Source organism: Tessaracoccus sp. MC1679 (assembly GCF_014164775.1).
Taxonomy (GTDB): Bacteria; Actinomycetota; Actinomycetes; order Propionibacteriales; family Propionibacteriaceae; genus Arachnia.
In genome coordinates this window covers 285,305-342,975 of the sequence record NZ_JACJGB010000004.1, presented here as the reverse complement: position 1 = coordinate 342,975, position 57,671 = coordinate 285,305, and the positions used below count along the sequence as shown (strand labels likewise).

Sequence of the window (57,671 nt, the reverse complement as noted above, 5' to 3'; positions counted from 1 at the left end):
CCTCGGGGCGGCGATCGCCCGCTCCCTCGAGCGGCTTCGGGCGGCCGCCCAGCGAGGCGACGTTTCCCTGGGCATCCACCTCAAGGACGACGGCGGCCCGCCACGATGCGTCGATATCACCCGCGACGCGCAGGCCGGGTGCCCGATCCAGGCCGGACGGCACGCTCCAGTGGTTCATCGTGGTTCCATTCCCGCCTTCAGCGCCGCATCGATGAGTGATGCGGGGGCCTCGACGAAGCGCAATTGGTCTGCCAGGACATGGTAGAACGCCGCGCCCACCCGTGCGGGGTCCAGCCCGCGTGCTTCCGCCCAGGCCTGCCGGTACACCGCCAGCTGCAGTGGATCCGCGCGACGCGTTGAGGTCTTCCAGTCCACCACCAGGTACTGGTATCCGTCGCGGTCCCACTCGTAGACGGCGTCGATCCTGCCGCGGAGCACGTGGGGCCCCCGCGACATCACGAACGGCACCTCCACCCCCAGCGGTGTGAGGTGAGCGAACCGGCCGGCCTCGAACGCCGCCACCAGCCGCGTGAGCTCACCCGGCTCCGCCGAAGGTCCCCCCTCCATCTCCTCCAACGGGGCGGGCAGCTCGAAGCGATCCTGGAGCCAGGCGTGGAACCGGTCTCCCACCCGGGCCTCCTGCGACGGGGGCCTGGGCATCCGTCGCAGGAGTGAGGCGGCGAACGCGGACGGATCTGTGCGCAGCGCCATGAGGGCCGTGGCTGAGAGCCCCTCCGGCAGGACGACGCCGCGGTCGTTTCTGCGGTTGGCGAGAGCAGCCAGGTGCCGGGCGCTCTCGTCCCACGCCGCCACACGGGCCTCCTCCTCGGCAGACAGCGTGCCGGACAGCCACGTCCAAGCCGCGCGCTCCGACTCCGTCGCGCCCACCATGCCTGCCGCCTCCCGCACCAGGTCCGAGGCCGTCCGTCGAGCGGCCACGACATCCGCGTCGAGCGCGGCCGGCCAGGCCGCCCGGGTCGGCGTCGCTGGCACGGGGTTGGTGTCGGCTCCCCGCGTGGCCACGTCGAGATAGCACTGGGCAGCATCAGCTGCCTCCCGCACTACGCTGAAGTAGGGCGACTCGCTCCGGGGCCGCACGTTGCCTGGGGTCCAGACGTGGCTGGAGGCGACGAGCAGCCGTTTGGCCCTGGTGACCGCCACGTACGCCAGCCGGTCCTCTGACAGTCGGTGGTCGGCTTTCGTGGCCTCACGGTAGGCGCTCAGCCCGTCCTTGGTGTAGTGGCCCAGCTGCGGAATGCTCGAGGCGTCGCCACGAAGGGGGGCGGGGAGGCTCTCCGCGCGGCTGGGCCAGGTTCCCGATCGGGACTCGGAGGGGAACACCTTGTCCACGAGGCCTGGAAGGAACACGGTGTCCCACTCGAGGCCCTTGGCGCGGTGAACGGTCATCAGCTTGACCGAGTCAGCCTCGGTGGGCACGGACTGCTGCAGCCCCTCCCCGAAGTCTTCTTCCGCGTCCAGGTAGGCGAGGAGACCGGTCAGGCTCCCGTCGCCGTCGACGTCCGTGTAGCTCGCCACCTCGGCGACGAACCGGGCCACCTGGCTGGTCTCGGAGCCGCCTGCGAGGAGTTCGGCCTCCAATCCCAGGGTGGCGATGACCCGGGTGACCAACTCCGCCACAGGCTCTGAAGCGTGCCGCCGCAGTTCCTCGATCTCCAGGCCGAACCTGCGCAGCCTGTCCCGCGCGGCAGCGCTGAAGGGGAGTTCCCCCGGGTCCGAGACGGCGTCGAGCAGGCAGAGCACCTCGCCGGGGTCGGCCTGCGTGACCGCGTTGGCGAGGGCGTCGTCGAGACCGCTGGGCGCGCGCGGAACGCTGGCCACCTGCCTGGCCCGTTCGCCGAGGAGCTCCAGATCCCCGAGTCCCAGCTGCCAACGCGGGCCCGCAAGCAGTGAGATGACTGCGGGGTTGGCCGTCACATCGTCCATCACCCGGAGCGTGGACACGATGGGAGCCACCTCCGGAAGTGCCAGCAGCCCGCCGAGGCCCACGATCTCGACCGGAACGTCCCGCGTCCGCAGCGCCTCGAACAGCGGCGCCAGCAGTGCGTTGCGGCGCACCAGGATGGCCTGATCCAGCCAGCTGGTGCCGGTCTCGTGGCGAGCCACCACGCTCTCGGCGATCCATTCCACCTCGTCGGCGAAGGTGTCGAAGGTGGCCGCTGCCACCATGGCGCTGGGCGCGTCTGGGGGGGCCACGAGGGAGACGCCAGCCTCGCCCGGGGCTGAGGCGAGTCCCCGCGCCAGCGCATTACCGACGTCGAGGATCTGCTGCCCGCTGCGACGGTTGATGCTGAGGGTGTGGCGCGATGCAGGGGTACCGTCGCCGCGCCGGAACTGCATCGGGAACTCGAGGATGTTGCCCGACGCCGCCCCCCTCCACCCGTAGATGGCCTGGTAGGGATCACCGACGGCCGTGACGGGGAACCCCATGGCGTCTCCGGACGGCGGTCCGGTGAACAGCTCGCGGAGGAGGCGCGCCTGAGCCGAGGACGTGTCCTGGTATTCGTCCAGCAGAACCACCCGGAAGCGGCGGCGCAGCTCCTCGCCGACGGCTGGCACCTGGGTGACCAGCCGCACCGCCTCGCGGAGCTGGTCAGCGAACTCGACCACGCCGAGGCTCTGCTTCATAGCCTGATACTGGCCGACGAGGTGCAGCAGCTCGCGGCGCTCGGCGGTCGCGTCCAGGGCCCTGGCGACGTCACGCATGGTCCGGCCCCGGTACAGCGGTGCCTCGGCGAAGCGCTGCTCGGCTCGGGCGCACTCCTCTTCGACGTCCGCCGAAGTGACCAGGTGCGACTGCATCTCCGCGTCGAGCGCCAGGACGCGCTCCGGGATGCTGTGGTGGCTCAGCCGGCTGATGCTGTGGAAGGGGCCGGGCGCGTCGGCCACCACCCGGGTGGCCAGCCGGAATCGACTCGCCCCGGTGACCATGACGGGGTCCCTGTCGATGCCGATCCGCAGCCCGAACTCGCTCACCAGCCTGGCCGCGAACGAGTCGTAGGTCATGACCAGTTCCGCGCCCTCGCCGTCGATCCCCGTCAGGACCCCGGCCCGGTCCAGGGCGGAGGACACCCGCGCGGCCAGTTCTGCCGCCGCCTTACGCGTGAACGTCAATCCGAGAACCTCTTCCGGGCGCACCTGCCCGGTGCCCACCAACCAGACCACGCGGGCGGCCATGACGGTGGTCTTCCCGCTGCCCGCGCCGGCGATGATGACCGCAGGCTCCAGGGGTGCGGTGATGGCGTCGAGCTGCTCCTGGGAGAAGGGGATCTGCAGGGCGTCGATCAGCTGCTCCGGGGAGGAGAACGGTCGCCTGCGGAGGGGATGGATGGTCACCGCGCAACCCCCGTCCTGGGCCCCTTGGCCGGGCAGGACGCGGCGAACGCACAGTAGCGGCAGGCGTCGCACTCCACCGCGTCAAACCGGGCCTCCCGGATGATGTCCACGCCTTCCGCGATCCGATCGTGGACCCAGGTGGGTCCGGGCCCGGGCTCCACGCCGGCCAGCCGCGGTACCTCGTCGATGGAGGGTTGCGCCACCAGCGTCGGCAGGGCATCACCGCTGCGGAGGAACAACAGAGCGGGCGGAGCCACTGAGCGCTCTCCGGGCGCCAGGTCGTCGAAGGCGCCTAGCGATGCCGCAAGTTGGTAGATGCCCAGCTGGGCGTGATCCGCCACGTCCGCCTCCTTCAACACCCGCCGTCCCGTCTTCATGTCGACGACCCGCAGCCGCCCGTCCGGCTGCCTCTCCAACCTGTCCACTGTCCCGTCCAGCACAACCTCCGTGCCCGCAACTGTCAGCGGCACCCTGAACCGACGCTCGACCGCCAGGAGGGTGTTGGGATTGTGGTGGTGGTATCGCGAGAACCTCTCGATGGCCTGATCGATCTCAGAACGCTCAGTGACCGACAACCATTCCGTCTCGAAGGGGATACGCAGCCACACCTCATCCAGTTTCGCGCGCATCTGGTCAGCCGAGAGGTTGTCGGTGGCGGCATGCTTGGCCAGCAGGTGCACCACGTCTCCCACGGAGGCCCGGGACTTGCGGCCAGCCTCAGCCTTGGCCCGCCGCGAGAGGAACCAGCGGCGCGGACACTCCAGCAGGGTCTCCAGGGATGATCCTGTGATGACCACCGGGCCGCTGTGTTCGGCCGACGACGACGTAGGCCCGGCCGTCCCCCACCACTGATCGGGATCAGCCCCCGGGAAGGCCCGGCTGCCGTCCTGGGTGGCTGACGCCGCCAGGCCCGCCAGTCTGAGGGCGGCGGCCCGGCGCAGGCCGGGCGAGGACGATTCGTCGACCGCCGCACGACGAAGGTCGCCTACGAGGGCGGAAGCTGAGAGCAGCTTGTCCGGCCTGCCGTGGATGCGCTCCACCTCGACCCCCAGCTCGGCCAGGAACCTTGACGGCCGGCCGCCCTCGCCGTCGACACCCTGGACGCCGCTGACATGCAGCGCTGAGCGGGCGCGGCTGCACGCGACGTAGAACAGCTGACGCTCATTGCCGAGCTGCGGCACCGCTCCGGGGGATGCCAGCTCCTCGGGGCCGAGCCGATCAGAATCGAGCAGGAGGCCGGCCCTGGTCAGCCTCGGCCAGAGGCCCTCCTGCACGCCGACCACCCACACCCGCTCCCAGCCCAGGCCCCGGGTGCGGTGCGCGGTGACGACGCGCACGCCCCTGCCCGCCGCGGTCAGCTCACGGCCGGTATCCGCCGGGATCTCCTGGCCCGAGATCTCACCCAGGAACGTCTGCGCGCCGGCGGCGCCACGCAGGTCCTCCTGCCTCGAGGCGAGGTCGAACAGTTCCACGATGGCGTCGAGATCCGCATTGGCGCGGCGCGAGCCCCTCAGCGCCTGCTCGCGCAGCCGGTCCGCCCACCCGGTGCCGTCCCACAGGTGCCAGAGCGCCTCCTGCACCTCCGCGCCGCCCGCCATCATCGCCGACGCTTCCGCCAACAGCGCGGCGAGGGCACGCAGCGCTTCGGCCTCCGCGGACTCGAGTCCCTCGAGGAGCAAGGGGTCAGCGAGGCTCTTCGCCAGTAGGGCCTGGGAGTGGCCGAGCTGGCGGTGCCTCGCGAGGAGCTGGCGCCCCAGCCGACGCTGCGCCACCCCGTCGAGGCCGCACAGGGGAGACGAGACCAGCAGCCGGGCCTCATCCGCCTCGGGCCCCGAGGTCCTCGCCGCGACCGTCAGCGCGAGCAGCAGGGTGGAGACGGCCGGCTGCTCGGACAACGCGATCTCGTCTCCCGAGACATCCACCGGTACCCCGAGCCGCAGCAGCTCTCTGGCGACGGCGCTCAGCTGCGTGCGCCCCGCCCGGGTCACCACGGCGAGGTCCGACCAGGCCAGCCCATCGACCGCCACGCAGTGCCGCAACTCCGCCGCGACATGGGCCAGCTCCGCCGACTCGTCATCGAAGACACGGGCGTGCGCCTCCCCCACGCCCGCCACCGGCGTGGGCGACGGGGGCGCGAGCCGAGGACCGATCCGGACGCTGAGCGCATCCAGCGCCCCGGCAACCCGGGCGGTGGCCCGATGGCCTTGCCCCAGCGTCAGCAGCCGCGCACCCGGAAGCTCCGCGATATCCGCCAGTGCGGTGGGGCTGGCGCCCCGGTAGCCGCCGATCCGTTGCCGGGGGTCCCCCACCGCCAGCAGGGGGAGACCCAGCCCCGCAAGGTCTGCCAGGAGGCCCACCTGGGCGGGGTCCGCCTCCTGGACGTCGTCGATGAGGAGGGCGTCGAACGACGCCCCGACGCCCGACGCGACACCCGGCTCGGTGAGCAGCAGGCGGGTGCGGTAGACGAGTTCGGTGTAATCCAGCGTGCCGGAGAAGTCCCCCACCGTGAGGTAGTCCTCCATGAATCGTGCCGCGGCGGCGAACGTCTCATCCCCCGCGGCGACGGCGAGCCCGGCCAGGCGCTCAGGATCCAGAGACAGCTGCCTGGCTCTGGCCAGGACCTCGCGCAGCTGACGGGCGAAGGCCCTGGTGCCCAGTGCCGCCCTGACCGACTCGGGCCACGCGTCCGGGCCCATGCCGGGGATCAGCTCGCGGATCCGCTGCTCCTGCTCCGGCGCACGGAGGAGACGCCAGGGGGCGTCCTCGTGGGGCCAGTAGCGCCGCAGGAGGCCCAACGCGAGGCCGTGGATGGTGGTGACCTGCGGGTTCACCTGAGCCGCGGTGATCTGTCGGCTGATCTCCCTGCGCAGCTGCTGCGCGGCCGAGCGTGAGTGCGACAGCACGATCAGCCGCTCAAGGCTGCCCCCCTCACGGACGCGCCGCGCCGCGGCAGCGGCCAGGAGCGTGGTCTTTCCGGTACCCGGTCCCCCGACCACAACTGTGACTCCGCGGACTGGCTCCGTGGCCGCCAACTGCTCGCCGGTGAGGATGTGCGCCTCGACGGGAGGTGGCGGAAGGACGCGAAACTGCATGGGTCCTATGCAACCAGCAACCCCCGACATTTCCACACCGCCCCGTGGCAGGCTTGGCCTCGAGCGGAGGGCAGAGGCCATGAGTGAGCGCATAGCAACCGAGATCGACGGGCTTCCACTCGCGTTGAGCAACCTGGACAAGCCGCTGTTCCCCTCCGGGTTCACCAAGGGTGAGCTGATCGCCTACTACGTGGAGATCGCGGACACGATGCTCCCCCACCTCCACGATCGCGCACTCACCCGGGTCCGGTTCCCCAACGGGACATCAGGCGAGTCGTTCTACGAGAAGAACGTCCCGCCGGGGGCCCCAGCCTGGGTCTCGTCGGTCGATGTTGCCACCTCCGCAGGCACCGTCACCTACGTCACGGCCTCCCGCCGCGCGGACCTGGCCTGGTTGGCCAACCTGGCCGCCGTCGAGCTCCACACACCCCAGTGGCGGGTCCGTGACGCCACCGGTTCACCCGATGGGATCCTGCTCAGCGGCCCGGACGAGCCGCGCTCCACGACGCTCATCGTCGATCTCGATCCAGGCTCGGGCATCACCCCCGCCGACTCGGCCAAGGGGGCGATCCTCGCCGCCACGGTGCTCGCGCAGATGGGCCTCGAGGCCTTCGCGAAGAGCTCCGGCAACAAGGGGCTCCAGCTGAGCGTTCCGATCCGGCCGACCCCCGCCTCGCACGTCCACGCCTTCGCGATGGCGCTGGCCCAGCACCTCGCGCAGCGGTATCCCCGGCAGTTCGTCGCCGTCATGAGCAAACAGGCACGGGCGGATCTCATCTTCGTCGACTACGGGCAGAACCTGGCCGCTCGCAATACCGTCACCGCCTACTCGGTGCGCGGGCTTGACTCACCGTCGGTCGCCACTCCGCTTACCTGGGAGGAGGTCGCCGCACTCAGCCCTGACGCCCCGGTCCGGGTTACTCCGGCGCAGATGCTCGAACGGGTCGCCGCCCACGGTGATCTCTGGGTGGGCACCCTCCCGACTGCGGACTCGCCGGTCCTGCCGCCCCCCGAGTTCTGACAGGATGGAGCCAGCACCCGCACCGGACGGAGGACGCATGAAGTCTGAGCCGAACCCCTCCTCCAGAGCTCACTATGTACGCGAGCCGGCCTTGTGGGTGGGCGGGTGCAGCGACACGGGGCTCAGACACCACACCAACCAGGACGCCATGTCCATGGCCGTGCGTTCCGAGCCCAGCCCCGCGGCGGTGGTGGCGGTTGCCGATGGTGTGAGCACAGCACGGGGCTCCGAGCTGGCCTCGCTCGTCGCCGCTGAGACCGCGGTAGAGGTCCTGATCAGGCGGCGTGCTGCGGGCAGCAGCGAGGCGGGCGCCTTCGTCGAGGCGTTCGAGGAGGCCAACCGCGCGGTGGTCGCTGCGCACGACGACCCCTCGGCGTGCACCCTGATCGCGGCCACGGTCGAGGACGGGCTGATCACCGTCGCCAACGTCGGGGACTCCCGTGCCTACTGGCTGGGCGACGACGCCGTGGCGAGTCAGCTGTCGACGGACGACTCCCTGGCGCAGGCCCGGATCCTGCTCGGGATGACCAGGGAGGAGGCGGAGCAGTCCATCCAGGCCCACGCCATCACCAAGTGGCTGGGGCGACAGGCCTCCGACGTGACCCCCTCGGTGGTGACGCTGCGCCCCACCTGCGGGGGATGGCTCCTCCTGTGCACCGACGGGCTGTGGAACTACGCCAGCTCACCCGAGGCGATGGCAAGGCTGGTGGCCGGGCGCACGGGGGCCGAAGCGGCGGGGTCCCTGGCTGAGGAGCTCGCGCTGTGGGCCAACAGTCAGGGCGGCAAGGACAATGTGACGGTCATCCTCGTGCGCCTGGAACCCTGAGCTTGGCAGCTCTGGCTAGAGTGGCCACTATGGAAGTCAAGATCGGCATCACCGACATCCCCCGTGAGGTCACCATCGACGCCACCGCGTCCCCGGATGAGCTGATCACACAGCTCCGTGAGGCCGTCGAGCACTCCACGCTGCTGGAGCTCACCGACGACAAGGGGCGCCGCGTGCTCATCCCGGGCCAGCGGATCGCCTACCTCGACCTGGGCTCCCCCAGCTCTGGCAGGGTGGGCTTCGGCGCGGTGTAGCCGGCCTGCGTTAGACTGAGGGCCTGCGGGCAGCAACGCTCCGCCTCCGGTGCGCCAACCGTGCCGTGAGTTCTTCCAGATTGGTTTGAGCCCTGAGCGACAACGAGACTCCGGTCGACGAGACCTTCGCCGACCTCGGCATCCACGAATCCATCACCTCGGCTCTGGCCGAGGTGGGGATCGTCCACCCCTTCGCCATCCAGACGTTGGCCATCCCCCTGGCCATCAGCGGCACGGACCTGATCGGTCAGGCCCGCACCGGAACCGGAAAGACGCTGGCTTTCGGCGTCAGCCTTCTCCACCGTATGGTCACCACGTCCGGCGGTGAGAAGCCCACGCACGGCAAGCCGCGCGCTCTTGTGGTGTGTCCCACCCGAGAGTTGGCCCTCCAGGTCGGGCGAGACCTCGACATCGCCGGGAAGCACCTGAAGATGCGGGTCCTCACCATCTACGGTGGCACCGGCTACGACGAACAGCTCGGTGCGCTGGAGTCGGGAATCGACATCGCGGTGGGCACCCCCGGCCGCCTGCTCGACCTCGCAGACCGCGGCGCACTGGACCTCAGCCGCGTGCAGGTGCTGGTCCTCGACGAGGCCGACGAGATGCTGGACCTCGGCTTCCTCCCGGACATCGAGCGCCTCCAGCGCAAGGCACCCAAGGACCGCCAGACGATGCTGTTCTCGGCCACGATGCCCGCACCCATCCTGACTCTGGCCCGTGCCACGCTCAACAGGCCGGTCAACATCCGCGCCGAGGGTCACGACGCGAAGATGACCGTGCCGGACATCGACCAGTACGTCTACCAGGCCCACGACCTGGACAAGCCCGAGATGGTCGGGCGCCTGCTGCAGGGCAACCAGACCACCAAGGTCATGATCTTCTGCCGCACCAAGCGCGCAGCGCAGCGGCTCACCGACGAGCTGGTGGATCGCGGGTTCGCCGCGGCAGCCATCCATGGTGACCTCAACCAGGAGGCCCGCGAGCGGTCCCTGAAGAAGTTCCGCGCCAACACCATCTCAGTCCTCGTGGCCACCGATGTCGCGGCCCGCGGCATCGACATCGTGGGCGTCAGCCACGTCATCAACTACGAGTGCCCGGACACGGATGCCACCTACGTCCACCGCATCGGGCGCACCGGTCGCGCCGGGAACTCCGGTGTCGCGGTCACGTTCGTGGACTGGGCAGACCTCCACCGCTGGAAGTTGATCAACCAGTCACTCAACCTCGAGCTGGCGGAGCCGGCAGAGACCTACTCGTCGTCGCCGCACTTCTACACCGACCTCGACATCCCAGAAGGCACCAAGGGGCGCATGCCGGGCCACGTGGCGTCGCGTGCGAAGGCAGTCGACGCCCGGCACTCCCCCGCGGAGGGACCGAAGCACCGGTCGCGGCGCTCGACGGAGCCCGCCGGCGACCACCCGGCACAGGACAAGCACGCCGAGGCTGAGCGCAAGCCCCGCCGTCGTCGCCGCCGCACCCGCGGTGGGGTCGAGGTCGCGGCTGAGACGCCCGCTGCTGAGTGAGGCTCAGTACACCATCCGCATCGCCCGATGGACCTCGCTGAGGGTCTGTTCGGCGACGTCGGTGGCGCGGCGGTTCCCGGAGGCCAGGACCTCCTCCAGATAGCCGGGGTTCCCGACCAACTCGGCCCGGCGCGCGCGGATGGGTGCGAAGAAGTCGTTGACGGCCGAGGTGACGAGCTTCTTCAGCCCGCCTCCGCCACCGTCGCCGATCTCGTCGGCCACCTCGACGGGGTCGCGGTCCAGGCAGAGCGCAGCGAGGTTGACGAGGTTGGACACCTCTGGGCGGGCAACGGGATCGTAGGTGATGTGACGGTCCGAATCCGTCACGGCCCGCTTGAGGAGCCTCGCCGTCTCGTCGGCTGTCATGCCCAGCTCGATGGTGTTGCCCTTCGACTTCGACATCTTGGTGCCGTCCAGGCCGAGCACGGTCCCGGACTTGCTCAGCAGCGCCTCGGGCGCGGGGAAGACGGGACTCGCCTCGTCCACACGGCCGTACCGCTCGTCGAAGCGACGGGCGATCACCCGGGCCTGTTCCAGGTGCGGCAGCTGGTCCTTGCCCACCGGCACGAGGTTCGCCTTGCAGAAGAGGATGTCCGCGGCCTGGTGCACCGGATAGGTGAGCATGAGCCCGGACATGGGGCGGTCCCCCGTGTCGTCGAGTTCGGTCTTGACCGTGGGGTTTCGTCGTAGCTCGGCATCGGTGACCACGGAGAGGAACGGAAGCATCAGCTGATTCAGGGCGGGGATCTGGGAGTGGGTAAAGATCGTCACCCGCTCCGGGTCCAGACCGACGGCGAGGTAATCCGCGAGCAGCGAGTACACGCGCTCCCTGATCGGCCCCACCCCGTCGCGGTCCGTGATCACCTGATAATCGGCGATCACCACGAACGTCTCCACCCCGAGAGCAGCCAGGCGCACCCGGTTCTGAAGCGAGCCGAAGTAGTGCCCGATGTGCAGGTTTCCGGTGGGGCGATCTCCCGTCAGGATCCTGAAGCCGCTGGGATCCTGCGCGATCTTCTGCTCGATCTCGACGCTGCGCTGAGTCGAACGTGCCAGGGACGCCTCGGGATCGAACGTGTCATCGGGGGAGAGCGACATGGGCCTTACCTGCCTAAACGGGACGCGATGGGATGCGAGGCCCAAGAATAGCGTCCTAGACGACGCCTCCCCGTCGCCGGATGCGGGCCAGAAGATCGCGGTAGGCGGAGGGTCGGGTGAGATTGGCTCCCAGCGGGTTCCGCTTCTTCCCGAGACCGTGGTAATCGCTCGAGCCGGTGCGCACCAGTCCCACCCGGGCGCCCATCTCGAAGAGCAGGGAGCGGGTCTCCTCGTCATGGTCGGGATGCTCCACCTCGATTCCCTCCAGGCCAAGCTCCCGGGCCAGGGACTCCAGGTAGGGCGCAGGCAGCACGGTCTGCCCGCCTCGACCCCATGGATGGGCGATGACGGCCACACCTCTGGCTGCGTGCACCAGCTCGATGGCGCGCTCCAGTGGGCACGCGTATCGGTGCACGTAGCCCGGCCTGTCGTCGCCGATCCACAGCGCGAATGCCTCGTCCCGGTCAACGACGTAGCCCTTCGCCACGAGTGCGTCCGCTACGTGGGGACGGCCCAGAACGGGGGCTCCGTTGGCCGCGGTCATCACGTCATCGAGGGTGATCGCGAGCCCGGCTTCATTGAGCTTGGCCACCATGGCCGGAAGTCTGTGCGTGCGCCCGAACCGGATGCGTGCGAGCTCTGCGTTGAGCTCCCTGTCAAACGGGTCACAGCCGTAACCGAGCAGGTGGACCGAGCTGCCGTCGTGCTCGGTGGACATCTCGATCCCGCCCAGCACCTTGACCCCGATGCGCTTGCCCGCCTCCTGCGCCTCGCCGACGCCACCGAAGGTGTCGTGATCGGTGAGGGCAATGACGTCCAGCCCTGCCTCGAAGGCCTTCATCACCAGGCTGGTCGGGGTGTCCGTCCCGTCGCTGACCCGGGAATGCGTGTGCAGGTCGATCCTCATGGGGCAATCCTAGGGATCCGGGATGGCCACTAGGCTGGCGGCATGGATTTGGATTACACCCACCAGTACGCTGCCGACCCGTCCTCTGTAGTTGCCCTGATGCGCAACGAGGAGTTCATCGCTGATGTGGCCCGGCACGCCGGGGCTCTCGAGCACAACGTCTCCATCGGCCAGGAGTCCACGCGGCTGGAGATGAAGCTGCCGGTCCCGGGGAACCTTTCCAAGTTCGTGGGGCAGACGGTATCGCTGACGCAGATCTTCCGATTCCAGCCACCGGAGGTGGACGGCAGCGTCCGCGGCGTGGTGGACGTGGAGGTGCCGGGCATGCCCATCACCGTCAACGCCGCAACACTGTTGAGCCCCGAAGGCGCCGGCACGCGGGGTCACTACACGGGCGACCTGGCGGTGCGGATTCCGCTGGTGGGTAAGAAGGTTGAGGGACTCATCGAGCCGTTCATCCGTGACGCGTTCGCTGGGCTGGAGCGCCGCGCGGCCGTGTGGCTGGCACGCTGAGCGAGATCAGCTTGCGGCGGCCTCACGCCGCTTCTTCGCGGCCTCCACAGAGGCCTTGAGCGCCGCCATGAGGTCGACGACATCCCCCGACGGGGCTGAGGTGTCCGTCGAGGCCGGGGCCGGCGTGCCCGCGAGCTTCGCCTCGACCACCTCCAACAAGGCCTCGCGGTAGGAGTCCTGATAGGCCTCCGGCTCGAATGTGCCCTCCAATTGGGCGATGAGCAGCTTGGCCATCTCCATCTCCGCGTCCGAGATCTTCACCTCGGACGACGGCGCCGCGAACTCGCCGTCACGCAGTTCATCCGGCCAATACATGGTGTGCAGGAGCAGCAGATCGCCCTTGGGCCGAATCAGAGCAAGGGACTCGCGGCTGCGGAGAGCCACCTTCACCACCGCCACCTTGTTCTCCTTGGCGAGCGCCTCTCTCAGCAACACGTAGGGCTTCTGCCCGGCGGCCTCCGCCTCCAGGAAGTAGGTGCGCTGGAAGAACCCCGGGTCCACTTCGTCCTGGTCGACGAACTGGACCACCTCCACCGTCTTGAGGGTACTCAGCGGGAGATTGGCGAAGTCCTCGTCCGTCAGGACCGCGATCCTGCCATCGGCCGACTCGTAGCCCTTGGCGATGTCCGCGTAGGCCACCACTTCCCCGCACTTCTCGCAGACGCGTTGCTGACGGACCCGGCCGCCGTCGCTGGAGTGGACCTGCCGAAAAGACACGTCCTTGTCCTCGGTGGCCCCGTACAGCTTGACCGGGATGGACACCAGTCCGAAGGACACGGCGCCTTTCCAGATGGATCGTGGCATGCTCGCGACTTCCCTTCCTCAGGTTCCTCGCCGATATTCGACTCGGTCGTTCCACAGCAGCTCGTGCGATTGCAGCAACGCCTGCACCTCAGGCAGATCCCATGCCTGGTCGATGGTCAGGCCGCGTGCAATCGCGGCGGCGTCGGCAAAGTCCACCCCCTCCTCCTCGGCGAACCATGCTGTCATCGCCGACACGGGGCAGCTGCTCAGGCGCACCTCACCGTTGAAGGGGTCCTCGGCCGGCCCGATCAGGTCCGTGGTCACCTCAGCCACCACCACCAACCGCACGCCGTGGGTTGTCAGCCCCGCCAGCGAAGCCAGGATCAAGGCCGCGTACTCGGCATCCTCGGACTCCGCCTCGAGATAACCCAGCTCGGCGAGCAGCTCAGGAGTCACCGTGTAGGCGGGCCTGTTGACGACGGGCGGGTCGCCCGCGAGGACGCCCAACTCGCCTTCCGCGATCGGGATGAACACCAGCTGACGCTTCACGTGGCCAGCCTAGATGCAGGTGGCGCGTGATCGGAGTAGGTTCGACGACGACATGGTGCGCAAGATCCTTATTCTCCTCACGTGGGCCGTGCTCAGCGGCCTCTCCGCCTGCGCGGCTCCCGCCGCGGCACCGCTGACGATCGAGCTGGAGGTCACAGACCCTCCGGCCGCTACCCGTCGGGTGGACGTCCCGCTGGGTGCCGAAGTGACGCTGCGGATCACTGTTCCCTCCGAGGATCGCGCCCACGTCCACGGCTACGAGATCGAACAGGATCTGGTGGCGGGGGTCCCCACCGAGATCGTGTTCGATGCCACCATGGCGGGCACCTACGAGGTGGAGTCCCACGTCACCGACGCCATCTGGCTTGATCTGGTGGTGAAGTGATCCTGCTGCACGGGATCGCCTCCAGAGGCGACCTTCCGCTTCCGTTCGAACTCGTGCTGGGCGGGGCCGCGGTGGTCCTGATTGTGACCTTCTGGGTGGCGCTCTATGCGTGGAGGACTCCGCGCTACCGCGACCACACCGGTATCGAGTTGCCCCGGCTCACCCGGGTGGTGGATTCGCCCTGGTTCTCGCGTCCCCTTCGGATCGCGGTGGGCCTGGTGTGGCTGCTGGCCGCGATGGCGCTCACCTTCGGCGTGGACCGCATCGACAACCCCGTCTTCGGATTCGTCTACGTTCTGTTGTGGGTGGGTCTGGTTCCGATCTCTCTGATCTTCGGCGGCGTCTACCGTCGGACCAATCCGCTCCGCCTTCTGCTGAGGTTCACCGGCGCCACCGCGGCAGCCACCCCCGGTGGGGCGCAGGGGTCGCGGCTGCCGGCCGCCGGGGCGTTGATGGCCTTCCTGTACCTCGAACTCGTGCAGCCCGATGGGGCGACGCTGCCTGTGCTGCGTGGGTTCGCCGCGGCCTGGGTCGCCTGGGTCGTCGTCGGGGTGATGGTGCGCGGACAGCGGTGGATAGCCCAGGCGGATCCCTTTGAGGCCTACGCCTCCTCTGTTGCGCGGCTCTCCCCCTGGGGTCGGAACGCCAGAGGAATCCTGCTCTGGATGAATCCCCTACGGAATCTGGCTTCCTGGCGCGCACCGGCACACCTGACGGTGTTGGCCAGCGTCCTGCTGGGGGGCACCCTGTTCGACGCACTGTCGAACACCGCGTGGTGGGTGCGCGCCACTCAGGACCTGGATGTGTGGGCCTGGCCCGCTGCACTGGCGGGTCTGCTCGGCAGCGTCGGAGCGATCTACGCGTTGTTCTGGCTCGGCGCCCGGGCGTACGGCCGGGGCCGCGTGGACGCGCTTGCGCCGGGCCTGATCCCGCTGGTGGCCGGCTACGCCCTCGCCCACTACTCGACGATGCTCTACCTGGAGGGTCAGCGCACCGTGATCCGCTTCAGCGACCCGATGGGTCTCGGCTGGAACGTGTTCGGACTGGCGGAGGCCGCGCCGGGCACCGGTCTGTTCGGCTACCCCACCGTGATCGCCGTCGTGCAGGTCCTCCTCATTGTCGGGGGGCATGTGGCCGGGGTGCTGGTCACCCACGACATTGCGTTGCGCACCCATCCGGGTCGGGTCTGGGCGCATGTGCCGCTGCTGTCGATGATGGTGGCGTTCACGGTCGGCGGCCTTGTCCTGATGTTCGGCGGCGGCTGAGGCCCGTTCCCGAACCTCCCGAGGTGTTGTCCGGATCGCCCGAGGTGTTGTCCGAGTTTCCCGAGGTGTTGTCCGCAGGAACGGAGGTGTTGTCCGCCCGCCCGTCGAGCCTGGCCCCGTCGGCAGGCCCCGGCCTAGCGTCAGGGCCATGAACTTCCCGATGCCGATCACCGTCCTCACCAGGCCTGTCCTGGTCCCCGCACCGGCTCACCAACCAGCTCCTCCGCAGGCCATGAACCTCATCCGCGTGGTGGTGGAGGCCCTGATGGGTCGCAGGCCGCTCCATCAGGTCCGTCCCCACCTGGGGCATGCTGCGTTCGAGAATCTGTCACGCTACGTGGACAGTGGCGTCTTCAAGCGCATCAAGGTGGGCCGGGTGCGCTCCCAGATGCCTACGGTCAGGGCCGTCGAGGCCACCGTCTGCGTGGATGTCAACGGCCGGTCTATCAGCTGCGTGCTGCGTCTCGACGCGACGCGGAACTCCTGGCGGTGCACGGAACTGATCGTGCTGGCCCCCGTCGGGGTGCTGGACCAGCTGGCGGCCTAGACGTCCATATCCAGATGGAGGGGTGCCAGATCGCCCGATCCGGTGCGCCGCAGCCGAGGCATGATTGTTCAGCAGGCTCCTAGGCCCCAGGCCGTCCGTGGCACATTTTGTACTTCTTCCCAGACCCACAGGGGCAGGGCTGGTTACGGCCCACCTTGTCCGTGGCGGTGGCCGGAGCTGCGCCAGTCTGGGTGACCTCACCGGTTTCGTCCGGCGCCGAATAGGTGAGGTTGGTGTCCGAGCGCCGTTCCAGACCCTTCGCGAGCGGCGCGTCGGGCGCCGGCGTGCTCGCCCCGACTGTGGGCACCTGGACGGGCGCTCCGGTCTCATCGGTGATCAGGCCGACGCTCAGCTTCGGCTCAGCGGGACGGACCGTCACCTCCAGGTTGAACAGGAAGCCCACCACCTCTTCCATGAAGGCATCCATCATCGCGGCGAACATGTCGCCACCTTCGCGCTGATACTCCACAAGTGGGTCACGCTGGGCCATGGCCCGCAACCCGATTCCCTCGCGGAGGTAATCCATCTCGTAGAGGTGCTCACGCCACTTGCGATCCAGGACGGTCAACAACACCTGGCGCTCCAGCTCGCGCATGGTGGTTTCGCCGAGCTGCTCCTCCCGTGCCGCGTAGGCCCGCAGCGCGTCGTCGGTGAACATCTCGACCAACTCGTTCTGCTCGGGAAGCTCCTCCTCGAGCGCCTCCATCGTGATGGTGACCGGGTAGAGGGTCCGCAGCTCGGTGAGCATGGTGTCCAGGTCCCAGTCCTCCGGAATGCCGGAGGTGTGCGCGCGGACCACATCCGTGACGACGCGGCTGACGCTGTTCTTCAGCTGCTCGGAGACATCCGCCCCGTCCAGGACCCGCCGACGATCGCCGTAGATCGCGTGGCGTTGCCTGTTGAGGACATCGTCGTACTTCAGCACGTTCTTGCGCATTTCGAAGTTCTGACCCTCGACCTGCTTCTGCGCCCCCTCAATGGACCGCGACACGGATTTCATGTCGATGGGGACGTCGTCGGGCACCTTCATCATGAGCAGCGCCCGCTCCAGAAGCTCGGGGCGGAAGAGCCGCATCAGGTCGTCGCTCAGCGAGAGATAGAACCGGCTCTCCCCAGGATCACCCTGGCGGCCCGAGCGGCCACGCAACTGGTTGTCAATGCGGCGTGACTCGTGGCGCTCCGAGCCGATCACATAGAGGCCGCCGGCCTCAACCACCTCGTCGTGCTCAGACTTCACCTGCGCCTCAAGCGAGGCCAAGGTCTCGGACCACTGCGCCTCGTACTCCTCGGGCGTCTCGTGTGGGTCCAGCCCGGCCTTGCGGAGCTGCAGGTCCGCGAGAAACTCGGGGTTGCCCCCGAGCATGATGTCCGTGCCTCGGCCGGCCATGTTCGTGGAGACGGTCACCGCCGCCTTGCGTCCGGCCTCCGCGACGATCGAGGCTTCGCGCTCGTGGTGCTTGGCGTTGAGCACCTCATGAGGGACGTTGGCTCGCTTGAGCAGCCCCGAGAGCAGCTCGGATTTCGCCACGGACGCCGTGCCCAGGAGGATCGGCTGGCCCTGAGCGTGGCGTTCCACGACGTCCTTGACGATGGCCTCGTACTTGGCCTCCTCGGTGCGGTAGATCAGGTCCGGCTGATCGAGCCGGATCATGGGGCGGTTGGTGGGGATCGGGATCACCCCCAGCCCGTAGATCTTCTGGAACTCGGACTCCTCCGTCTTCGCGGTGCCCGTCATCCCGGCCAACTTGTCGTACATGCGGAAGTAGTTCTGCAGCGTGATGGTGGCCAGGGTCTGGTACTCGTCCTTGATCCGGACGCCCTCCTTGGCCTCCAGCGCCTGGTGGAGGCCCTCGTTGTAGCGTCGACCGGCGAGTGTGCGGCCGGTGTGCTCATCGACGATGAGCACCTCGTCACCGGCAAGGACGTAATCCTTGTCTCGCTTGAACAGCTCCTGGGCCTTGATGGCGTTGTTGAGGTAGGAGATCAGAGGCGTGTTGGCCGACTCGTAGAGGTTCTCGATGCCCAGCCGGTCCTCGACCTTCTCGATCCCGGGCGCCAGCACGGCGATGGTGCGCTTCTTCTCGTCGACCTCGTAGTCCACGTCGCGGCGCAGGGTCCGGACAAGCTTGGCGAAAACGGGATACCACTCATGGGTGTCCTCTGCGGGACCGGAGATGATCAGCGGGGTGCGGGCTTCGTCGACGAGGATGGAGTCCACCTCATCGACGAGTGCGAAGTGATGTCCCCGCTGCACCAGGTCCTCCCTGCGGAGCGCCATGTTGTCGCGGAGGTAATCGAACCCGAACTCGTTATTGGTACCGTAGGTGATGTCTGAGGCGTAGGCGACCCGGCGCTCCTCGGGCGTCATGGAGGCCAGGATCGCACCCACCTCCAGCCCCAGGAAGTGGTGGATGCGCCCCATCTGTTCGGACTGGTACTTGGCCAGGTAGTCGTTGGTGGTGACGATGTGGACGCCCTTGCCGGTGAGCCCGTTGAGGTACGCGGGGAGCGTGCCGACGAGCGTCTTGCCCTCACCGGTCTTCATCTCAGCGATGTTTCCCCAGTGCAGCGCGGCGCCACCCATCAGCTGGACGTCGAAGTGGCGCTTGCCGAGTACCCGTACCGACGCCTCCCGCACGGTGGCGAACGCCTCCGGCATGATGCGGTCCAACGACTCGCCGTCCTCGATGCGGGCGCGGAAGGTGTCCGTCTCGGCACGCAACTCGGCGTCCGACATGGCTTGGAACTCCTCCTCGATGGAGTTGACCTGATCGGCCACTTTCTGCAGCTTGCGGAGCTGGGCCCCGGAGCCTATGCCGCTCAGAAAATCCATGACACCCACAGGTCGGTTCCTTTTCATCTCGAAAACACCGCGACAGCTCGCGACGGTACCGCCAGCCATCCTAACGCCCGCCACCAACGCACGGCACACGGCGGCGCCCGGACCGCTCCGGGACGCCGCCGTGGTTCGGGCCTCAGGTGAGGTTGAGGTGGATCACGCCATAGTTGTACGCCTTGCGCCGGTAGACCACGGAGGGACGGCCGCTGTCAGCATCCTGGTAGAGGAAGAAGTCATGCCCCACCAGCTCCATCTCATCGAGGGCCTGAGCGAGGGTGAGCGGCGCCGTGCTGAATTCCTTCTCGCGAACCACGAGCGGCCCATCGCCCGTCACCACAAGCCCGGCCACCTCACGCGTCTCGACATCGTCGGATCCGTGCCCGTTGACCTCAGCCACCGGACGGACGATCTCGGCGATGTTGCCTGCGCGGAGCCCGCGATGGGTCTTCCTGCGGTCTGCCGCCTTGCGGAGCTGGCTCATGAGCCGCTCCAAGGCCATGTCGAAGGCAGCCGTCTTGTCGTTGGAACGCGCCTCGGCACGGATCACGGGCCCACGACTGCTGCGCAGGGTCAGCTGCACGACGACGGCGTCCGAAGGATCCTTCGTGCCCTCCGAGGCGTGGAACTCGACCTCGACGCGGATCACTCGATCCTGCAATCGCTCCACGGCGGCCAAACGCTCGTTGACCAGTTCCTTCAGCTCGGGATTGATCGTGCAATGCCGACCGGTGACGACGATATCCATGCTTCCTCCGTCTGTCGTGGGGCTCTCGACGAACCCGACTCGAACACCACCCCAGGGAGCGTCCCTGAAGCTGATGCACAGAGCCGCAGGTGATCTCTCCCCTGCGGCTCGTCCATGAATCAACGCTACCCCTCCGGGGCAACGCTGTCATGGACTTGCCCGACCATTCAGCGATAGTCGGCATCCGCCACCACCGCAGCTCCCACCACGGGCACCCCGGCCGCCCTCAGGCAACGGATGGTCTCCCGCAGCGAGGCCCCCGTGGTCACCACGTCGTCGACGACAAGGGCGCTTGCGTTCATCGGCCGCGCCTCCATGCTGGAGTGGAGGTTCTCGGCCCGCTCCTGACGGGTCAGCCCCTCCTGGTCTGAGCCACTGGCCAGGCGACGCGCCACCCGCTTCGCGGGCAGCCCCATTTCCCGGGCGGCGATCCTCGCCAGGCGGTACGCGTGGTCGTATCCCCGTGCCCGGGTGGAGGATGACATCGACGGCACCGGCACCACGACGGTGCCCGGCTCCGAGTCCACAGCCCTGACCGCCCGGGCCAGCAGGTGCCCAAGGACACGGTCCAGGTGCAGCGCTCCGTCATCCTTGTATCGGGGCACCACATGGGCGAGGATCGGCCGGTAGGGGCACGCGGCATACAGGGGCACCGGGAGATCGCGGTGCACCAGGCGGACCGGGATCTCCAGAGCGGTACGGCATTCGGCGCAGAGTCCGAACCAGGCTCCTCCACAGCCCGGGCAGGAAGCGCCCAGGAACAGGTCGGCGGCGGTGTGGAGGAGAGAGGTCATGGTCCATGATGGGAGCGAACACGCCCGATTTCCCGTTATCCACAGCTGGTCGACGGAGCACTCAGCTCGCGTAGGCGATGGCCGTGATCCCTTCGGCAAGCCTTGTCCATCGGGTCCGCGCCTCGTAACGCCACGTGACGCCGACGTCGGTGCGCAGCGCAATCGAACCACCACCGAGGCGGGCCATGGCGGTGAGCTCCTCCACAGCTCCGGTGAAGGGTCCCAGTTCCTCGACCAGCGAACCGTCGACCTCGACCGCGAACACCGACCTCACTCCCCCGGCGGAGCCGGCCACCGCGATCGACGTCTCGGCGTGCCAGGCGAGCGCAATCACGTCGCCGACCATGTCTCCCGAGGCCGCCATCATCGGTAGGGCGCGCCAGTCCACGACCTCCACCTCGCCGACAGGCACGACGGTGGCGATTCCCATCGTCCGACCCCCCTCCCCGGACAGCAGGAGAGCAGCCCTGGCCTGCGCCGGCGACACCGCGAAGTCCTCAAGCTCTCGCCCCACGGGGAGAGACAGCTTGACCTCCGTCACCGAGCCCATGCGGTCCACCGTCAACAGCCTGGGCACGCCCTCCGTGTCGTCGCCCATCAGCCAGAGAGTCCCCAGAACGAATTGAGGCGATCTGAGGTTGGTGACGGGCACCGCAACCTCCCCGAACTCGCCGCGCAAGCTGCCCATCAGAAGCGTGCTGCGGGTGGCGTCGATGAGCGCAGCGGTGTCACCGTCCAGGGACACCGCCAGGTCGGCCGCGTCGGCGACCGTGCTGCCCCACGGCTCAAACCGGCTGTCGCCGGTCACGCGTCCCGGTGTTCCTTCCCTGATGCCGAAAAGGTCGACGGTGGCGGCGCGCGAAAGGATCTGATACCCCTGCTGGCTGGCCAGCTCGAGAGCCCCGTCGGCGCGGGCCCCCGGCAACGTGAACGGGACACCGTCGCTTGTCACTACGAGCCCCGTCACGCGGGGAATGGCAGTCAATGACCACAACAGCTGCGCTCCCAGCCTCCTGCGCGCATCGTCGCCCAGCCGGTCGAAGAGGCCCTCCAGGTTGACCGTGACCACGCCGGACTGCTCGATGGTGGCGCCCTCATCTGCGAGGCTGATTCCACTGGGCATGGCGTCGGTAACAGCCTGGTCAACAGCCTCCGACGGCCCGTTGAGTAGGGCCTCGACCACCGCCGTGGGTGTGACGAGCATCTCGGGCAGGTGGATGGGGTCTGGTACCACATGGGTTCCGGAGCGGCTCATGAAGTAGAGGGGCACCCGCTCGTAGTAACGCTCGAAGATGTAGCGCGACACCATCAGCGAAGGCAACGGCGAGTCGATGCGCCACTCCCCGCCCTGGCTGACCACCCCGAAGTCGTGCTCAAGGTCGCCGGGCTCAGAGGAATAGCGGCCGTGCTCGTCGATAGTGCCCAGCTGGGTGGCGTCCAGGGTCGCGGTGGCGGGTCCACCCACCACCAGGCCATCGAAGACCACGGCATCGGTGGGCTCCCACCGCTGTGCCGCGTCCTCGGTCAAGTACTGCCTGGCGATCGAGTAATCCCCCTCGGGGGACGCCATCGCCTGGAGGAAGCCGTCGACGAGGCGGGAGGGGAGCATGCCCGCGACGGGGGGTTGCGGCGCGATGTCGATCCCCCTGGGTTCGGCGGACACCGGCACCTCCTCGACGGGCCCCGCGGTGGGGATGTGGGTGCACCCGGTGGCGAGAATCACGCTCAGCAGGGCTGCCAGCAGCAGTCTCACCGGTGCACCTCCTTCGGCTTGTCGTCGACGGGGATGACCGACAGCGGTGAGATCGTGAGCTCATGACCGGGCCCCCGGGGAAGGGTCAGGCGGAACTGGGCCCCGCGGTGGGGACGGCCCCACGCCGTCAGCCATCCACGGTGGAGCCGTGCGTCCTCCATTGAAATGGCCAGGCCCAACCCCGAACCTCCCACGATGCGCGTCCGGCTCGGGTCCGCACGCCAGAAGCGGTCGAACACCCGCGCCGCGTCCTCCGCGGCAAACCCGACGCCATGGTCCCGCACCGTCACAGCGACAGCCTGGTCGTTCGAGGCCACCACCACCTCAACTGGTTGCTGCTCCGCGTGCTCGATGGCGTTGGTGATGAGATTGCGGAGGATGCGCCGGATTCTGCGTGAGTCCACCGAAGCCGTGGTGTCGGCGCTGCGCCGCTCCAAGACCAGTTCGACACCCACTTTCTCGGCCATCCGACGGGCCGCTGCGAGCTCAGCTTCGACGAGCGAGCCCACGTCCGTTTCGTCAAGGGTCAGGACCGCCGCTCCGGCGTCGAACCTGGAAATCTCCAACAGGTCAGCCAGCATGCCGTCGAACCGGTCGATCTCGAGACTCATCAACTCGGCCGAACGTGCAGTCAGCGGGTCCAGCGCGTAGCGGGAGTCGTAGATCATGTCCGAGGCCATCTTGATGGTGGTCATGGGTGTGCGCAGCTCGTGCGAGACGTCACTGACGAAACGTTGCTGGAGGGTTGAGAGCGTCTCCAGCTCACGGATGCGCTGCTGCAACTGGGCCGCCATACGGTTCATGGACTTTGCCAGGCTGGCCAGGTCGTCGGTCCCCCGCACCGCCATCCGCTCCCCCAGTTGCCCGGAGGCCAGCCGTAGCGCTGTCTGACTCGCGCGTCGGACGGGGCGAACGACCTGGTTGGTGACGAGGTAGGCCACCAGTGCGAGGGCAGCCACCAGAGCAATGCCCGTTCCGGACACGGCGCTCTGGAGTGCGCTGAGTGTCTGCGTCTCGGTGGTCATGGGGAAGATGTAGTACACCGGGTAGCGTTCGCCGTTGGCCCCGAGCAGCACCGTTCCGATGGCCCACCCTGGCTCCGATTCGGCCGTTGGATCGGTGAAGATCACCTCGGTGGGCGTGACGAACATCCCCTCGCTGTTCTCGACCTGCGCGATGAGGGGCTCCGGCACGGACTCCGGGCGGATTCCAGCGGAGACCAGGCGCGAGGCGGGCCCCTGGATCACCACCCGGTACTGGGCTGCCTGCGCGTCTGCGAGATCTGCCAACCGGTTCAGGGACTCGTGAACGGCCACGCCGCGATTCTCCGGACCGCGCAGCTGCGCCTGCATGAAGGCGAACACGCCCGCCGCCTCGTTCAGCGAGGACGCCTTCTTCGCTGCTACGACCCCGGCGGTGGCCTGCTGGAGGAGCACCATGCCCGCCAGCAACATGAGGACGATGGACAGCCCGAGCGTTGAGATGAGCACTCGGAGCGGCAGCGACCCCCACCAGAGCCTGCGGACTCCCACCGCGGGCTTACTGCGTCGGTTCACCGGCCCTGTATCCGATTCCTCTTACCGTGATGACGATCTCCGGACGCTCGGGATCCCGCTCGACCTTCGCACGGAGGCGCTGAACGTGCACGTTGACCAGCCGGGTGTCTGCCGAGTTGCGGTACCCCCATACCTCGTCGAGGAGCGCCTCCCGCGTGAAGACGTGCGTCGGCCGCTTCGCCAATGCGAGCAGGAGATCGAACTCCAGCGGCGTCAAAGGCAGGGGGGTGCCGCCGCGACGGACCACGTGGGACGACACCGAAATCGTGAGGTCTCCGACCATCAGTGTGTCGTCACCCGCATCGCCGCTGGTGCGGCGCAGCCGTGTGCGGATCCTGGCGATCAGCTCCTTGGACTTGAACGGTTTCGCCACGTAGTCATCTGCGCCGGCCTCAAGCCCACCGACCACGTCAGCGGTGTCTGATTTCGCGGTCAACATGATGATCGGAACACCCGATTCGGCGCGGATGTCGCGGCAGACGGCGACCCCGTCGCGACCGGGCAGCATCAGATCGAGGAGTACCAGGTCCGGGCGGGACTGCCGGAACTCCTGGAGGGCAACCTCCCCGGTGCTGCAGCGAACCGTGTCGAAGCCTTCCTGCCGCAGGACGATCTGCAGCATCTCCGAAAGCGCCGCGTCGTCATCGATGACGAGAATGCGGGCTTTGCCCTTGGCATCGGTCACCCAGGCCTCCTTGCTTGCCGGTTGTCCATGGTAGCCGCGCACATCACTAGTTGAGGCTCGGCTCTTCCGTCCACGTGGACCACCGGCCGGTGGCCCCGCCCAACCGGCGCAGGACCCGTCGCCAGAGCCCAGCCGGATGACCGAAGACATCCTCGGGTCTCGCTGACGCCCTGAACCAAGATCCGCGGATCAACTCGCTCTCCAACTGCCCGGCGGCCCATCCGGACAGCCCCACGAAGAGACGCAACTGACTGAATGAGGACTCCATGAGCTCGGGCGGGAAGTTGAGATCCACCACGCCGATCTCATCGATGACCCGTTCCCAGCCCGGCGGCGGGGCTTCCGTGGTGGCGGGCTCGCCCAACACGATCGCGACATTGGGATTGACCGGCCCACCTTCGAAGACGCGGGCCGGGGGGGTCAGGTGGTCCCGGAAGCTCTCCTGGATGCTGTCCGCCGGCAGCTCGGAAAGTCGGTTGAGGCAGACACCGAGGCTGCCTTCCGCGGTGTGCTCCAGGAGCAGCACGACGGAGCGATCGAAGTAGCCACCTCGTCCCGGCTGCGTGGCGATCAGCAGCTGCCCGACGCCGACTGCTCCCGTGTGCATCACGGGTCCCACTCTATCGGGGCCGGACGCCGACGTGCCCGCCCGCGCTACTCAGACGGGCACGTCAGTGCCGCTGAAGGGTGGTGGTGCGGGAGTGGCCACCCGGGTCCCGTTGAGGCACCCGCCTGGTGTTGGAACCCAGGCGGAGCATGTCAGACGCAGTCACCGATGCGAACGTTCCCGAGGGTCTCCTGAGTCTGTCCGTTGATGATGAGTGTCATGGTGTAGTCGCCGGCCGGGAGGTTGAAGGTCAGTGATCTTGTCGCTGATTCGCCGGCGGCCAGCGGGTCGCACTCCAGGGCCTGGCTCTCCCCCGTTCCCTGGTCGTCGAGGTCGAAGATGTCCTGGTAGTCGGCAGAGTCTTCGTCCCCGACGTTGGCTTCTTCCCAGGTCACGGAGAAGTCCTGTCCGGCGCAGGGACTGACCGGGTCGGTGATGAAGGAAACCTGATTGTCGAGGATGAGGATGGCGGGCATGGGTTCCTCCAGTGTGGTCGGGTTGAATGGCTTGGATGCGAGTCCGGGTACCGCCTTTGCACGCGGGTGTTGAATGCCTTGACGGCGCTCTTCTAGGCTCTGCGTGGGCGGAGTGGTGGGCCGAGGTGGAACTGGACGGCGTCGTTGAAGCCCCTGATTGCGTCTGCGTCATTCATCGCGTCGCGGATGGCGAACGCGCCCGGGCCTGTGGCGGTGTTGCCTTGTGCGCCCAGGGCCGGGTCGCCGTAGATGCCGGTCGCGACGTCGAATCCGAGGCAGTAGAACACGTTGGGCTTGGCGCGTGCTGCACGAGCCACCTCCGGGTCGGCCGCCACGACAGCGGCGCCCCTCTCGGCGGGACCGATCGCTCGATTCCGCATGAGCGTGAAGTGCACCGCCGTGGCGAAACCTCCCCGCTGCGCCTCGGGGAGATCGTCGCGGTACCTGTCCTTTGCCTTCGGCAGTGCCCGCCGTGTTCATGTGCTCAGCGTGCCACGTCGTCGGACCCGCTTCCCACCCTGGGGAGAGAGAGCGGCTCGGCCGAGGCGAGTTGGAAGGGCACGCTGGTCACGATCACACCGGGCATGAACAGCAACCGAGACTTCAGCCTCAGCGCGCTCTGGTTGTGGAGGATCTGCTCCCACCAGTGACCCACGACGTACTCGGGCACGAACACCTCGACCACGTCGCGTGGGCCGATCTGCAAGCTCATGAGGTAGTCGACGATGGGGTTGATCAACTCCCGGAACGGGGAGGCGACCATGACCAGCCGCACCGGGATGTCGCGACCCTCCCAGTCGTCGAGCAGCTTCCGGGTGCGCTCGTGGTCGGTATCGACGCGGAGAGCCGTGATGGTGCTCGGGCGATTGGCGCGGGCGATGGCCAGTGCCTTGAGCGTCGGCTCGTTCAGCTGGCTGACGAGCACGATGGCATGGACCCGGCTGGGCAGAGTGATCCCCGTGGCGCGTGGCCGCAGGTCGCGTGAGACCCGGTCGTAGTGTCGGCGGATGTTCAGCATGATCAGCACCAGCACCGGAACGGCGACCACCACCATCCACGCCCCGTGGGTGAATTTCGTCAGCAGCACGATGACGAGCACCAGCGCTGTCACGGTGGCGCCGACCAGATTGACCACCGTCGAGGAGACCAGCCGCGGCCTCCAGCCTCCGTCGCGTGCCTCCCGCCACCAGTGGACCACCATCCCCGTCTGGCTGAGCGTGAACGAGACGAACACTCCCAGGATGTAGAGCTGGATCAGGCGCGAAACCGACCCGTCGAACACGTAGACCAGCAGCGCGGCCACCGTCGACAACATGACGATGCCGTTGGAGAAGACCAACCGGTCGCCACGGCGGCGCAACTGCTTGGGCAGGAACCGGTCCGCGGCCAGCTGAGACGCCAGGATCGGGAACCCGTTGAACGCCGTGTTGGCGGCCAGGATGAGGATCATGGTGGTGGACAACTGGACGGCATAGAACCCCACGCTGTTGTTCCCGAACACGGCGGCCGACAGCTGCGCCAACACCGTGCGCTGGACGTAGCCCTCCGGTGTTCCCGTGAGTTCGTCCGCGTGTTCAGCTATGTGGATCCCGGACGTCGTGGCCAGCAGGGAGATTCCCAGCATCATCGAGATCGCCAGGCCGCTCATCGCCATCAACGTGAAGGCAGCATTGCGGGACTTCGGCGTCCTGAACGCCGGGACACCATTACTGACCGCCTCGACGCCGGTGAGCGCGGTGCAGCCCGACGCGAACGATCGGAAGAGCAGCGCCACCAGCGCGATCCCGGTCAGGTCGCTGGCGTGATAGCCGAAGCCGGCAGACTCCGCCACAGGCGCCGCCCCGGACCAGGACTGCGCCGCCCCGACAGCCAGCATCACGAACACCGACACCAGGAACCCGTAGGTGGGAATCGCGAAGACGGTGCCAGACTCCTTGACCCCGCGCAGATTCATCAGGGTCACCCCCGCGATGAGGCCCAGACACAAGGGGACGGTGTATGGCAGCAGTGCCGGGAACGCCGAGGTGAAGTTGTCGACACCGGCTGCGATCGATACCGCGACCGTCAGGACGTAGTCCGTCAGCAGGGCACCTGCGGCCACCAGGGACGCCCGCCTGCCCAGGTTCTCCTTGCTCACCGCGTACGCTCCGCCCCCATCGGGGTACGCGTGGATGGTCTGCCGGTAGGACAACGTCACGATGGCCAACAGCGTCACGACGAAGAGCGCGATGACCGGCGTGAACGTGACCGCCGTCGCACCACCGAGCGCGAGGACCAGGAGGATCTCCTGGGTGGCGTAGGCATTCGACGAGATCGGATCGCTACAGAACACCGGCAACGCCAGGCGCTTGGGCAGTTCGGTCTCCCCGAGCTGATCCGAGCGCATCGGGCGACCCACCAGAAGCCGCTTCGGTACAGAAGTGAAGGTACTCACACGCCCAGACTGGCCCCGCCCCGACCCGAGAACCGCCGCCCTAGCGCAGCCCTGACGCACGAACCGCAAATCTTGATGCCGCCCTAACCCGAGGTGCACTCACTCACTGCCTGTTTGAGTGTTGACGCTGCAAAGTATGGGAATCTGCACAATTTCTCCTCTGGAGCGCCGGGGTCTGACACCACTCCCCCGTAAGACACGCCACGCCAGATGTGGGGGCGCTCAACCTGTGGGCCCACTCCATCCTGGACTGAGCCATGCACACCACTCTTTCGAGACGACTGGGCGCAGCCTTGGCGTCCGGCATGCTTCTGGCTACGACGCGCAGAGCCGTGCCCGCCCTTCCGGAGCTGAGCGAGACCGCGGCTTGAGGGACGCACAGGGACTTGCCTATCACTCTTGTGGCACTGACTGGGCCGGGTTAGGATGACCCATCCTCGGCTGAGGATCCGGGGCCCTGAGGGAAGTTCGGCCCCGCGCGATTGACTGACGTCTGCCCTCCAACAGGACAGACGAGGGACCTCCCGGTTCGCCACTGCGCGCCCGCTCGCACGGCCTCAGTGCTTTAACAGCTCCGCATACCAGGCTCTTGAACCCGAGGGGTTCGCATGGACATCCTCAGCACGCTAGCGTCTCTCATCCGTTCATCCGTGGGAGGCGATCCCAGCAAGCCGCCGCTGCCGACGGTGCTCACCGACATCGCAGCGGACCTGGAGCGCCTTACCGAACTCGACCTGGAGCCGTCGGGCGAGGGCCTGGAGCGTTGGTTGGCGACCTTCCACTCCATCACCGGCAATGTGACAGCCAGGGAGACCTTGGTCATCCGCGTTCTGCAGGTCCACCTCCCGCGGGTCGCCGAGACTCTTGCCCTGGCCGGCGTCATGGGCGTCACCTGGAACCCGGACGCGTCCCCGCGGTCGTTCACCATCAACTGGGACGCGTTGCGCGCCTTCACCCGAGACCCGGGCAGCCAGGCGATCACGACGCTGCTGAACCGGGTCCCCTCGGTGAAGGACGCGAAGGCGGTCCAGGCGCTCATGCTGTTGCTTCTCGCCTCGCCGGTCGAACTCGTCGCCCGGGAGTACGCCCGGGCCGGCTTCCTGTCCCTGCCTGTGGGTGATGGGGTGTCTCTGGACGACCTCGTGGAACTCATCAACTCGCCGATCGCGGTCCCGCTCGGGCAGGAGCTGCTCACCCGCCTGCAGGCCGGCACCCTCGTCGAGTGGCTCCAGCAGCTCAAGGAGCAACCAGGGGGGTTCCCGACGGTCGCCCCACGCCTGGCCGTCCTGCGTCCCGACCCGCCGGCGGCGGGCCTGGCCGGACTTGAGCTGCGTCTGGATGCCTCGTCCAACCTCGTCCGCAGCGCCCGGGTGGCGCTGCCCGTCGGCTGGGTCCTGACTGGCGACGTCCGTGGGGACGCAACGGTGAGTGCACGGATCGTCGTCACGGGCGGCGGCTTCGATGTGTCCCCCGCGGTGCGTCCGGACGCCCAGGTCGGGTTCTTCCTGAGCAAGGCCAGGAAGGCCGACGACGACGCCTTCCTCCTCGGACGCCGTGGCGGCACCTTCGTCGCGGTCAGGGACATCCGCCTCGGCCTCACGGTCGCCGCCAGACCGTCCGACCCGACGGCCGCCGTCCCCCTCTTCGCACTTGTCACCAAGCTCGACGGCCTCCGCCTGGGCGTGGGCACCGACCTTCTCAAGCCGCTGGCGGCCGGGCTCGCCCTGCCCGGCTCGATCACCTTCTCCTCGGACTTCTCCCTGCCCTACCTTCAGGGCGTCGGGGTTCAGGGAGCCGGGACGGACGGGATCGGTATCGACATCCCCACCCACCTCGGCTTCGCTCTCGGCGGACCCGGGCTGGGACTGTGGCTCGACGACATGCTCACCCGACTTGAGGTGGCGATCAGCCCCTCCGGCCTGTTCTTCCGCACCCTGTTCCGGTTCGACGCCCGCGCCGAGATCGGACCCCTCAAGGCGACGGTCACCGGGGCCGGGATGTGGCTGGGTAGGTGGATGTCCGGCAACGCGGGGGTGCTGGAGCCGACGGGGATCGGACTGTCCCTCGACGCGGGACCGGTCAGTGGCGGTGGGTTCGTCGGGAAGCTCGGCCCAGGCGAGTTCGGGGGCGCGCTGACCTTGAAGATCCTCGGCATCGGCGCGTTCGCGTTCGGGATCTACAAAGAACTGCCCGGCGGGCCGGTGTCCTTCGTGGCCGTCATCGGTATCCGCCTGCCCCCTCCCGGGATCCAGATCGGCTTCGGCTTCGCCGTGTCCGGAATCGGCGGCCTGATCGGGATCCATCGTCGAGCCGACACCGACAAGCTGCGTGAAAAGCTCGTCAGCGGCACCGCTGGTGACGTCCTGTTCACCGACGACCCGACCCGCAATGCCCCCAGAATCCTGGGCGAGTTGAGGACTCTGTTCCCTGACGAGCGTGGCACCTTCATTATCGGCCCCACCCTGCAGCTCAATTGGCTGTACCTGTTCACCCTTGATGTGGGGGTGTTCATCGAACTCCCCGGCCCGCGCAAGATCTTCGTCGCCGGGTCCGCGCGCCTCGTCGTCGGCTCGGAGGACTTCGCCCTCGTCTACCTTCGGATGGACTTCATCGGGGGGATCGACGCGACGGCGTCCCTGATCTTCTTCGACGGCGCCCTGGTGAACTCCCATATCCTCGGCATCCTGCGGATCACAGGTGGGCTCGCCTTGCGCATCGGGTTCGGCCCCAACCCGTACTTCCTGTTCAGCGTGGGTGGCTTCCACCCCCAGTTCGCGCCCGGCGGGCTGGCCGTCCCTCAGATCCCCCGGGCGGGGGCAGGGGTGGACCTCGGGATCGTGTGGTTCACCCAGGAGATGTACTACGCGGTCACGTCCAACACGGTCCAGTTCGGGACGAGGACGGAGGCCGGCATCAGGCTCGGCCCGATCAGGGTCCACGGGTGGTTCGGGTTCGACGCCCTGATCCAGTTCCGACCCTTCCGGTTCACCGCTCGCATCGACGCCGGGATGTCGGCCACCTTCGCCGGGTGGGAATTCGCCAGCATCCGGGTCCGCGGAGAGCTCAGCGGCCCGGGACCGCTCGTCCTGCGGGCCGAGGCGAGCGTGAAGGTGATCGTCCGGATCAGCAAGAACGTCACCATCACCCTCGACAGCCGACCGCCGGAGTCGCTGCCCGCCATCTCGAACCTCGCCCAACACCTCGCCGGCGAGATCAGCACCCCCGAGAACCTGCGGGGGGACGGCGACGATCCGGACGTGGTGTTCGCTGGCGCGTCCCCGACCATCATCCCCGTCGGTCGGGTGATCTGGGAACAGCACCGAATTCCCCTCGACCGCGTCCTCCACAAGGCGGAAGGGGTCCCACTGGGGTCCGGACGGACGTTGGGCGTGGCCTGCGCGGAGCCGGGCGCCGCCCCGCTGGCCATCGGAGTCGAGGAGGACGAGTTCGCGGTCGGTACGTACACGAACCTGTCGGACGCTGAGGCCCTGTCGGCACCGACCTTCTCCCGCGGACGGTCCGGATTCAGCCTCGAGGTAGCCCAGGCCCACGCGACGTCCGCGACGACGGCCCCCTGCTCGCCCGGGCTCAACCTGCTGCGCCTCCCCCGGCGCCGCTTCGTCATCCTCGACTTCTCGGCCACACTCAGGAGCGTCCATGCGGGACTCGTGCAATCGATCCTCGAACGCGACCGTGGGGCCGCCGTCATGGCCCGGCCCACCGACATCGTCCTCACAGCAGAACGCTGGACTACCCCGGTCGGCGGCGCCCAGCACGCTGCGGACGCCTTCCTCGCGGCAAGGGCGACCGGATCGTTCGCCGTGCCCACGTCCACCCCGTCGGTCTCCCTGGAGGGGGTGCTGTGATGGCCCGGTTCAGCAGCTGGCGCCGACCGAGGCTTGTCCATCAGTCCACCGAACAGGACGGACGGTTGGGACGCACCCTCCAGGTGACCCTCACGGACTCGGCCGTTCCGGCCCAACCGGCCGGCGCGGACATCGCCTTCGGGTTCCGGAACGCTTCCGATGTCGCGCGGCTCACCGAACGCGCGATCCGGCACCGGGCACCCGCGCCGGGGGTCCGCGACGAGGAGACGACCAAGTGCACCCACGTGGACTTCCACGCACCTGACCTGCCGTGGCGCTACACGCCCCGCCGGGCCGAGGGCGACACCCTGCGCCCGTGGCTGGCGCTGGTTGTCGGCACCCCGGACGAGGTGAGAATCTCGGGAACGACGGTGACCCTGTCCTCCTCGGTGCTCGCCGACTACGACCTCACGACGTCGTGGCGGTGGGCCCATGTCCAATCCCCCGACAGCGAGACCAACGACGATCTCGGAACTCCGGCGCCCGACCGGTTCTCCCGGCTGCTGTCGTTGCGCCGGCTGCTGCCGCTGACGACATACATCGCCGTGCTCGTCCCGACGTTCACCCCGCGTGGCACGCCTTTGTGGGCCGGAGGTGTCGTCGACAACGGCGGACGTCCGCTCCCTGCCCTGTCCTGGTGGACGTTCGCCACCGGCGAGGGCGGGGACTTCGAGACCTTGGCTGCCCAGTTGCGGATCCCCCCCGCCGCTGACCTCGGCAAGGCGTCCCTCACCTACCGCGCCGCCGACATCCCCATCGGGCCGCTTGAGGTACGCGGAGCCCTGCAGTCCCTCCAGGCGGTTCAGCCAGCGGTGGACGGGGAGGCCGACCTCGCCAGGGATGTCGCCAACGCCGTCCTGGCCTCCGCAGGCGCCCCGGACCTCCTGGGTCCGCCCGCCTACGGACGTCCGTGGGTTCCCTCTCCAACCACAGCGGCCGGGTGGGTCGAGCAGTTGCGCGCCGACGCACGGGTCCGGATCCACGCCGGCACCGGTCAGTGGACGGGAGTGGAAGCGCAGGACGAGCTCATGCAGGCGGCGGTCGCCCAGTCCGGGTCACTCGCCGATGCCGCCGGGCTCATCGCCCGAACGGCCTCCGGTCTGGCCACCTCGGGTTCGCTGTGGGCGAGGTCCCTGCCGTCGGATCCGGTGGCCCGACTGCAGATCCTCGCTCCGATGACCACACGGCTGCCCACCGACACCGGGGTCCAGACGGTGGCCGACGCCGTGTCCACCCCCGAACGCACCTTGGACCGGGCCCTGCTCACCGGGGCCGGCCAACGACTCCTCACCCGTACCTCCCGTCTGGACAAGACCCCCGTCGCGTCGGCGACCGACCTGCTCCAGGCCGCGGCCTCGGGACCGGATTCCGGGCCCGACCCGTCGGCCGCGAGGCTGTGGGAGGCCCTCGTCCCCGACGGTGAGCGGCTGTACGTGGAGTTGTGGACGGCGCTCGCGAAGCTCCGCCGGGCTGCCCTCGCCGGCCGCAGCCGCTACTTGCACCGCATCGGGGCCTTCATCGGCCTGGAGGATCCGCGGCGGATCGACGAGTGGCAGAGAGAGTTCATCCAGGACGAACTGCCCCGGCTGCAGGACCGTGCCGCGGCCGGGCTTGGCGAGCTGACGGGCGAATGCGGGGAGCGGGTGTGGCTGTGGGCCGCCGAGTTCGCCGGCACCGGGACGTGGGACGACCTCCTCGCCCGGACCCTGACGACGCCCCACGCAACTGACCTCATCTACGGACAGGTCCAGACGGCCGTCCTGTGCTGCCTCCTGCCCACCTGTGCGGGAGAACCTCAGGTCCATCCCGAGTCGGAGTGCTCCCGCCTCGTCGCCCTGCTGCGGATCCCCGCCCCACACGACCGGGTGCCGGTCCCCCTGCCAGGCCTTGGCAATGCCGTCTCACGGGCCGTGGATCCACGCTCGGACGACCCGCCGGCGCGGCGGAGCCTTGATGCCCAGCTGCCTGACTCCCTGCGGGGCCGGCTCGCCCCACCGCGCTACCCGCTGGGGCTGGATTTCCCCACGTGGACACTGCTGCGACGCTACGAACCCGACTGGCTGCTGCCGGGGGCGGCGTCGGTCCCCCGCCACACGATCATCGCCCTGCGGACGAACCCGGTCTTCATCGATGCCTTCCTCGTGGGCCTCAACAGCCAGTTCCTGTCCGAGGTTCGCTGGCGGGGGCTGCAGGTGGACCGGTGGGGCACCCCGTTGCGGATGTTCTTCGCCCCGACCGACGAGCGCACCGGCGTCCGCATCCCCGACGTGGCACCCATCGAAGACTGGCCGGACGGGTCGGCGTTAGGTACCCACCGCACCCCCACCGGTGCGACCCCGGGACCGCCAGAACGGCTGGTCCTCCTGTTCACGACCCCGCTCTTCCGCCGCTACCCGCGCACGCTGGTGTACCTGCAGAACCGGCTGGGTGACGACGAGCTCAACGACCTCGTCCTGATGGAGCCGCCTCAGCTTGTTCAGCCGCCCGGGACGACCTTCGAGCAGTGGACGGCGACCCGGGCCCACATCCCGCCCGTCTTCTCCGGGACGATCGGGCCCGACCAGGTGTTCTTCCTGTTCGACATTCCGCCCGAGGACCTCGACGGGTACTTCCTCGTCCTGGACGAGCCCCCGTCCGAGCAGCGGTTCCGCAACGACCTGTCACACGCGCAGGCGTCGGCCGCCCAGGTGGCCGAGGCTCTCCTCGATCCGCATACCCGGGTGGCCCTCGACGGCCAGGCCCTTGAAGCCATGGGATTGGACCCGCAATGACCGACGAGATCGGGGTCCTGCTGCCCCTCCAGCTGGAGACCACCTTCCTCCCGCCCGACGAGGTCCCCTGGTGGCGGCTCCGGCTCCGGGTGATCCCCCAACCCGTGTCGGTCGACGGCCACACCGACCATGTTGGCGACGAGGAACTGCGGGCCGTCGCCGCCTTCCGGACCGCCCTCGCGTCGACCGAACCCCTCACCCCAGACTGGTTCGGGACCGACGCCCATCGGGCGGCCTTCGCCGGGCTCGCGGGGGCGGTCGGCGGGGCCAGAGCGTGCTGGTTGGCGATGGCCGTCCCCTGCCACGTCGCGGACGGGCGCTTCATCGCCCTTCCTCCCGACGACACCGCCGACCACCCGTCCCGGGTGCGAGGTCTGCCCGCACGGCTGCAGGTCGGGGTGTGGACCTACGGCGCGGACGGGGCCGAAGCCCTCCAGCGCGTCGGGAGCCTGCCCGAAGACCCCGACGCGACCATCCCCGCCCTCGTCGACCTGCCCGACCTGTCCTCCCCGGACGCCTTCTTCGACCATTGGGTCGCCAATTGGGAGCGGGCCCGCGAGGTGGGCCTCGGCGGCATCTTCGACCTTCCGGACGGATCGGAGCCCGGCACCCTCGGCGGCGTGACCGTGTGGGGGATCGGAGACGAGACGCCCGACGTCCTCTTCGAGCACCACGTCCACTCGGGGGCCCTGGCCGAGGTCGTGATCGGGTCCGCCACCCATAGCGTGGACGGCCACCCCACCGCGACGAGCAGCGCCGACCCGCAGGGCGCCCCGGTCCCGGACGGAGCGGCCGACGTCGAGGCCCACTGGCAGGTGCTGATGCGTCGGGTGGCCGGCGCCACGACCGGCCTGGACGACGTGCTGAGGAGGTTTCTGACCGGACGTCCGGTCGCCGGCCCCGCCCGTCCCATCGGCCGGGAGCGATCGCTCGGCGACCTCGACGTCCCGCAGAGCCTGCGCGAGCTAGTCGACGCCCACGACGTGGACGCCCTCGCCGAGGCCCGGGCCGTGATACCGCCCGAAACGGGCCTGGCGCCGCTGCTTCTGCACGCCCTGTGGCCGGTGCTCTGGGGCTCGTTCGCCCACGACGAATGGGACCTCACCCCTCCGACCGTCGCGACTCTCACCCGGTGGGCTCTGGAGAACGTGAACCCCGAGGGACCGCTGCCGACGCTGCGGGTTGGCGACGAACCGTACGCCCTGCTCCCGATCACCCGCCTGGACACCTGGAAGACGGCCGCCGAGGAGGCCGACCTGGCCGCTGCGGGGCTGGAAACGCTCGTGGCCTGCGCCGCGACCCTGCGCCGAAGGCTCCACGCCACCGGGCGGGCCGATGGCAGCACCCACGGCGCCGATGTGGCCCGCTACGCCGACCTGCTGCTGCGTGGCGGCTCGTCAAGGGAGTTCGGGAGCAGGCGCAGCGCCCCGCGGTCGTTGGTGGCACCGTGGCTCGGGATGGGTGGGCCGTGGGACCTCCGCGACGCCCAATTGGGGCTGTTCGGGCTCCCCGATCAGGTCGCCGACCCGTTCGTCGAGATGTCCTTCGGTGTGAACTCCGTCGGCCTGCAGCTCGTCCGGCCGTCACACTGGACCTACTGGGGATGGCGCGACCTCGCGTCCAGGGTCCCGCTTCCCGCACTGGTCGAGGTCGCCCTCGCCCGAGGGTGGACTCTCGTCACCCCGCACGGAAACGCGCCGCTGACCCTCGGGCAGCTGTTCGACCCGCGCGAGCTCTATATCGACGCGGGCCGGGACGCCCCCGGCGAGCGTCCGCTGGGAGTGGTTCCCGACTCCATGATCGTCCGGCTGCTGCTGCAGGCCTGCCTCACTCGAAACGCCTGGCTCGCCGACCCTGACGGGCGCGACCTGCTGGACGCGCTGGGGCCCGGGTTCGGCGGTGAGGGCCCCGTGCTGGCCGCGCTCCAGGTGGCCCTGCTGCTCGACCCGGGCGACGACACCTACGACTGGCGTAAGCCCGGCAGTTGGCCGACGGAACCGGACGGCTGGACGCGCTTCGCGTCCCCGCAGGGGGACATCTCCTATCCCGAGTACCGGCGGTCCACGGCCGCGCCGGACGTGGTGTCCCGCCTCGAGCGCGCATTGGGCGCTGTCCTCGACACGGTCTCCACGCGGGTCGACCCCTGGATCACCGCCGTGGCGTGGAAGCGTCTCCGGACAGCCTCGAGCGACGAGGCCAACCCCCGGCGGCTCGGAGCCTACGGCTGGGTATGCGGCCCCTTCGACGGGCTGCCCGGACCCACCGATTCAGGGCTCCTCCACACCCCATCCCAGGCGCAAACCCTGGTCGCGACGCTTGTCCGCGACGACTTCCGCGAGAATCTGCGCACCGGGGCGCTCAACGAGCGCGGCGAGGTCCCGTCCGGGCTCGCGCTGACCGGGGCGGCAGTCCGGTTCGCGACCGGGTACGTGGACGACATTCGCGACGGGCACCACCCGTACGAGATCGTCGGGCGGGAGGTCGAGCGAATCGTGACCTCGCAGGCACCTTCGCCCTACGATACGGCCGCGCTGCTGCGGCTCACCTTCCCCATGTACCCCGAACGGCCCGACCCGCGTCAGACGTGCCAGGGGTTGCTGGCCCTGGCCGAGCTGCTCGCGGACCCTGACGTCGTCCCCGGGCTGGTGTTGTCGGGCGTCCAGGTTCGCGAGCTGGCCGAGGTCCGAGCCGGTCTGGACGCCCTGGGCGACATCGCCCTCCTCGACGGGGCGTTGCATGGGGCGTCCGGACGGCCGGCGAAGGCGTCGGCCGCACTCCGCGGGGCGTCAGGATCCGCGGCCGCGGCGGTGCCCGAGTTCCCACGCACCCCCGCCCCGGGGCGGGAGCTGCGGAGCACCGTGCTCTCGGTGGTTCGGTTGCGGGTCGCCGCTCCCGGCGAGGGCGGCGCCCGACTCGCCGAGCCGTCGGTGGCCGGCTTCCTGGCGTCCCAGCTCGGGACGGACTGGACCTGGTCGGTGCGGTTCGAGGACGGCGCCGCGACGTCGGTGACCCTGGCGCAGCTGGGGCTGACGCCCGTTGACACGCTCGTGCTGTCGCCGGACCAACTGCGGCTCCTGGCGGCCACCGCCGCAGGTGTGCGCGGGGCGGGGATCGGCCGTCATGCGGCTGGTGGAGACGGAGACGAGGACTTCCAGGTCCACCTCGTCGCCGATGACAACCGGACGTGGGAAGTGTGGGTCGGCGACGTCCTGGACGGGATGGCGACTCCGGCCGGCCTCGGGCTCGCCCCGCGCGACCTGGCCGGGCGCACCGAGCCCGAACTCGTGGCCGAGGTCCTGGGGCGGTACTTCGCCGGGCACGTCCCAGACGGTGCCACGCTTCGGCCCGTTCCCTCGTCGGCCCCCACAGTGTGGACGGTCCGCGATCGTCTCGACGCTGTGGTGGGGGTCTTCGACGCCACCACGCTGGGCTGGCCCACTCCAGAGGTCCCACCCGAAGACCACGAGCGCCTCATCAGGATCGCCGCCGGGGCCCCGGCTGCCGTCGTGACCGATCCGCCCGAAGTGACACGGTCGGGGCGGCTGTGCGCCCTCCTGGGAGCCCCTGCCAGCGAGCAGGACCTCGCCGCCGACGGTGCCGGCACGGTCGCCCCTGCCGTCTACGCCGAGCTCGTCAGCCGCTACGGCGCCGTCCACGACGATCTGGTCCGGACCGTCGCCCAGCTGCGGGACGCCGTCGGCGCCACCGAGGCCGAGCAGCGGGCGGCGGTCCGCCGCGGCGCGCTGTGGGGAGTTCCCCCGGGCACCACACCGGCCGACTCGGCGACCTGGGCTGGTGTGATGGTCGGTGCACCACTGCCGCCGGCGGCCACTGCTCTGGAGGAGCTCGCGGTCGCGATGGCGGCCGGCCTGGAGGCTCGGCTCGCCGCGGCACCGGCGCCCTGGAATGTCCCGAGCGCGGACGCCCATGCCTCACCCCTTGACGCCCGGGAGCTCCGGCGCGCCGGTGTCCCCGAGGGGGTGGCGGGACTGGCCAGGGCGTTGTCGTCCCTGGTCGCACCGCAGGGGAACCTGCCGATCCTCACCAGCTGGGACAGGGACGTCCTGACCGGACTCGCCCCTCTCCATCCCGCAGCATCCACCTTCGAGGACGAGTGGTTGACGATGCTCGCCCCCGTCCGATCGGCCCTCGCTCGAGTCGAGGCCCACCAGCTGGACGCCCGCTCCCGACAGGTGGATCCGCTGCTCGCCTGGGCGAGCCACCCCGACCCGTGGCGCCGGTCCGACATCGCCGCCGGCGCGGCGGACACCGCCACGCGGACCCCGTTCGGGTACCGGCTCGAACCGTTCGTCGCCGCCTTCGGGGAGGTCGACGCCCTGTCAGGGGCAAGGGTCGCCGTCGGACTCGTCGATTCGTACTCCGAAATTGTGCCTCTGCCGCAGCGCGACACCCACGCCGCCTTCGGGTTCAATGCCCCGGGGGCCAGGGCACCGCAGGCGATCCTGCTCGCCGTGCCCCCGAACGCCGACGAGCCCCTCACCGACGACGACGTCGCCGTCATGCTGGCTGAGCTGCGCGAACTCGTCGTCGCCCGCGGCGCCCGAATGCCCGACCTCGTCGAGGTCGGAGGGCTGCTCCGCACCACATGGATTCCGCAGGACGAGCCGGTGTCCGTCCTCGACCCCGACGCCCACCTCAACGCCCGCTAGGTCAGGAGTAGCCATGCCGACCTTCTTCGCCGACCGTCTGGAGCCGCTGCCGGTTCCCGGGATCGCAGACGCGACCAGAGGAACCGTCCATGACCCGGTGTGGTTCCTCACCAGGCAGTGGCAGCTGGGTGAGTTCCAGGGCGAGAACGCCAGCACGCCGGTGAAGGTCGAGGCCGTCACCACCGCGCGCGCCATCGTCCACACCGACTCGGGGCAGGCGCTGCAGGTCGTCCCACCCGAGGTCCTCGTCGAGTCGGAGATCGACGACTGGTGGACGATCGGACGCCGACTCCGGCTGGGCGCCGTCATCGCGGCCAACCTCGGGCTGGGGGTCGACCCGCGATGGGTCATCGCCGACCCCCCGCCACCGTACGACCTCGTGGATCCGGCCTGGGACGGGTTGAAGATGTTGAAGGGAGGTCTGGTCGTCGCGCCGGGCATCCTGCCCGAGGTCCCACCCGACCCGCAGCCGGCCTGGGTCGAGGACGAGCTCATCTACGAGCGCGACGACGCGTTCCTCGCGGACGGTGTGCGGCTCCACCTCCGCCGTCACCGTGGGGGACGTCTCGACTGGTACTCCGTGGACGCCGACGTCCCCGCTGATCTGCCTCCCGCCGAGCCGGACGGGATCCTCAGGAGGGTGGTCCCAGCCAGGCTCGAGTACCCAGGGATGCCCCGACGCGGCGTGTGGGAGATCGAGGACGCCCAGGCGGACCTCGCGGCCATGGCGCCGGACGCCGTCCACACAGCGACCCAGATCATGCTCGCCCTCTACGCCTCGCACCGCGACGAGTGGTTCGACGTCCCCATCCCTACACCCACGGGTCGGATTCTGCGCATCGTCCGGTTCACCGTGACCGACTCGTTCGGGGACGTCTACATGGCCGAGCGAAATCCGGATGGGGTGCATTCGGGGCCCCACGGACTCCACCCGCCGGTCGATGCCGTCCCGGTGCCGGACTCGTGGCTGGCGGGCGGCGTCCTGCCTTGGGGGTTGTTCCACACCCGCAACCTGGAGTCCGGCGACCTGGTCCTCGTGCAGACGGTCGACCGTCCCCTTGAGGGGCAGGTGGTGGAGCGGGTCCAGTTCGGTGTGGACGATGAGTCGAACCTCGTGTGGGCCGTGGAGCGTCGCCTGGACGGGCGGGCCACGTCGCCCACGTCCCCGGAGGGCGGCGGCGCGCTCATCCCGCCCCGGCCGTCCGACCAGACCGCGGGCCAGGCCTACGACTACGTCCCGGGGGTGGGGACAGAGTCCCATTGGATCCCGTACACGATGTCCGAGCCGGGGCAACCCCGCGAACTCGTCCAGCGTCGGCTCGTCGACCTGTCGCGCTTCCCAGCCGTTTCGGTCGGGGACGCCAAGGCCGCCGTCCTCACCGGGGATCGGCGGCGACTGGTGGAATCGGTCATTCCCCTGGACGGTCTGGAGGTGGAACGGCGCTGGGTGCTCGTCCGTGACGCGGTTGGCGAACCGCACCTGTGGATCCAGCGTCAGCGACGCCCCCTCACCTCACCGCCCGCCCGGACATTGCGGTTCGACGTAGCCGCCCCCACGGATCCGCGCTAGCCGTTCACGCCCGTTCCCCCAGGCGGAGGTTCGTGCGCGCGCCGAACGGTTGAAGATTGACCACAAGCGCACGCGCCGCACTACCAGGCAGCGTCATATCTGCCCTCGTCACTCGGGGAAACTGGAGAACAGTTGCCACGTCACCGTGAAGGCATCGCTGTCGGTCGAGATCGAGAACGTCCAGCCCATGGGTTCGGCAGCGAACTGCTGGAACGTGATGTCGGCCGAACCCAGGGGAGGAAGCAGGACGCTCTTGGTCTCGTTCGTCCTGTCCGCGTGGATCTTCACCGACGCCCCGAGCAGGTTCAGGTTGTGCACTTGGAAGTGCATGGACATCCCGCCGAGTTGGGAGACTGTGGCCGAGCCGCTCCAGACGCCTCCCGCGACGAGTCTGTTGCCGTCCGCGTCCCGCACGACGGGGGGTGGGGGCGGCGGGGGTGGGGGCGGCGGTGGGGGCGGAGGCGGCGGCGGGGGCGGCGGGGGCGGAGGTACCGCCGCGTCAAACACGACAATGTCGTTGTCCAGTGCCGTCATCGTGCCCTTGCCGACAACGGGGTCGTCGGGCTGGAGCAGATGAGCCCGCTTGAACATCACGACGGCGTCACTGGTCTCCTGGAAGTAGTTGCCGGTGGCACCGCTGGGGATCGGGTATCCCAGGTCGATCAACGCCCGCTGGACGGCGGCCACAGCCGGGCCGGTCTGCCCGAAGAACATTCGGTGGTTGCCGGCATAACACGCTTCGAGGATCGGGTCTCCGGCGAAGCGGGGAGAACGAAGTGGCATGACAGTGCTCCTCTTTCGCGCGGCAGGCCGATGACGACAGCCGCTGCTTCAGCAAGCCTAGGGCTGTTCTTCCCCCGCGCATAGGGGCGCACTTCCCTCCGACGCCCGAACATCTCGCTCCCGTGGTGTCGAACATTCCGAGCCGTCGACGTGCACGGTTCCACCACGCGGGCTGAGCGGAGATGGGATGGTCGCCTGACGCGGAGAGGATCCCTCCGCTCGTATCATTCAATTGGCACGCCACGAAACAGATGCCGGCTCGCACCAGTAGTCCGGACCAGTCAACGGCTTGCTGAGCGCCTGGCCAGGAGGGTGAAGGGAATCGCTCCTGCGGCGATCGCGGCCGAGACAAGGTAGGACGCTGGGTAACCGGCCATGTCGGCGACCCGGCCGAGTGCGGGCTGGGCGACCACGCCGCCCGCGGACCCCATGAGCGAGTCGAAGGACAGCACGGTGGCTCGTTGACCCGACGGGATCAGGCCGTTCACGAGCGACTGCCTGATCGGGACGGTCAAGCCCGTGACGAGCGCCCATCCGGCGACGAGCGCCATTGCCGGTACCAGAGACCGGACGAGGCCGATGCCCACCAGTAGCGCCACGTTCGCGACCGCGCCCAGCACGAGGGCGTTCCAGGGGTAGCGGATCCACCGGCGGGCCGGCCCGGCGAGCAGGCCACCTGCAATCTGGCCGGCGGCGACGAGGGCGGCGGCGAGCCCCGCGATGCTGTAGGCGCCGGGGTCGCCGGCGAGCTCCAGAAGAAAGGGCTGCAGGGCATAGAAGACGTAGAGACCGGTCCCGGAAGTGAACACGGCGGCCAGCATCAGCCACCGCACCGGGGGGTTTCGCAGCCCGCCGTCAACCGACCCGACCAGCACCGCCCGGACGGCGGCCAGCGGCCGTGCAGCCGCGTCCGGCGTGAACCCCACATCGCGCATGGCCACCCAAGCCACCACGAGCGTCACCCCCAGCAAAGCCGCACGGTCCAAATAAGGAGCCCCGAGGTCCGTGGCCTGGGCCAGCACCCCACCTAGCACAGACCCAGCGAGCATCCCCACCCCTGAGACCGCCTGCGCCCGACCGAATACCGCGTCCAGCCCTTCGGTCATGCCGGCCGCCCCCAGGGCGTCAACGAGCCAAGCCTCGGTGGCGCCCGAGAAGAAGGTGAACCCCAGGCCGATGAGCATCGAAGCCACCACCCACCCCAACAGCGGCGCCCTCACCTGCCACATGACGAAGTAGGCCCCAGTCGAGGCCAGCAGGGTGACAGCGCCAAGCAGGAACGAGACACGGCGCCCGCGGGTGTCGGCGAACAGCCCGGTGGGGATCTCGAAGATGACCATCCCGAGGGTGAATGCGGCATTGGCAAGGAAGGCCTGCGTGTTGTCGAGGCCGGCGTCCAGGAGAAGGAGGGTGTTCACACCCCAGATGAACGACGCCGACAGCGTGGTGAGGAGGGTCAGGGTCAGGTAGGTGCGCTGCACCCGACGGGCGGCGCCAGTCATCGGTTGTCCTCCTCGAGACACGCCGATACCGACCCTGGCGGTTTCTGATCTGGAACAGGCTAGGGCGTTCTATGAAGGGGTGCTCCAGTTGACACCCCAGGACGACGTCCCTGAGGGCGCGCTGTACACCGCGGGGGCCAGCGCCTTCCTGGTTTACCCGTCGACCTTCGCGGGGACGAACAAGGCGACCTACATGTCGTTCCAGGTACCGTCGTCGGCCTTCGACGCCGAAGTGGCGGCGCTGCGCGCACAGGGGGTGACGTTCCTGACATTCGACCTGCCGGATGGCACGTGGGAGGACGGGGTCGCCTCGTTAGGCGATCAGGGGAAGGCCGTGTGGTTCGAGGACCCGGACGGCAACTTCCTCAACATCGAGTACATGGCCTAAGCCCCCGGCGTGCTCGAGTTCGCTGTTTCCCGAGACGGGCTAAGTCTGCCCATTTGTGCCCTCCTTGCAAGAGGACCCTCGTGTAAACGCTTCTTACAAGGGAAAAGGGGCCGTCAGCGAACTGACGGCCCCAGGGGGTGGAGGTGGCGGGAATCTCCCCCATCACCGTTTGACAACGTGTATCGCTCTGGCTGCGAGGCCAGGGACCACCTGGGTACCGCAAGAAGGCGCTGGTTCCGGCCCACTGAGAGTCGGCTATCCGGAGCGCTGCGCTGCCGGGCTCTCGAGTACCTCGACGAACGAGCCGAGTCGAGCCACAGGCCAGTGGGTACGTGAGTTTCCCCGGTCAGCTCCTCGTAACCTGGTCGCTCGAAGCACCAGCAGGTCCAGCCGGCGCAGCTGCCACGGCTCGCAGCGCCGAGGCGAGATCTTCTACTTCGTTCGGATGACCCAGCTCCACGCTCTTCATCATTGCCCGTTCTCCCTGGATCGCATGGAGATAGAACGTTCCCCAGTTCTTGCAGTCTCCACACCGTCGGCCAATAAGGTAGGGCCGAAGCAGCGCAAGGAACTCCTTCGAGTCCTTCTCACGGATGTATAGGCTGTCTTTCTCGACATCCGCGTGACCGACCGTGATCGTTCGAATCGGGACGATGGCATGGTCGCCCACAAAGGCGCGGTACTTGACGGTGTTGCGCCGTGCGATCCGATCCCAGTGCGAGTCGACGATCTCGACCAGTTCGTAATCGGACAGGAAGTTGAGGCCCTGCACGAGTGTCCGGACGTCGCTCAGTAGCTGCTCGGCGAGGGCCTCCTCATCTGCCGTCGCCACGGTGTGCGCCTCCTGTCTGCGGTAGGCGGCCAGACGAGCCACGGCTGCAGCGACATCTGCGTCGCCCTGGAACGTTCCGAGGCGAATCAGGAGTTGGCTATTGGTAATGCCGCCCCTCACCTTCTTTCTGACTTGCTCGAGAATCGTTGTCCAAGTTGTGAGGAACGTCATGTAATCGTCCGCGACACCAAAGAGGCGCGACTCCGGAAGGTCGATTCCTTCCTCTCGTGCAACAGCAAGTGCCAAGCAGCCGCAGAAGGCCAGTATGTGTTCGAAACCATGGCGTATCTCGCGGAGCGTCTCAGCGGGCTCACCCTTGCTCGCGATGGACTCGAGCGACCGCCAGCGATAGGCCACCGGGTATGGATACAGGGTTCGGACCCGATGGTCAAAGTCATCGACCCGTCTCGCTGCGTCCACTCTTAGGCGGCTGTCACGGCCTCGCTCGATGAGTGCTTCGCGCGCCGCTTTGGGTGACTCAAGCAAGAAGATGGAGTCGAGCCTCTTGGCAGCGTCTTCACCCCACTGCCTGAGCATTCGTTCGACCTCGACGATTGAGCCCACCGCGTTCAGGAGTGCCTCGTCAGCCACGGGCGTGTACAACCTGTCGAGGACCGATGGCGTCAGAGTGGACTTCGCGCCCCCCGCGGCTACGAGTTCCTTCGCCAGACCGGACCTGAGGTAGTGCAACAGCAGGAAACTCTCCGGCTCCGACATCTGCTGCTTCGGTCGCAACACCAAGACGTGCTGAAGTGCAGACACGGGCAGGTCCTCTTCCCGAATCTCGGCCACGCGCAGCCCGCCAGGATTCGTGGGCATGAACAGTGCTTGCATGACCAGGTCCCCGGCCATGAGCGACAGCGGCGGAGTCCTCGGTGGCTCGCTACTCGGTGCGATCTCAAGTCGGCCGCTCCGCGAGATCGAGCGACCCGTGACGAATCGACCATGTCCGATCCCTTGGTGCGCATTCCGGGGTCGAATCCGGCTCTCGGGGATAAGCAACTCAAAGCGTTCTCCGAGTGCCACACCGTCGCCCCATGTCTGAAGCTCCGCCTCTCGTGCACGCAGTACGGGGTCATAATGCCGATAGGTCAGCGGCGAGTAAGGGTCGATCTCACCCAAGTGCACGAACCCAGAGGCCTTGCTCCCTCCGCGCATGCGACGTAGCCGCTCAATTTCCTCGAGGACGACGTCAGCGTCTGGATCGTGCGGCACCCGAACGAAGCGGTTCAGCGGCCGATCTCCAACCCGCTCAGTGTGCACTACGATGAGCACCACGGTGAATCGCGGGTCCACGCCCTCAAGCACCTTGTTTGCCTCAAGGATGAACAGCGATCGGGTGTGCCGGAGCAATGCCTCACGCAGCCTGTCGGATCTCCTCTCGCCGACGATAGACAGCAGCGGAACCAGTATCCCAAAGGGATGCTCAGACAATCGAACGCGCTCAACAAGCTCTTGGCCCGGCATCGGACTTAGTGGCCCCCGATCCTGGACCCAGGTGGGAACGGCGAGCACGGCGCCCTGTGCCAACTGACGCTCAACAGCATCCACGAACTCCGCGCCGGACGACGCGAGCCTTTGTCCAGGGAAGGCCCAGTCCTCCGCACCCTGCTCAGCGATGACCTGGAACTCTGTCCCCATCGCTTGGCGAGCGACGCGCATCAGGAAGTTAGTCGGCACTAGCGGATGCCTCTCGCCAATGGGCTGCTCGTTCCGCACTTGGTTCACCATGCCTACATTCTGGCCCTTGGCGTGTCGGCCCATGTGCGACTGTCGGAGTGACGGTGCGGGGGTCAGGTCTGGTGCCAAGGGAGACGGGCCGTGTCTCACACCAGACAAGTTGTCGAGATGATCGACCGGGACAGATGTTCCCGACACACTGTTGCGGCGATCGAGCAGGGTAGGTAGTGGGTGGCGTTCGGGAACGTCCTCAACGTCAGCGCCGTCCTGTGGTCTCGCTGTTCCTGCCCTACGACGTGGAGCTGCGACGCATGTCGGCACCCAGCTCGAGATCGTGCGGCTGATCCCGTCGGGTGTGATGCCGAGAGGGCTCCTACGACGACCTCCAAAGCGTCCGTGCGATTCCTTCTGAGCGCTCGCGCGTCGCGCCACCGGCGGCGGCCTGTCGCGGGACGCGCCCGGAGGCGACCTGAGCGCAGCGCGTATCCAACGTGCGTGTCGAACTTGCGTCCGCGTGGTGTGTTTGTGCGGAACGCGGGCTGACTCGGCTGATGCTGGCGCTGGCGAGCCCGCTCGCCCACTTCTCGGCTGGCAAAGCCGGCTGCTCATCGGTGTACTGAAGGCTAGCCAGGCGGCAAAGCCCGGTAAGGAAGCCATCTCCGCCAGTCAGTCACTTGTGAGCGCGCTGAACACCCTTCAGATGCGGTGCGCGGCCGTTGGATCTTCAGCCTTCTCATGAGACAGGCTCGCGTGCCAGGATTCCTACAGAAGGCGAGCTGTGGGGGGCGACATGGAGGTGAGGGCGGTCTTCGAGCTGCCAATGCACGTCTGGGTGATGTGCGAAGCGCTCGGAGAGACCTTTCCTACCGGCCACGGCGGGCTGCGGTTCGACGTCGTTCTCCCCAAGGAGCATCCACCCGTTGGGTTGCCCCCTGACGTGCTTGGGCTCGCGTCACGTCCGGACCTGGCGGATGAAGAGGTCGTTTGGGTGCGGGAGTATGGCGCCTTCATCCCCGACTCGCTCAGGCCTGCTAGTGCGTTGCATCGCGTGGGCGTGACTCACGTCGCGGGCCCGACCTTTGACCACATCTCCTGGTTCACGCCCGAACATCAGCTCGCCGAATGCATTAACAACTGGTTCGACGACGTACGCACCTGGATTGAGATCGTGACCGGCCAGGACCTAGACCCGCATCACCGTGTCTACGATGCAGAGGTAATCGGCGCTGGGCTCACCTTCATCGAGCCACCCGAGGACGGCGCCTTGGGCCTCACCGTCACTACTCCTCACGTCCGTCCACTGCGCGCGCTAGAACTAGCTCGCGTCCTCGGGCTCGTCCGCGAGGGCAGAGAGCCGCCCCTCGAGGAGGTCTTGAGCCGCGATGCTCGAGCCGCGCACCGACGTAACGCCAACCGCCGCGCGATCATCGACGCCGCCACGGCCGTCGAGATCGCACTCGGTCGGCACGTCCGGGGTCTGGATGATCAACTCCCTGAGGCGCAGCGAAAGCGCATTACCGAGCGCACCGCGCTCGGCGACTACATTGCGATCGCCGAGCAATCCGGGCTGCAGTTCATTATTCCCATTGACCGCCTGCGCTGGCTGAGCCACTTGCGCAATGACGCTGCTCACCGCGGTGCTGCACCAAGCAATTGGGACGCGGGTGACGCCGTACAGGTCATGATGGACTTCCTTGGCGCTCACGGCCTGTTCCGCCGAACAGGCGAGAGCGAGACTGATGGCGGGGAGTGGGTCCTGGCCGAGCCCGAGGTCAACAACGAAGCTCCCTAGCCAGCACGGAGGGGTCCGAATCAGAGGGCGGCGCGTCGCCCAACTGAGGCCTCTCTGCTTCGCGAAGCCCCTAGCCTCGATCTTTCATGTGGGGCTGGCCTCGACGGAGACGTATCTCACACAGGATCTGGAAGCCGTGGAGGAGGGTGGTGTCGACGGGTTGATCCGCCTACTGGAACTCGCGCGCGGCGACCTGACTGTGCGCCCTGAGGACTTCGCCGGAACCAGCATGGGTTCTCGGTTCTACCCAACGCTCTTCATGCGGACCCGTGTCTTGAAGGCACGTGACTTCGGCAGCGGTGTGCCTATTTCGAGCGCACTGCTGGGAAGACTCAACGGACCGCAGGTACATCACATCTTCCCCAAGGCCAAGCTCTACGCGGCTGGCTACCCGCGCGGTCAGGTCAATGCCATCGCCAACTTCTGCCTCATCACACAGGACACCAATCTGCAGGTGAGTGACGCCGACCCGGCCGCTTACATGCCCGAGATCGAGTCGCCATTCCTCGCAGCCCGCCGCGACCTACTCTCAGCTGCTGCAAACTCCCTTCTCAAGAGGCTGCGCTCGGGCCAACTCGATCCTTCTCTGGTCGGTCCCGAACCGGTGGAGAGCCAGTACCCCGTGGTCGTCGGCGACGACGACACCGCTGATAGCCGCACCCAGGACATCGACGCTCTCGTCCAATGGCTGCTCGTGCAGGGCTATGCGGAGCCGGAGCGGGACCTTGAGATCGTGCACCCGGACACAGGAAGGGTGCTGTCCATCGCGGAGGCTATATGGCCACACGGGCTCCAAGAAGGACTGGGCGAAGGGGTGGTCCTGGAACTGGACGAGGACGGCTTCGACGAGGACGGCCTCGCCGCATTGGGGTTCCGCGTCTTCATGTCGATCGCGTCACTGCGCGAATTCGTAGAGAGGTCGACTACCGCTGGCCCATCCTCCACCTAGCCAGAGCCCAAGAGCCCGCGGGTCCAGGTTGAGGCTGGGATCATCCGGGTCGTACACGATTGGATCCTGCCAACTGCCTCAGGACCATTCACGTGGTCAAGCGAGCCACCTCGACGACGCCGTCGCGAACGCTCTCGAATTGGACTGCTATCCCCGTGCCGCACAAGGCCGTCCGTGACGACAGACTTACGGACCGTACACTCTCCGGGTTCGTCGCTCTCGCTTTGCGTGGTCTTTGTCCGGGTCAGCTTGCTGAAACAAGATGTCAACTACCACCGCTGCCGTGACTACAAAACTGAGCATCACAAAATCCGATCCGGACTGCAGGATCTCGACCACATAGTTGTCCGCCCTGGTCCTCTTCTCCGCGGCCCCACCTGCCCAAGTTCGCTTGATCGAAGCGATCCTCTCACCGGCAGCATTCTCGATATCGGCCTTGAAGGTGTAGCCATCTCTAAAAGCTAGACGCCCGATTAATTCTTCGCCAACTTCGAAGTCGATTCTCCTGCTGAAGATGCTGTTCCTAGAGAAGCGCCCGATCTGTTCACCATTCGGTCCAGCGAGCATCACTTTGGGCCTGGCCATCTTCGCAGGACGATCCAGAAGGTAGATCACGCTCCCCGCATTGTCCACCACCTCAAGTGTTCGCTTTCGGCTCTCTGTAGTCTGGAATGTCACCATAGGAAGCAGGAAGTTGTAGCCTGTCTCGCGAATAATTCCGAGCTGTCGCCCTTCGCGATCAAAGATCGCGTACTCAGCACGCTGTTCGTAGCGCTTTGGCACTTGATTGATCACCAGCACGCTCTCTGTCAGTATCGTTCCGCTGCCTTGCCGGCCCGTGCCCTTTGCCCCCACCTTTCGAGATTGGCGAGCGACCTTCCTGTTTCGGCTTCCGTGGCCTATCTCGGCTTGAAACACGGTTGATGGGGCGATGGCAGGGTTTCTGGCCGATGAGACGTTCATGGACGACATCGGATGATGGAGCGGATCTACTGACTGCACGTTCTGAGTTACCACGTGAGAGGTCCACTGATGGCCATCCCAGTACCGGAGGTCATGGCGTCGGGTGGGATCTGGGTACCAGTTTCGCGGAGCTTGCGTGGCCATGGGCCGAGACTACCGGCCCGCCCAGGACCCGTGGCGCGGATGGACCGGGCCATGGCGCCGCGGGGTGCTTGCCAGGATCTTCGAAGAGAACAGCAAGTGACCGAGCCGGTTCGCTGTGAATGCCAGCGCCCGTCGAATCGAAGGGGCGCTTCACTGGAGTGGCCGAGGTGTCTCTGCGGCCCTTCGTGGAGCTGGAAGAGGCAGGGGGCAGGTCTCTTGGGCGGTGTAGCGGGAGTGGAGCGCGGAGGACGTTGACTGCGGTGTACCGCGGACACCGAATCGAGCCGACTCAGGGGGCGGGATGGCCAACAGTGGGCCTGAGGCCTATCGCCCCTCCGTCCTGAACGGATCAAGGAGTCCATCAACGGAGACCTCGAACACGAGGCCCTTGAGCGCGTTGACCTGCCTGACGTTCTCCAGCACCTGGTCGTCCACAGCCGCCAAGGCTGCCTGCACCCCCTTGATGCGCTTGTCCGAGTCCTCCCACAGCCGAGGGTTGGCGAGGATGTCCAGCAGATAGTCGCGATCGACGGCAGCTGCGATCCTCCCGAGCTTGTCCTCGTATTCGGTCTGCGCAATGCCGCGCTGTGACTTGTTGGCTTTCCCCTGCAGACGCCTGAATAGCTCTCCGGCGTTGTTGATAAGCGACTCCAGCCGGCTGACCACCACGGCTGCAGTTTCGTCGCCGGCTGCTGCGTGCGGTACATACTCTTGCCGCAGCGAGCTCAGCTTGTCCAAGTGCGCCTGGATCGCAGGAGGAACTGGGGCATCCTCGAGTGCTGCAGCTTCCAGGTTGCGTCGCCGCCGGCCATTTAGAAACTGGCGCCCCACCACGATGGCAGTGGCCAGTGCCCCACCCCCCACGATGCTCCAACCCACCGCTGTCAAGCCATTGCCGTCGTATGACGCAAGGCCCACCAGCGCCACGAAATTGAGCGCCAACGCACCGGCCAAAACGGCACCTAGCACCTTCCATACAGTCTTCTTGTGCCGGTCATATCCCTCTAATCGAAGGCCCTCATTATCGCGTTGGCCCCCGAACAGGGTGATCACTAGGTCAATGATCCACCAATACCCGAACCCGCCCAATGTGAGCAGCTTCCACATCGCCGAGCGGGTCTTGCCGAGATAGAACCGATCCGCTCCAAACATTCCGAACAAGCACGAGAGCAACAGCGCAACTAGGTAACTCCTCTCGCTTTCGGGGATCGCGTGGTCCGAGGGCCCTGCTGGAGCCCGCATCTGGGCAAGGTGACTGGGTGGAGGAGACGCTTGCTGGGCCGGAAGAGGCGAAGGCCATGCAACCCGTGGCGGCGGAGGATGATATGAAGGAGGGGGAGGCGGAGCTCCGCCGGAGAACGGTGGTGGCGGCGGAGGCGGAGATGCGCCAGGGAATGGTGGCGGTGGAGCGTTGGCCGGCATGGTACCCCTCAGCTGATTCGGTCGGCTACTCTGACGCCATTGTTCCGCAGGAACTCCAGCCGTCAACTGCGCTACTGACGGAGGGATGACGCTTCATGTTGACGATACCTCTTGGCCAGCGTCTGCAGGTGCTCGACCGGGTCCTCGTGAACCGAGGCCACCGATAGACTCCCGACAATCGCGGCAGCGTGATTCCTCTCGAAGGGACTTGCACATGATTCGCCAAACTCTCACCCTCACGATGGTGGCTCTCACATCACTGAGCCTCACAGCATGTTCGGGGAGCACGGCCGCCACGATCCCCCAGACGACACCAGTTCCTGCTGCAACTACCAGCTCGGCCGCTGCTGCCGCTTCCACGAACCCAGCAAACGACGCGGCCGCGGAGCAGTCCATCGCAAACGCATGCCTCAGCATGGCCGGACCGATCACAGATGCCAGCGCCGCGATGGCTGAGATCGCCGCAGTCTCCACGGATGACCCTCAGAGTGCGGTGGACGCATGGACCACGCTCGTCGACCTCTACGGTTCGGTCGCGAGAACGGTGACGAACCTCGAGGTCAAAGAGGCTGCTACCGCAGTCCAGCAGGACCTCACCACCCTGAGGGACGCCATGCACAAGATCTACGTGGATGGCGACATGAGCGTGATGGGTGAGTTCACAACTGCCACAACGGCGTGGCAGGCCTCGCAGACAGCCCTGAATGAACTCTGTGCGGGCTGAGTTCTCCCCAGCACCCACACGCCGATCACACAAGTGGGCCCTTCGCATGCGTGCCCGAACCTCGCGTGATCCGTGATTGACGGGTTCAGGCAGCAGACATACGTCTTCCCACCCCGCCAGCGGCTCACGCTTCTGGCCCCAACGGCCCTCGCACGAGGGCCGATTTTGTTCCCCCACCCCACCCCGCGACCCTCCCAACCCCGCGACCCTCGACCCCCTAACTGGCTAGAGTGAACCGGACACACACCAAGCCAAGGGGGGACTGCGCGTGAACGACCGGTGGGTTGAGGTCACCCCATCTCAGTTCGCCCACGAAGCCGAGGGCCTCCGCGTCGTCCGCGACCTCCTCCCCCCGCGACCCCCCTTCCGCGCCTGGACCAACTTCGAGTTCCGCGACGACCGCGGCACCTGGTCCGAGGTGGATCTCCTGCTCCTCGCCCCGGACGGCCTCCACCTTGTCGAGCTCAAGTACTACTCCGGCCGCCTCCGCGGCGACGACCAGACCTGGCTCCGCGACGGCCACGCGCCGGAGGACTCCCCCCTCCGCCTCGCCAACCGCAAGGCCAAGCGCCTCCGCTCCAAGCTGATGCGCACCTACGACGACTGGAAGCGCGGCCGCCGCTTCCAGACACCCCCGCCGCCGGCCCGAGACGTCATCCCCTTCATCCACGAGGCCGTCTTCCTCCACCACCCCAACCTCACCGTCGAGCTACCGGAGCAGGACCGCCGCGACCTCTACGGCCTCCCCGACGACGCGCCCCGCTCAGGCCTCGCTCCCATCACAGACCTGTTCACCGGCACCCCACACCCCGGAACCACCATCAACGAGCCGGTCATCGCCGAGATCATCAAGATGATCGGGCTGCGCCCCCACAAGCGCGAGGCGGGCAGTTTCGTCCTCGACGGCCAACCGCTCGAGGACGGCCCCGGCTGGCAGGACTGGCTCGGCACCCACAAGCTGCTGGGGACCCGCCGTCGCATCCGCTTCCGCACCGTCGCGGAGGGCTCCCCCGACGAGGCCCACCGCCGGGTGCGCCGCATCGCCGAGCACGAGGTGCGCGTGATGCAGCACCTCTCCCACGACGCCGTCCTGCGCCCCGAGGACTTCGTCGATTCGGAGCTCGGCCCCGGCCTCGTCTACCCGTACGACCCCTCCTGGCAGCGCCTCGACCTCTGGCTCGCCGGCCTCCCCAAGCCGCTCGGCTTCGACGACCAACTCGCCCTGGTCCGCCTCGTCGCGGAGGCGCTCCAGTACGCCCACGGCCGCCACGTGGTGCACCGCGGCCTCAACCCGCGCGCCGTCCTGGTGCGCGCCGCCCGCGACGGCCGCCTCCACGTCAAGGTGGGCGACTGGCAGGGCGTGGGCCGTATCGACGAGGCCACCTCCACCGAGGCCACCCGCGGCGTCACCCAGCTGGCCGACGTCCTGGCCGGCGAGGTGCCCACCGCCGAGCGCTGGGCGCGCGACGCGTTCACAGCCCCGGAGGGCGTCCAGGTGGGCACCCCGGACCGGCTCCGCCTGGACGTCTTCTCCCTCGGCGCCCTGGCGTTCTACCTCGTCACCGGCGGTCAACTCCCCGCCCGCACCCGCGCGGACCTCACCGCGCGCCTCCGCGAGCAGCAGGGCCTCGACGTCTCCGTCGAGCTGCCCGAGGTGCCGCCGGCGCTGCGCGAGGCCATCCTCCAGGCCACCCGCCCGCAGGTCTCGGAGCGGCTGCCGGACGTCGGCGCGTTCCTGGCCGCCCTCGACCAAGCCGCGACACCCCCGCCGGAGGAGGTCACCGACCCCCTCGACGCCGGCCCCGGCGCCCTCCTGGGCGGCCGCTTCGAGCTGAAGAGCCGCCTCGGCGCCGGCTCCACGGCGGTGGGGCTCCTCGTCATTGACCTCGCCTCCGAGGACCACCCCGAGCGCGTCCTCAAGGTGGCCGTCGACGACGCCGCCGCCCGCCGTCTCGACGACGAGGCGGAGGCCCTGCGCCACCTCACCACCCCGAGGGTGGCGCGCCTCTTCGAGGGCCCCATCGACGTCGGCGGCCGCAGCGCCCTCCTCCTGGCCAGCGCCGGCCGCGAGACCCTGGCCACCCGCCTCGGCAACCGGGAGCGCCTCTCCCTGGACTACCTCGAACGCTGGGGCATCGACCTCTTGGAGACCGTCGTCGCCCTCGACGACGCGGGGGTCACCCACCGCGACATCAAGCCCGCCAACCTCGGCCTCCAGGGCAAGCGCGGCGCCAAGGACGACCGGGCCATGCACCTGGTCCTGTTCGACTTCTCCCTCACCAAGGCCGCCGCCTCGGACATCCAGGCCGGCACCCGCCCCTACCTGGACCCGTTCCTCAGCACCCGCCGCCAGTACGATTCGGCCGCCGAGCGCTACGCCGCCGCCGTCGTGCTGTTCGAGATGGCCACCGGCCACCCGCCCGTCTACGGCGACGGCCTCTCGGATCCCGCCTCCATCCAAGACGACGCCACCGTCGTCGCCGCCGAGTTCGACCCCTCGGCCGCCGCCCACCTCACCGACTTCTTCACCCGAGCCCTGGCCCGGAGCGCCGCGGACCGCCACGACACCGCCGCCCAGATGCTCCTGGACTGGCGCGCCTGCTTCCCGGCCAGCTCCGTCGCGCCCGCCAACGCCGACGAGCTGGCCGAGAAGGCGGACGAAGACACGCCGCTGGCACAGTCGGGCCTCACCCCGCGCGCCGTCTCCGGACTGGAGCAGCTGAAGGTGGCCACCGTCGGTGACCTCGCCCAGGTGGACCTCGTCCGCCTCGCCCGCCTCCCCGGCGTCGCCGTCGCCACCCGGGAGGAGATCAGGGGTCGCGCGAAGACCTGGCGGGCACGGTTCCACCGCAAGGACCGCAGCTGGCGCGTCGTCGACGGCGCCACCCCCCTCCCCGCCCCGCACGATTGCGCCGACCTGCTCCTGGGCGCCGCCCGCCAGGGCAAACAGGACCGCGCCGTCGAGCTGGCCGCTCTCCTCCTCGGAGTGCTCGGCACCTCGGATCCCAACGCCACCCAGGCAGAGCTCGCCGCCGCGCTCACCCCGCCGGTCACGCGGGCCCGCGTCAGCCAGCTGTTGGGAACCATCCAGGAGCGTTGGGCCTCAGACTCTGCCGCGCTCACCCTCCTCACCCAGCTCACCGGCGCCGTGGACCAGCGGCTCGGCGAGCTCGGCGGCGTGGCCACCTTCGACGAGCTCGCCCGCCACCTCATGTCGCTGATGGTGGCCGGCCCCTCCCCCGACGAGGCCACCCACCTCCGCCTCGCCCAGGGCCTGCTGCGCTGCACGATGGACCGGGAGGCCGCCCGCGAGCGCGCCGAGGGACCCGACACCGTAGAGGACACCGGCTGGTTGCTGCGCCGTCGCGAGGGCAGGCCGCTGCTGGTGGCTGTCCGCCACGACCTCCTCGACGTGGCCGAGGCCCTCGCCCGCCGAGCCGATTCACTCGTCGACGAGACCGGGGGAACCGCCGCCCTCGTCCCGGCCGCCCGCGCCGCCGAGCAGCTCGGCGCCGTGCTGGACCAGGCCACCCCCGCCCGCGCCGCCGCCCCCTACGACGACCTCCGCGAGGGCCACCGCCTGGCCCACCTCGCCGCACTGGTCTCCCAGCACGCTGGGGCCTCCGCCGTCGGCGAGCTCCACCACCGCAGCCTCTCGGCCGAGGCCGCGCTGCGTTACGCGCTGCCCGCCGTCGTCCCCGGCCAGCTGTATCAGCCTAGCGAGCTGCGCGAACGCGTCCAGGCCCGCTTCCCCCAGCTGCCGCCCATGCCGCAACGCCCCGCGCTGGACGCCATCGTCGACGCAGCCGGCCGCGGCCTCCGCCACGACGACGCCGCCCGCGGCTACCGCGCCCCCGTCGCCGCGGGCAAGGACACCACCGGCCTCGACTCGCGCCTGGCCACCACCCTCGGCACCACCCCGGTGGCCACCGGGCCGGGCGCCGTCGGCCAGCGCCTCCTCGACAGCCGCAAGGGCCGCTCGTTCATCGCCCTCGGCGTGGAGGCCGCCCTCCAGGACCGGCTCGCCGGCGTGCTCACCACCCACTTCGACGCCGTCGCGCTGGACCTCACCCACACCCTCATGGACGCCCTCCACGCCACCGCCGCCCACGCCGGGCTCAGCTGGGCCGTGGTGCTCGGCGCCGACGCCGACCAGCCCGGCACCCGCGCCCACACCGGCCTCCGCGCCCTCGTCGAGCGCTCCCTGCCCGCCGTCGCTGCAGCGATCGACGAGACCCTCACCTCCGCCGGCGGCCGCCCCGTCGCGCTGCTCGACGCCTCCCTCCTGGCCCGCTACGACGCCCTCGGCCTGCTCGCCGGCTGGATGGACCTCTCCACCCCGCGGCCCACCGCCGTCTGGCTCGTGGTCCCCCAGCTGCACGGCAACCTGGGCCCCATGGTGGACGGCCACTCGCTGCCGCTCACCGCCCCCAACCAATATGTGTCGGTGCCGCGCGATTGGATCAGCACGCACCTCGCCACTCCCGTCCCGGAAGGACACCCCGCGTGATCAGCCCCGCCGCCCTCGTCGCCGACCTCAAGAAGCAGGTGCTTCTCCTGGAGGACGACCTTCGGCAGCGGATCACCCTGCCCGAATACGACGGCGAGTGGCGCAGCGAGCACGCCGCCGCCACCTCCGGGGACCGCACCGCCGCCACCTACACCGCCTGGGCCGACGACCGGATCACTCAAGCCGCCGTCTCCTGGGTGCTGACCACGGTATTCGTCCGCTTCTGCGAGGACAACGCCCTGCTGAGCCCCGTCTGGATCTCCGGGCCCGCCGAGCGACGGCAGGAGGCGCTCGACGCGCAGCTCGCCTACTTCCGCGCCCACCCCGAACACACGGACCGCGAATGGGTGGAGCAGGCAATCGCGCACCTCGCCGCCACACCCGCCACCGCCGGCCTCGTCGACGATCAGGCAATGCTGCACACCGCCTCCCCCTCCGGCCAGGCCGTCACCCGGCTGCTGGAGTTCTGGCGACGGCGCGGCGACGATGGCGCCCTGGTCCACAGCTTCACCGACCCGGAGCTCAGCACCCGCTTCCTCGGCGACCTCTACCAGGACCTCTCCGAGCACGCGAAGAAGACCTACGCCCTGCTGCAGACGCCCGAGTTCGTGGAGGAGTTCATCCTCGACCGCACCCTCGAACCCGCCCTGAACGACCGCCCGCTCGACGGATTCAAGCTGATCGACCCCGCATGTGGGTCAGGCCACTTCCTCCTCGGCGCGTTCCGCCGCCTCCTGGCCCGGTGGGAGAAGGAGGGGCCCGCGCTGGGTGCCCGGGAACGGGTGCAGAAGGCGCTCGACGGGGTGTGGGGGGTGGACATCAACCCGTTCGCCGCCGCGATCGCGGTGTTCCGGTTGACGGTGGCCGCGCTGCAGGCGGTGGGCCACACGTCGCTGGAAACCGCGCCGGGGTTCACCATCAATGTGCTGGCCGGAGACTCGCTGTGGTTCAGCCGCGTCAAGGAGGGTCTCTTCCAGGCCCAGGGCGAGTTCGCTTACTCTACGGAGCACAAGGAGGCTCTGATCGAGACGCTTCGGAGCGGTCAGTACGACGCGGTCGTCGCGAACCCGCCCTACATCACAGTCAAGGACAAGGCACTCAACGCCGGCTACCGTGAGCGCTTCACCCACTTGAAGGG

41 protein-coding genes and 1 pseudogene (2 of these 42 running past the window's edge) are annotated in these 57,671 nt (G+C 68.4%); 19 read left to right on the top strand and 23 right to left on the bottom strand.

What is annotated here, in order from left to right; all coding sequences use genetic code 11:
* The 3 genes in view from nudC to H5398_RS08705 are tightly spaced (each overlapping or abutting the next) and all read right to left on the bottom strand, a layout consistent with a single transcriptional unit that may run on beyond the window.
* Nucleotides 1-178, bottom strand: the 5' portion of a protein-coding gene (gene nudC / locus H5398_RS08715) for an NAD(+) diphosphatase (RefSeq protein WP_182799733.1). The gene continues 653 nt to the left of window position 1, outside the view; 178 of the gene's 831 nt are visible here — the first part of the coding sequence; it begins with the start codon at nucleotides 176-178; its stop codon lies off the left edge, out of view.
* A complete protein-coding gene (locus H5398_RS08710) occupies nucleotides 175-3,354 on the bottom strand; it encodes an ATP-dependent DNA helicase (protein ID WP_182799732.1) in 3,180 nt (1,059 codons plus the stop codon). The genes nudC and H5398_RS08710 overlap by 4 nt, the downstream gene beginning before the upstream one ends.
* Nucleotides 3,351-6,446 carry an ATP-dependent DNA helicase gene (locus tag H5398_RS08705; protein WP_182799731.1) on the bottom strand — a complete coding sequence of 1,032 codons (3,096 nt, stop codon included), beginning with the start codon at nucleotides 6,444-6,446 and terminating at the stop codon, nucleotides 3,351-3,353. The genes H5398_RS08710 and H5398_RS08705 overlap by 4 nt, the downstream gene beginning before the upstream one ends.
* Nucleotides 6,447-6,525: 79 nt before the next feature.
* On the opposite strand from H5398_RS08705, the gene ligD reads away from it, so the two are divergent.
* From ligD to H5398_RS08685, 4 genes are all read left to right on the top strand, one after another.
* Complete coding sequence (ligD, locus tag H5398_RS08700) at nucleotides 6,526-7,467, top strand: non-homologous end-joining DNA ligase (protein ID WP_182799730.1); 942 nt, start codon at nucleotides 6,526-6,528, stop codon at nucleotides 7,465-7,467.
* 37 nt (nucleotides 7,468-7,504) lie between these two features.
* Nucleotides 7,505-8,293, top strand: coding sequence for a PP2C family serine/threonine-protein phosphatase (locus tag H5398_RS08695; RefSeq protein WP_182799729.1), 789 nt, complete (start codon nucleotides 7,505-7,507; stop codon nucleotides 8,291-8,293).
* A 29-nt stretch (nucleotides 8,294-8,322) separates the two neighbouring features.
* Nucleotides 8,323-8,547 carry a DUF3107 domain-containing protein gene (locus H5398_RS08690; RefSeq protein WP_182782866.1) on the top strand — a complete coding sequence of 75 codons (225 nt, stop codon included), beginning with the start codon at nucleotides 8,323-8,325 and terminating at the stop codon, nucleotides 8,545-8,547.
* A 92-nt stretch (nucleotides 8,548-8,639) separates the two neighbouring features.
* Nucleotides 8,640-10,070 carry a DEAD/DEAH box helicase gene (locus H5398_RS08685; RefSeq protein WP_182783103.1) on the top strand — a complete coding sequence of 477 codons (1,431 nt, stop codon included), beginning with the start codon at nucleotides 8,640-8,642 and terminating at the stop codon, nucleotides 10,068-10,070.
* 3 nt (nucleotides 10,071-10,073) lie between these two features.
* On the opposite strand, the gene trpS is transcribed toward H5398_RS08685, so the two are convergent.
* A complete protein-coding gene (gene trpS, locus H5398_RS08680) occupies nucleotides 10,074-11,168 on the bottom strand; it encodes a tryptophan--tRNA ligase (RefSeq protein WP_182782867.1) in 1,095 nt (364 codons plus the stop codon).
* A gap of 55 nt (nucleotides 11,169-11,223) precedes the next feature.
* Nucleotides 11,224-12,075: a PHP domain-containing protein gene (locus H5398_RS08675; protein WP_182782868.1), complete on the bottom strand. Its 852-nt coding sequence runs from the start codon at nucleotides 12,073-12,075 to the stop codon at nucleotides 11,224-11,226.
* A gap of 42 nt (nucleotides 12,076-12,117) precedes the next feature.
* On the opposite strand from H5398_RS08675, the gene H5398_RS08670 reads away from it, so the two are divergent.
* Entirely contained in the window at nucleotides 12,118-12,588 is a 471-nt protein-coding gene (locus H5398_RS08670; protein WP_182799728.1) for a DUF2505 domain-containing protein, read from the top strand.
* A gap of 6 nt (nucleotides 12,589-12,594) precedes the next feature.
* On the opposite strand, the gene H5398_RS08665 is transcribed toward H5398_RS08670, so the two are convergent.
* Together H5398_RS08665 and H5398_RS08660 are read right to left on the bottom strand one after the other, a co-directional pair.
* A complete protein-coding gene (locus tag H5398_RS08665; protein WP_182799727.1) occupies nucleotides 12,595-13,392 on the bottom strand; it encodes a Ku protein in 798 nt (265 codons plus the stop codon).
* 18 nt (nucleotides 13,393-13,410) lie between these two features.
* Nucleotides 13,411-13,881, bottom strand: coding sequence for a hypothetical protein (locus tag H5398_RS08660; protein WP_182782871.1), 471 nt, complete (start codon nucleotides 13,879-13,881; stop codon nucleotides 13,411-13,413).
* Nucleotides 13,882-13,933: 52 nt separating this feature from the next.
* Between H5398_RS08660 and H5398_RS08655 the strand changes: the two genes are divergently transcribed.
* The 3 genes from H5398_RS08655 to H5398_RS08645 all read left to right on the top strand — a co-directional run bounded on the left by H5398_RS08655 (nucleotide 13,934) and on the right by H5398_RS08645 (nucleotide 16,078).
* Nucleotides 13,934-14,266 (top strand): hypothetical protein, encoded by a 333-nt coding sequence (locus H5398_RS08655; protein ID WP_182782872.1) that lies wholly within the window; start codon nucleotides 13,934-13,936, stop codon nucleotides 14,264-14,266.
* Nucleotides 14,263-15,531, top strand: coding sequence for a hypothetical protein (locus tag H5398_RS08650; RefSeq protein ID WP_182799726.1), 1,269 nt, complete (start codon nucleotides 14,263-14,265; stop codon nucleotides 15,529-15,531). The genes H5398_RS08655 and H5398_RS08650 overlap by 4 nt, the downstream gene beginning before the upstream one ends.
* Nucleotides 15,532-15,679: 148 nt before the next feature.
* Entirely contained in the window at nucleotides 15,680-16,078 is a 399-nt protein-coding gene (locus H5398_RS08645) for an Rv3235 family protein (RefSeq protein ID WP_182799725.1), read from the top strand.
* A 79-nt stretch (nucleotides 16,079-16,157) separates the two neighbouring features.
* Here H5398_RS08645 and secA read toward each other — a convergent pair whose 3' ends face one another.
* From secA to H5398_RS08595, 10 genes are all read right to left on the bottom strand, one after another.
* Nucleotides 16,158-18,911 carry a preprotein translocase subunit SecA gene (secA, locus tag H5398_RS08640; protein WP_182799724.1) on the bottom strand — a complete coding sequence of 918 codons (2,754 nt, stop codon included), beginning with the start codon at nucleotides 18,909-18,911 and terminating at the stop codon, nucleotides 16,158-16,160.
* A 142-nt stretch (nucleotides 18,912-19,053) separates the two neighbouring features.
* Nucleotides 19,054-19,662, bottom strand: a complete 609-nt coding sequence (gene hpf / locus H5398_RS08635; RefSeq protein WP_182782876.1) for a ribosome hibernation-promoting factor, HPF/YfiA family — start codon at nucleotides 19,660-19,662, stop codon at nucleotides 19,054-19,056.
* Between the two features lie 167 nt (nucleotides 19,663-19,829).
* Nucleotides 19,830-20,456: a ComF family protein gene (locus H5398_RS08630; RefSeq protein WP_182799723.1), complete on the bottom strand. Its 627-nt coding sequence runs from the start codon at nucleotides 20,454-20,456 to the stop codon at nucleotides 19,830-19,832.
* Between the two features lie 61 nt (nucleotides 20,457-20,517).
* Nucleotides 20,518-22,209 carry a GerMN domain-containing protein gene (locus H5398_RS08625; protein ID WP_182799722.1) on the bottom strand — a complete coding sequence of 564 codons (1,692 nt, stop codon included), beginning with the start codon at nucleotides 22,207-22,209 and terminating at the stop codon, nucleotides 20,518-20,520.
* A complete protein-coding gene (mtrB, locus tag H5398_RS08620) occupies nucleotides 22,206-23,663 on the bottom strand; it encodes an MtrAB system histidine kinase MtrB (protein ID WP_182799760.1) in 1,458 nt (485 codons plus the stop codon). The genes H5398_RS08625 and mtrB overlap by 4 nt, the downstream gene beginning before the upstream one ends.
* 85 nt (nucleotides 23,664-23,748) lie before the next feature.
* Nucleotides 23,749-24,450 (bottom strand): MtrAB system response regulator MtrA, encoded by a 702-nt coding sequence (mtrA, locus tag H5398_RS08615; RefSeq protein ID WP_370585736.1) that lies wholly within the window; start codon nucleotides 24,448-24,450, stop codon nucleotides 23,749-23,751.
* Between the two features lie 46 nt (nucleotides 24,451-24,496).
* Nucleotides 24,497-25,057: a YqgE/AlgH family protein gene (locus H5398_RS08610; RefSeq protein WP_255443648.1), complete on the bottom strand. Its 561-nt coding sequence runs from the start codon at nucleotides 25,055-25,057 to the stop codon at nucleotides 24,497-24,499.
* A 152-nt stretch (nucleotides 25,058-25,209) separates the two neighbouring features.
* On the bottom strand, nucleotides 25,210-25,533 hold the full coding sequence (locus tag H5398_RS08605; RefSeq protein ID WP_182782881.1) for a CARDB domain-containing protein: 324 nt from the start codon (nucleotides 25,531-25,533) through the stop codon (nucleotides 25,210-25,212).
* 92 nt (nucleotides 25,534-25,625) lie between these two features.
* Nucleotides 25,626-25,913 (bottom strand): hypothetical protein, encoded by a 288-nt coding sequence (locus H5398_RS08600; RefSeq protein ID WP_182782882.1) that lies wholly within the window; start codon nucleotides 25,911-25,913, stop codon nucleotides 25,626-25,628.
* A gap of 104 nt (nucleotides 25,914-26,017) precedes the next feature.
* On the bottom strand, nucleotides 26,018-27,967 hold the full coding sequence (locus H5398_RS08595; RefSeq protein ID WP_370585737.1) for an APC family permease: 1,950 nt from the start codon (nucleotides 27,965-27,967) through the stop codon (nucleotides 26,018-26,020).
* A 608-nt stretch (nucleotides 27,968-28,575) separates the two neighbouring features.
* Here H5398_RS08595 and H5398_RS08590 point away from each other — a divergent pair.
* The 4 genes from H5398_RS08590 to H5398_RS08575 all read left to right on the top strand — a co-directional run bounded on the left by H5398_RS08590 (nucleotide 28,576) and on the right by H5398_RS08575 (nucleotide 40,844).
* Nucleotides 28,576-31,833, top strand: a complete 3,258-nt coding sequence (locus H5398_RS08590; protein ID WP_182782883.1) for a DUF6603 domain-containing protein — start codon at nucleotides 28,576-28,578, stop codon at nucleotides 31,831-31,833.
* Nucleotides 31,834-31,898: 65 nt separating this feature from the next.
* Nucleotides 31,899-34,604, top strand: a complete 2,706-nt coding sequence (locus H5398_RS08585) for a hypothetical protein (protein WP_182799719.1) — start codon at nucleotides 31,899-31,901, stop codon at nucleotides 34,602-34,604.
* Nucleotides 34,601-39,274, top strand: a complete 4,674-nt coding sequence (locus H5398_RS08580) for a hypothetical protein (RefSeq protein WP_182782885.1) — start codon at nucleotides 34,601-34,603, stop codon at nucleotides 39,272-39,274. Before H5398_RS08585 ends, H5398_RS08580 begins: the two co-directional genes overlap by 4 nt.
* 13 nt (nucleotides 39,275-39,287) lie before the next feature.
* Nucleotides 39,288-40,844 (top strand): hypothetical protein, encoded by a 1,557-nt coding sequence (locus H5398_RS08575; RefSeq protein WP_182782886.1) that lies wholly within the window; start codon nucleotides 39,288-39,290, stop codon nucleotides 40,842-40,844.
* Nucleotides 40,845-40,952: 108 nt separating this feature from the next.
* On the opposite strand, the gene H5398_RS16845 is transcribed toward H5398_RS08575, so the two are convergent.
* The gene (locus H5398_RS16845; protein WP_220489264.1) at nucleotides 40,953-41,627 is read right to left on the bottom strand and encodes a peptidoglycan-binding domain-containing protein; all 675 of its coding nucleotides are present in this window, start codon (nucleotides 41,625-41,627) and stop codon (nucleotides 40,953-40,955) included.
* 281 nt (nucleotides 41,628-41,908) lie between these two features.
* Complete coding sequence (locus tag H5398_RS08565) at nucleotides 41,909-43,129, bottom strand: MFS transporter (RefSeq protein ID WP_182799718.1); 1,221 nt, start codon at nucleotides 43,127-43,129, stop codon at nucleotides 41,909-41,911.
* Between H5398_RS08565 and H5398_RS08560 the strand changes: the two genes are divergently transcribed.
* Complete coding sequence (locus H5398_RS08560; protein WP_220489263.1) at nucleotides 43,098-43,517, top strand: VOC family protein; 420 nt, start codon at nucleotides 43,098-43,100, stop codon at nucleotides 43,515-43,517. The two genes, H5398_RS08565 and H5398_RS08560, sit on opposite strands and share 32 nt — an antisense overlap.
* Before the next feature lie 346 nt (nucleotides 43,518-43,863).
* Here the strand turns inward: H5398_RS08560 and H5398_RS08555 are convergent, their stop codons facing one another.
* Nucleotides 43,864-46,080, bottom strand: a complete 2,217-nt coding sequence (locus H5398_RS08555; RefSeq protein ID WP_182799717.1) for a hypothetical protein — start codon at nucleotides 46,078-46,080, stop codon at nucleotides 43,864-43,866.
* Nucleotides 46,081-46,849: 769 nt separating this feature from the next.
* Between H5398_RS08555 and H5398_RS08550 the strand changes: the two genes are divergently transcribed.
* Together H5398_RS08550 and H5398_RS08545 are read left to right on the top strand one after the other, a co-directional pair.
* Nucleotides 46,850-47,821 (top strand): hypothetical protein, encoded by a 972-nt coding sequence (locus H5398_RS08550; protein ID WP_220489262.1) that lies wholly within the window; start codon nucleotides 46,850-46,852, stop codon nucleotides 47,819-47,821.
* Nucleotides 47,822-47,909: 88 nt separating this feature from the next.
* Nucleotides 47,910-48,770: a hypothetical protein gene (locus H5398_RS08545; protein ID WP_182799715.1), complete on the top strand. Its 861-nt coding sequence runs from the start codon at nucleotides 47,910-47,912 to the stop codon at nucleotides 48,768-48,770.
* A 186-nt stretch (nucleotides 48,771-48,956) separates the two neighbouring features.
* On the opposite strand, the gene H5398_RS08540 is transcribed toward H5398_RS08545, so the two are convergent.
* The 3 genes and pseudogenes from H5398_RS08540 to H5398_RS08535 all read right to left on the bottom strand — a co-directional run bounded on the left by H5398_RS08540 (nucleotide 48,957) and on the right by H5398_RS08535 (nucleotide 51,119).
* Nucleotides 48,957-49,733, bottom strand: coding sequence for a phospholipid scramblase family protein (locus H5398_RS08540; protein ID WP_255443623.1), 777 nt, complete (start codon nucleotides 49,731-49,733; stop codon nucleotides 48,957-48,959).
* Nucleotides 49,734-49,787: 54 nt separating this feature from the next.
* Nucleotides 49,788-49,877: pseudogene (locus H5398_RS17775) on the bottom strand (DUF2510 domain-containing protein); the annotation flags it as partial.
* A 324-nt stretch (nucleotides 49,878-50,201) separates the two neighbouring features.
* Entirely contained in the window at nucleotides 50,202-51,119 is a 918-nt protein-coding gene (locus H5398_RS08535) for a TM2 domain-containing protein (RefSeq protein ID WP_255443622.1), read from the bottom strand.
* A gap of 17 nt (nucleotides 51,120-51,136) precedes the next feature.
* Between H5398_RS08535 and H5398_RS08530 the strand changes: the two genes are divergently transcribed.
* The 4 genes from H5398_RS08530 to pglX form a co-directional block, all read left to right on the top strand.
* On the top strand, nucleotides 51,137-51,388 hold the full coding sequence (locus H5398_RS08530; RefSeq protein WP_182799712.1) for a hypothetical protein: 252 nt from the start codon (nucleotides 51,137-51,139) through the stop codon (nucleotides 51,386-51,388).
* A gap of 152 nt (nucleotides 51,389-51,540) precedes the next feature.
* Nucleotides 51,541-52,023: a hypothetical protein gene (locus H5398_RS08525; RefSeq protein ID WP_182799711.1), complete on the top strand. Its 483-nt coding sequence runs from the start codon at nucleotides 51,541-51,543 to the stop codon at nucleotides 52,021-52,023.
* 268 nt (nucleotides 52,024-52,291) lie between these two features.
* The gene (pglW, locus tag H5398_RS08520; RefSeq protein WP_182799710.1) at nucleotides 52,292-56,533 is read left to right on the top strand and encodes a BREX system serine/threonine kinase PglW; all 4,242 of its coding nucleotides are present in this window, start codon (nucleotides 52,292-52,294) and stop codon (nucleotides 56,531-56,533) included.
* Nucleotides 56,530-57,671 carry the start of a BREX-2 system adenine-specific DNA-methyltransferase PglX gene (pglX, locus tag H5398_RS08515; RefSeq protein WP_220489261.1) on the top strand. The gene runs 2,419 nt beyond the window's last position, so the window shows 1,142 of its 3,561 coding nt (coding positions 1-1,142); the start codon lies at nucleotides 56,530-56,532; its stop codon lies off the right edge, out of view. Before pglW ends, pglX begins: the two co-directional genes overlap by 4 nt.

What these genes read in the sequence shown, in the direction of transcription:
- H5398_RS08535 (WP_255443622.1), bottom strand. Translation starts at nt 51,119, where the DNA reads ATGCGGGCTCCAGCAGGGCCCTCGGACCACGCGATCCCCGAAAGCGAG.
- H5398_RS08705 (WP_182799731.1), bottom strand. Translation starts at nt 6,446, where the DNA reads ATGCAGTTTCGCGTCCTTCCGCCACCTCCCGTCGAGGCGCACATCCTC.
- hpf (WP_182782876.1), bottom strand. Translation starts at nt 19,662, where the DNA reads ATGGATATCGTCGTCACCGGTCGGCATTGCACGATCAATCCCGAGCTG.
- H5398_RS08565 (WP_182799718.1), bottom strand. Translation starts at nt 43,129, where the DNA reads ATGACTGGCGCCGCCCGTCGGGTGCAGCGCACCTACCTGACCCTGACC.
- H5398_RS08580 (WP_182782885.1), top strand. Translation starts at nt 34,601, where the DNA reads ATGACCGACGAGATCGGGGTCCTGCTGCCCCTCCAGCTGGAGACCACC.
- H5398_RS08690 (WP_182782866.1), top strand. Translation starts at nt 8,323, where the DNA reads ATGGAAGTCAAGATCGGCATCACCGACATCCCCCGTGAGGTCACCATC.
- mtrB (WP_182799760.1), bottom strand. Translation starts at nt 23,663, where the DNA reads ATGTTGCTGGCGGGCATGGTGCTCCTCCAGCAGGCCACCGCCGGGGTC.
- H5398_RS16845 (WP_220489264.1), bottom strand. Translation starts at nt 41,627, where the DNA reads ATGCCACTTCGTTCTCCCCGCTTCGCCGGAGACCCGATCCTCGAAGCG.
- H5398_RS08610 (WP_255443648.1), bottom strand. Translation starts at nt 25,057, where the DNA reads ATGCACACGGGAGCAGTCGGCGTCGGGCAGCTGCTGATCGCCACGCAG.
- H5398_RS08555 (WP_182799717.1), bottom strand. Translation starts at nt 46,080, where the DNA reads ATGGTGAACCAAGTGCGGAACGAGCAGCCCATTGGCGAGAGGCATCCG.
- H5398_RS08665 (WP_182799727.1), bottom strand. Translation starts at nt 13,392, where the DNA reads ATGCCACGATCCATCTGGAAAGGCGCCGTGTCCTTCGGACTGGTGTCC.
- H5398_RS08630 (WP_182799723.1), bottom strand. Translation starts at nt 20,456, where the DNA reads ATGACCTCTCTCCTCCACACCGCCGCCGACCTGTTCCTGGGCGCTTCC.
- H5398_RS08670 (WP_182799728.1), top strand. Translation starts at nt 12,118, where the DNA reads ATGGATTTGGATTACACCCACCAGTACGCTGCCGACCCGTCCTCTGTA.
- trpS (WP_182782867.1), bottom strand. Translation starts at nt 11,168, where the DNA reads ATGTCGCTCTCCCCCGATGACACGTTCGATCCCGAGGCGTCCCTGGCA.
- H5398_RS08655 (WP_182782872.1), top strand. Translation starts at nt 13,934, where the DNA reads ATGGTGCGCAAGATCCTTATTCTCCTCACGTGGGCCGTGCTCAGCGGC.
- H5398_RS08590 (WP_182782883.1), top strand. Translation starts at nt 28,576, where the DNA reads ATGGACATCCTCAGCACGCTAGCGTCTCTCATCCGTTCATCCGTGGGA.
- H5398_RS08600 (WP_182782882.1), bottom strand. Translation starts at nt 25,913, where the DNA reads ATGCGGAATCGAGCGATCGGTCCCGCCGAGAGGGGCGCCGCTGTCGTG.
- secA (WP_182799724.1), bottom strand. Translation starts at nt 18,911, where the DNA reads ATGGATTTTCTGAGCGGCATAGGCTCCGGGGCCCAGCTCCGCAAGCTG.
- H5398_RS08575 (WP_182782886.1), top strand. Translation starts at nt 39,288, where the DNA reads ATGCCGACCTTCTTCGCCGACCGTCTGGAGCCGCTGCCGGTTCCCGGG.
- H5398_RS08605 (WP_182782881.1), bottom strand. Translation starts at nt 25,533, where the DNA reads ATGCCCGCCATCCTCATCCTCGACAATCAGGTTTCCTTCATCACCGAC.
- H5398_RS08540 (WP_255443623.1), bottom strand. Translation starts at nt 49,733, where the DNA reads ATGAACGTCTCATCGGCCAGAAACCCTGCCATCGCCCCATCAACCGTG.
- H5398_RS08675 (WP_182782868.1), bottom strand. Translation starts at nt 12,075, where the DNA reads ATGAGGATCGACCTGCACACGCATTCCCGGGTCAGCGACGGGACGGAC.
- ligD (WP_182799730.1), top strand. Translation starts at nt 6,526, where the DNA reads ATGAGTGAGCGCATAGCAACCGAGATCGACGGGCTTCCACTCGCGTTG.
- H5398_RS08645 (WP_182799725.1), top strand. Translation starts at nt 15,680, where the DNA reads ATGAACTTCCCGATGCCGATCACCGTCCTCACCAGGCCTGTCCTGGTC.
- H5398_RS08525 (WP_182799711.1), top strand. Translation starts at nt 51,541, where the DNA reads ATGGTGGCTCTCACATCACTGAGCCTCACAGCATGTTCGGGGAGCACG.
- H5398_RS08550 (WP_220489262.1), top strand. Translation starts at nt 46,850, where the DNA reads ATGCACGTCTGGGTGATGTGCGAAGCGCTCGGAGAGACCTTTCCTACC.
- H5398_RS08695 (WP_182799729.1), top strand. Translation starts at nt 7,505, where the DNA reads ATGAAGTCTGAGCCGAACCCCTCCTCCAGAGCTCACTATGTACGCGAG.